Origin of the sequence: Olsenella urininfantis (assembly GCF_900155635.1) — a bacterium.
Classification (GTDB): Bacteria; Actinomycetota; Coriobacteriia; order Coriobacteriales; family Atopobiaceae; genus Olsenella_G; species Olsenella_G urininfantis.
In genome coordinates this window covers 544,128-601,048 of the sequence record NZ_LT732540.1, presented here as the reverse complement: position 1 = coordinate 601,048, position 56,921 = coordinate 544,128, and the positions used below count along the sequence as shown (strand labels likewise).

53 protein-coding genes (2 of these 53 cut by a window edge) are annotated in these 56,921 nt (G+C 66.2%); 3 read left to right on the top strand and 50 right to left on the bottom strand.

Annotated features, from left to right (window positions below):
• The 48 genes from proC to CZ375_RS02445 form a co-directional block, all read right to left on the bottom strand.
• A protein-coding gene (proC, locus tag CZ375_RS02680) for a pyrroline-5-carboxylate reductase (protein ID WP_077597770.1) crosses the window boundary here: on the bottom strand, window positions 1-713 show its 5' portion. The gene continues 112 nt to the left of window position 1, outside the view; only the first 713 of its 825 coding nucleotides appear in the window; its start codon is at window positions 711-713; its stop codon lies beyond the left edge, outside the window.
• Window positions 714-716: 3 nt separating this feature from the next.
• Window positions 717-1,448, bottom strand: coding sequence for a cell division protein SepF (sepF, locus tag CZ375_RS02675; RefSeq protein ID WP_077597769.1), 732 nt, complete (start codon window positions 1,446-1,448; stop codon window positions 717-719).
• A gap of 54 nt (window positions 1,449-1,502) precedes the next feature.
• Window positions 1,503-2,231: a YggS family pyridoxal phosphate-dependent enzyme gene (locus CZ375_RS02670; protein WP_077597768.1), complete on the bottom strand. Its 729-nt coding sequence runs from the start codon at window positions 2,229-2,231 to the stop codon at window positions 1,503-1,505.
• Complete coding sequence (locus CZ375_RS02665) at window positions 2,218-3,054, bottom strand: purine nucleoside phosphorylase YfiH/LACC1 family protein (protein WP_077597767.1); 837 nt, start codon at window positions 3,052-3,054, stop codon at window positions 2,218-2,220. Before CZ375_RS02665 ends, CZ375_RS02670 begins: the two co-directional genes overlap by 14 nt.
• Window position 3,055: 1 nt before the next feature.
• The gene (gene ftsZ / locus CZ375_RS02660; protein WP_077597766.1) at window positions 3,056-4,162 is read right to left on the bottom strand and encodes a cell division protein FtsZ; all 1,107 of its coding nucleotides are present in this window, start codon (window positions 4,160-4,162) and stop codon (window positions 3,056-3,058) included.
• A 331-nt stretch (window positions 4,163-4,493) separates the two neighbouring features.
• Window positions 4,494-5,540 (bottom strand): cell division protein FtsQ/DivIB, encoded by a 1,047-nt coding sequence (locus CZ375_RS02655; RefSeq protein ID WP_077597765.1) that lies wholly within the window; start codon window positions 5,538-5,540, stop codon window positions 4,494-4,496.
• A gap of 3 nt (window positions 5,541-5,543) precedes the next feature.
• On the bottom strand, window positions 5,544-6,464 hold the full coding sequence (murB, locus tag CZ375_RS02650; RefSeq protein WP_097677371.1) for a UDP-N-acetylmuramate dehydrogenase: 921 nt from the start codon (window positions 6,462-6,464) through the stop codon (window positions 5,544-5,546).
• On the bottom strand, window positions 6,465-7,886 hold the full coding sequence (murC, locus tag CZ375_RS02645; RefSeq protein WP_077598733.1) for a UDP-N-acetylmuramate--L-alanine ligase: 1,422 nt from the start codon (window positions 7,884-7,886) through the stop codon (window positions 6,465-6,467). It lies immediately after the preceding gene.
• 83 nt (window positions 7,887-7,969) lie between these two features.
• The gene (murG, locus tag CZ375_RS02640) at window positions 7,970-9,100 is read right to left on the bottom strand and encodes an undecaprenyldiphospho-muramoylpentapeptide beta-N-acetylglucosaminyltransferase (protein WP_077597764.1); all 1,131 of its coding nucleotides are present in this window, start codon (window positions 9,098-9,100) and stop codon (window positions 7,970-7,972) included.
• On the bottom strand, window positions 9,090-10,604 hold the full coding sequence (locus CZ375_RS02635; RefSeq protein WP_077597763.1) for an FtsW/RodA/SpoVE family cell cycle protein: 1,515 nt from the start codon (window positions 10,602-10,604) through the stop codon (window positions 9,090-9,092). The genes murG and CZ375_RS02635 overlap by 11 nt, the downstream gene beginning before the upstream one ends.
• Window positions 10,601-12,031 carry a UDP-N-acetylmuramoyl-L-alanine--D-glutamate ligase gene (gene murD / locus CZ375_RS02630; protein ID WP_077597762.1) on the bottom strand — a complete coding sequence of 477 codons (1,431 nt, stop codon included), beginning with the start codon at window positions 12,029-12,031 and terminating at the stop codon, window positions 10,601-10,603. Before murD ends, CZ375_RS02635 begins: the two co-directional genes overlap by 4 nt.
• A gap of 10 nt (window positions 12,032-12,041) precedes the next feature.
• Entirely contained in the window at window positions 12,042-13,073 is a 1,032-nt protein-coding gene (mraY, locus tag CZ375_RS02625; RefSeq protein WP_077597761.1) for a phospho-N-acetylmuramoyl-pentapeptide-transferase, read from the bottom strand.
• Complete coding sequence (locus CZ375_RS02620; protein WP_077597760.1) at window positions 13,070-14,524, bottom strand: UDP-N-acetylmuramoyl-tripeptide--D-alanyl-D-alanine ligase; 1,455 nt, start codon at window positions 14,522-14,524, stop codon at window positions 13,070-13,072. Before CZ375_RS02620 ends, mraY begins: the two co-directional genes overlap by 4 nt.
• Before the next feature lie 21 nt (window positions 14,525-14,545).
• The gene (locus CZ375_RS02615; RefSeq protein WP_234966824.1) at window positions 14,546-16,249 is read right to left on the bottom strand and encodes a peptidoglycan D,D-transpeptidase FtsI family protein; all 1,704 of its coding nucleotides are present in this window, start codon (window positions 16,247-16,249) and stop codon (window positions 14,546-14,548) included.
• A gap of 92 nt (window positions 16,250-16,341) precedes the next feature.
• Window positions 16,342-16,836: an FtsB/FtsL family cell division protein gene (locus CZ375_RS02610; RefSeq protein ID WP_077597759.1), complete on the bottom strand. Its 495-nt coding sequence runs from the start codon at window positions 16,834-16,836 to the stop codon at window positions 16,342-16,344.
• Between the two features lie 144 nt (window positions 16,837-16,980).
• Window positions 16,981-17,946, bottom strand: a complete 966-nt coding sequence (rsmH, locus tag CZ375_RS02605; protein WP_077597758.1) for a 16S rRNA (cytosine(1402)-N(4))-methyltransferase RsmH — start codon at window positions 17,944-17,946, stop codon at window positions 16,981-16,983.
• Between the two features lie 25 nt (window positions 17,947-17,971).
• A complete protein-coding gene (locus CZ375_RS02600; protein WP_077597757.1) occupies window positions 17,972-18,403 on the bottom strand; it encodes a division/cell wall cluster transcriptional repressor MraZ in 432 nt (143 codons plus the stop codon).
• Window positions 18,404-18,712: 309 nt separating this feature from the next.
• Window positions 18,713-19,663, bottom strand: a complete 951-nt coding sequence (locus tag CZ375_RS02595) for a tyrosine recombinase XerC (protein WP_077597756.1) — start codon at window positions 19,661-19,663, stop codon at window positions 18,713-18,715.
• A 2-nt stretch (window positions 19,664-19,665) separates the two neighbouring features.
• Window positions 19,666-21,324 (bottom strand): CTP synthase, encoded by a 1,659-nt coding sequence (locus CZ375_RS02590; protein ID WP_077597755.1) that lies wholly within the window; start codon window positions 21,322-21,324, stop codon window positions 19,666-19,668.
• Between the two features lie 135 nt (window positions 21,325-21,459).
• Window positions 21,460-23,109 carry a DNA repair protein RecN gene (locus CZ375_RS02585; protein WP_077597754.1) on the bottom strand — a complete coding sequence of 550 codons (1,650 nt, stop codon included), beginning with the start codon at window positions 23,107-23,109 and terminating at the stop codon, window positions 21,460-21,462.
• A 5-nt stretch (window positions 23,110-23,114) separates the two neighbouring features.
• Window positions 23,115-23,957 (bottom strand): NAD(+)/NADH kinase, encoded by an 843-nt coding sequence (locus tag CZ375_RS02580; RefSeq protein WP_077597753.1) that lies wholly within the window; start codon window positions 23,955-23,957, stop codon window positions 23,115-23,117.
• Window positions 23,958-24,041: 84 nt separating this feature from the next.
• Window positions 24,042-24,836: a TlyA family RNA methyltransferase gene (locus CZ375_RS02575; protein ID WP_077597752.1), complete on the bottom strand. Its 795-nt coding sequence runs from the start codon at window positions 24,834-24,836 to the stop codon at window positions 24,042-24,044.
• A gap of 8 nt (window positions 24,837-24,844) precedes the next feature.
• The gene (locus tag CZ375_RS02570) at window positions 24,845-25,108 is read right to left on the bottom strand and encodes an exodeoxyribonuclease VII small subunit (RefSeq protein ID WP_077597751.1); all 264 of its coding nucleotides are present in this window, start codon (window positions 25,106-25,108) and stop codon (window positions 24,845-24,847) included.
• A 3-nt stretch (window positions 25,109-25,111) separates the two neighbouring features.
• Window positions 25,112-25,597 (bottom strand): transcription antitermination factor NusB, encoded by a 486-nt coding sequence (nusB, locus tag CZ375_RS02565; RefSeq protein ID WP_077597750.1) that lies wholly within the window; start codon window positions 25,595-25,597, stop codon window positions 25,112-25,114.
• A gap of 5 nt (window positions 25,598-25,602) precedes the next feature.
• On the bottom strand, window positions 25,603-25,965 hold the full coding sequence (locus tag CZ375_RS02560) for an Asp23/Gls24 family envelope stress response protein (protein WP_077597749.1): 363 nt from the start codon (window positions 25,963-25,965) through the stop codon (window positions 25,603-25,605).
• Between the two features lie 182 nt (window positions 25,966-26,147).
• Window positions 26,148-26,711, bottom strand: coding sequence for an elongation factor P (gene efp / locus CZ375_RS02555; protein WP_077597748.1), 564 nt, complete (start codon window positions 26,709-26,711; stop codon window positions 26,148-26,150).
• Between the two features lie 131 nt (window positions 26,712-26,842).
• Entirely contained in the window at window positions 26,843-27,226 is a 384-nt protein-coding gene (locus tag CZ375_RS02550; protein WP_077597747.1) for a DUF956 family protein, read from the bottom strand.
• Between the two features lie 125 nt (window positions 27,227-27,351).
• Window positions 27,352-28,272, bottom strand: a complete 921-nt coding sequence (locus tag CZ375_RS02545) for a PTS system mannose/fructose/sorbose family transporter subunit IID (protein WP_077597746.1) — start codon at window positions 28,270-28,272, stop codon at window positions 27,352-27,354.
• Window positions 28,273-28,294: 22 nt separating this feature from the next.
• Entirely contained in the window at window positions 28,295-29,107 is an 813-nt protein-coding gene (locus CZ375_RS02540) for a PTS mannose/fructose/sorbose transporter subunit IIC (RefSeq protein WP_077597745.1), read from the bottom strand.
• Window positions 29,108-29,117: 10 nt separating this feature from the next.
• Window positions 29,118-30,116 (bottom strand): PTS sugar transporter subunit IIB, encoded by a 999-nt coding sequence (locus tag CZ375_RS02535; protein ID WP_077597744.1) that lies wholly within the window; start codon window positions 30,114-30,116, stop codon window positions 29,118-29,120.
• 718 nt (window positions 30,117-30,834) lie between these two features.
• Window positions 30,835-31,956: a M24 family metallopeptidase gene (locus CZ375_RS02530; protein WP_077597743.1), complete on the bottom strand. Its 1,122-nt coding sequence runs from the start codon at window positions 31,954-31,956 to the stop codon at window positions 30,835-30,837.
• Window positions 31,957-31,977: 21 nt separating this feature from the next.
• Entirely contained in the window at window positions 31,978-33,150 is a 1,173-nt protein-coding gene (locus tag CZ375_RS02525) for a 3-dehydroquinate synthase (protein ID WP_234966817.1), read from the bottom strand.
• The gene (locus tag CZ375_RS02520) at window positions 33,147-33,695 is read right to left on the bottom strand and encodes a shikimate kinase (protein ID WP_077598730.1); all 549 of its coding nucleotides are present in this window, start codon (window positions 33,693-33,695) and stop codon (window positions 33,147-33,149) included. The genes CZ375_RS02525 and CZ375_RS02520 overlap by 4 nt, the downstream gene beginning before the upstream one ends.
• 75 nt (window positions 33,696-33,770) lie before the next feature.
• On the bottom strand, window positions 33,771-34,271 hold the full coding sequence (locus CZ375_RS02515; protein WP_077597742.1) for a YqeG family HAD IIIA-type phosphatase: 501 nt from the start codon (window positions 34,269-34,271) through the stop codon (window positions 33,771-33,773).
• Window positions 34,271-35,542 carry an endolytic transglycosylase MltG gene (gene mltG / locus CZ375_RS02510; protein ID WP_077597741.1) on the bottom strand — a complete coding sequence of 424 codons (1,272 nt, stop codon included), beginning with the start codon at window positions 35,540-35,542 and terminating at the stop codon, window positions 34,271-34,273. Before mltG ends, CZ375_RS02515 begins: the two co-directional genes overlap by 1 nt.
• Window positions 35,543-35,550: 8 nt before the next feature.
• Window positions 35,551-35,964, bottom strand: a complete 414-nt coding sequence (ruvX, locus tag CZ375_RS02505) for a Holliday junction resolvase RuvX (RefSeq protein WP_077597740.1) — start codon at window positions 35,962-35,964, stop codon at window positions 35,551-35,553.
• A gap of 3 nt (window positions 35,965-35,967) precedes the next feature.
• A complete protein-coding gene (alaS, locus tag CZ375_RS02500; protein ID WP_077597739.1) occupies window positions 35,968-38,622 on the bottom strand; it encodes an alanine--tRNA ligase in 2,655 nt (884 codons plus the stop codon).
• A gap of 86 nt (window positions 38,623-38,708) precedes the next feature.
• A complete protein-coding gene (locus CZ375_RS02495) occupies window positions 38,709-40,064 on the bottom strand; it encodes an AI-2E family transporter (RefSeq protein WP_077598729.1) in 1,356 nt (451 codons plus the stop codon).
• A gap of 25 nt (window positions 40,065-40,089) precedes the next feature.
• A complete protein-coding gene (locus CZ375_RS02490) occupies window positions 40,090-40,914 on the bottom strand; it encodes a SigB/SigF/SigG family RNA polymerase sigma factor (RefSeq protein ID WP_077597738.1) in 825 nt (274 codons plus the stop codon).
• Window positions 40,907-41,284 (bottom strand): ATP-binding protein, encoded by a 378-nt coding sequence (locus CZ375_RS02485; RefSeq protein ID WP_077597737.1) that lies wholly within the window; start codon window positions 41,282-41,284, stop codon window positions 40,907-40,909. Before CZ375_RS02485 ends, CZ375_RS02490 begins: the two co-directional genes overlap by 8 nt.
• 13 nt (window positions 41,285-41,297) lie before the next feature.
• Window positions 41,298-41,855 (bottom strand): DUF948 domain-containing protein, encoded by a 558-nt coding sequence (locus CZ375_RS02480; RefSeq protein ID WP_077597736.1) that lies wholly within the window; start codon window positions 41,853-41,855, stop codon window positions 41,298-41,300.
• 116 nt (window positions 41,856-41,971) lie between these two features.
• Entirely contained in the window at window positions 41,972-43,312 is a 1,341-nt protein-coding gene (locus CZ375_RS02475; protein ID WP_077597735.1) for a replication-associated recombination protein A, read from the bottom strand.
• Window positions 43,313-43,342: 30 nt separating this feature from the next.
• Window positions 43,343-44,584, bottom strand: a complete 1,242-nt coding sequence (locus CZ375_RS02470) for a deoxyguanosinetriphosphate triphosphohydrolase family protein (RefSeq protein ID WP_077597734.1) — start codon at window positions 44,582-44,584, stop codon at window positions 43,343-43,345.
• Between the two features lie 93 nt (window positions 44,585-44,677).
• Window positions 44,678-46,726: a GDSL-type esterase/lipase family protein gene (locus tag CZ375_RS02465; RefSeq protein ID WP_077597733.1), complete on the bottom strand. Its 2,049-nt coding sequence runs from the start codon at window positions 46,724-46,726 to the stop codon at window positions 44,678-44,680.
• A 49-nt stretch (window positions 46,727-46,775) separates the two neighbouring features.
• Window positions 46,776-47,312 carry a DNA-deoxyinosine glycosylase gene (locus tag CZ375_RS02460; RefSeq protein ID WP_077597732.1) on the bottom strand — a complete coding sequence of 179 codons (537 nt, stop codon included), beginning with the start codon at window positions 47,310-47,312 and terminating at the stop codon, window positions 46,776-46,778.
• 1 nt (window position 47,313) lies between these two features.
• Entirely contained in the window at window positions 47,314-48,114 is an 801-nt protein-coding gene (locus tag CZ375_RS02455; protein WP_077597731.1) for a metallophosphoesterase, read from the bottom strand.
• Window positions 48,115-48,199: 85 nt separating this feature from the next.
• Window positions 48,200-48,715, bottom strand: coding sequence for a very short patch repair endonuclease (locus tag CZ375_RS02450; protein WP_234966815.1), 516 nt, complete (start codon window positions 48,713-48,715; stop codon window positions 48,200-48,202).
• 7 nt (window positions 48,716-48,722) lie between these two features.
• The gene (locus tag CZ375_RS02445) at window positions 48,723-49,763 is read right to left on the bottom strand and encodes a zinc dependent phospholipase C family protein (RefSeq protein ID WP_077597729.1); all 1,041 of its coding nucleotides are present in this window, start codon (window positions 49,761-49,763) and stop codon (window positions 48,723-48,725) included.
• Window positions 49,764-49,997: 234 nt separating this feature from the next.
• Between CZ375_RS02445 and CZ375_RS02440 the strand changes: the two genes are divergently transcribed.
• On the top strand, window positions 49,998-51,230 hold the full coding sequence (locus CZ375_RS02440; RefSeq protein WP_077598728.1) for an MFS transporter: 1,233 nt from the start codon (window positions 49,998-50,000) through the stop codon (window positions 51,228-51,230).
• Window positions 51,231-51,376: 146 nt separating this feature from the next.
• Here CZ375_RS02440 and CZ375_RS02435 read toward each other — a convergent pair whose 3' ends face one another.
• Window positions 51,377-52,126, bottom strand: coding sequence for a DNA/RNA non-specific endonuclease (locus CZ375_RS02435; protein WP_234966813.1), 750 nt, complete (start codon window positions 52,124-52,126; stop codon window positions 51,377-51,379).
• Between the two features lie 138 nt (window positions 52,127-52,264).
• On the opposite strand from CZ375_RS02435, the gene CZ375_RS02430 reads away from it, so the two are divergent.
• Together CZ375_RS02430 and CZ375_RS02425 are read left to right on the top strand one after the other, a co-directional pair.
• Window positions 52,265-55,015, top strand: a complete 2,751-nt coding sequence (locus tag CZ375_RS02430) for a DUF2201 family putative metallopeptidase (RefSeq protein ID WP_077597727.1) — start codon at window positions 52,265-52,267, stop codon at window positions 55,013-55,015.
• Window positions 55,016-55,025: 10 nt separating this feature from the next.
• Window positions 55,026-56,516 (top strand): AAA family ATPase, encoded by a 1,491-nt coding sequence (locus tag CZ375_RS02425; protein ID WP_077597726.1) that lies wholly within the window; start codon window positions 55,026-55,028, stop codon window positions 56,514-56,516.
• Here CZ375_RS02425 and CZ375_RS02420 read toward each other — a convergent pair.
• Window positions 56,513-56,921, bottom strand: the final stretch of a protein-coding gene (locus CZ375_RS02420; protein WP_077597725.1) for a DUF438 domain-containing protein. Its footprint extends 1,160 nt past the window's final position; the window shows 409 of its 1,569 coding nt (coding positions 1,161-1,569); its start codon lies off the right edge, out of view; it ends in the stop codon at window positions 56,513-56,515. The genes CZ375_RS02425 and CZ375_RS02420 overlap by 4 nt on opposite strands.

Sequence of the window (56,921 nt, the reverse complement as noted above, 5' to 3'; positions counted from 1 at the left end):
GTGGTGCCGCCCGGAGAGGTGACGCGCTCCATGTAGGCACGGGGATGCTCCCCACCGTCCATGAGCTGCTCGGCAACCCCGCGCATGGTGGAGAGGAGCATGCTGCGGCAGGCCGGGGCCGGAAGGCCCCTCTCCACCCCCGCGCGCACCAGCTGGTCGAGGAAGAGCGCCATGAAGGCAGGCGCACAGCCCACCACTGCCGACTCGGCGTCAAGCTGGTCCTCTCGCATGACGCAGGCGACCCCCACTGCCGAGAAGGCCTCCTGCACCAGAAGGACGTCCTCGGCGCGGGCGCTCGTGCCGCCACACACTGCCGTGGCACCCGAGCGAAGCTGGACGGGAAGGTTGGGCATGGCGCGCACCACGCGGCTCTTGGGAAGCAGCCCCTCGAGCGCCTCGAGGCTCACGCCCGCGGCGATGGAGACGACCAGGCGTCCCTCAAGCCGGCCCGCAAGCTCCTCGAGAAGTGCTGGCAGAACCTGGGGCTTGACGGCCAGGACGACCACGGATGGATCCTGGGCGAGCAGCTCCCGGGCGCCGGGAAAGGTGCGGGCCCCCAGACGCCTCAGGGGCTCGAGCTTAGAGGCGCTGTGGTCGCAGGCAAGGACCTGCGACCCCTCCAGGGCGCCGGAGGCCAGAAGCCCACTGGCGATGGAGGAGCCCATGGCTCCCACGCCGATGAAGGCGATGCTGGTGTCTGCTGGCAGGGACATGCGCTACCTCTCGATGGTGCCGTCGGCGACGAGCTTGTCGATGTCGGCCTGGCCCAGCTCTATGCCTTGGGGCATCACCGCGAAGACGCGGTCCCCCAGCTCGTCAACCTGGCCGGCAATGCCGCAGGCCAGGCCAAAGCTGAAGTCGAGGATGCGCTTGGCGGTATCGATGTTGGTGCTCTTGAACACCAGGACCACAGGCTGTCCGGTGCGCACGCGCCTCACGACCATCTGCACGTCATCGTAGGAGACAGGCTTCAGGACGTAGGGCGGGAGCTGGCCGGAGGTGCTGGTGCGCGGGATGGGCTTGAGTCCGATGTCCGCTGGGGTCTTTCCGCCCGTGCTGTTGCCCAGCACGCCCTCGCGGCTCCCCACCGGAGCGGTCTCGTCCTGGGCATAGTCGCTCATAGCCGCGTCGCGGCCGGCGTACTCGCGTGGAGCATATTCGCGGGTCGCATAGCCGCCGTCGCGGCGCCCGCCTGCGGGGCTGGGGCTGCCATAGACGTCGCGACCGGAACTGCCGTTGTCGCCCACAGGCCTGCCGGAGCGGGTGTAGACCGAGACGCTCTCAGCCTCGGGGCGGCGGGTGTTGCCCAGGACGCCAGAGGTCTCTGGGTCGAGAGAGCGCAACCCGCGAGGATCTGCCGGCTCGTCGTAGTACTCGTCGTACTCCTCGTCGTAGTAGTTGTCGTCCTGGGGACGGAACCTGTCCCTGATGCTGTCAAAGAGACCCATGTCGCCTTCCGCCTTCCTGGCCGGGCGCCAAGCCCAGCCTGTAGCCCAATGCCCTTAGCCTTGTTTCGGCACGTAATTGGGGTCGAAGATGGTCCTACCCAGCCTAACGAGGTTGGACCCCTCCTCCACCGCGATCTGGAAATCATCACTCATTCCGCAGGAGAGAACGTCCAGGCCAAGGCCCGTGCGCGCCCGAAGCCCATCCCTCAGCTCCCGTAGGCCGAAGAAGCACCTGCGCGCCTCGTCCGGCATGCCCTTCGGGGCCATGGTCATGAGGCCACAGATCTCTATGCCCTCGAGGTCCAGCATGCCCTCGATGCCTCCCTCGAGCTCCTCGGGTGCGAAGCCCGACTTGCTCGCCTCGCCGCTGACGTTTACCTCGAGGAGAACGCGCGTGGTGATCTGACGGGCCAGCGAGCGCCTCGCAATTGCGTCGGCAAGGCGCTCGGACGAGACGGAGTGCACGAGCTCGACTTTGCCGATGACTTGGTTGACCTTGTTGGTCTGCAGGTTGCCGATCATGTCGAAGCGAACGCCCGCCAGGTCACGTGCCGCCTCGAGCTTGCGGGAGAGCTCCTGGGGACGGTTCTCGGCAAAGGCCCTGAAGCCCGCCTCCCAGGCAAGCCGCAGCTCGAGCGGGCCCACGGTCTTTGACACCGCGAGCAGGCCCACCTCAGACCCCTGCCTTCCCGAGGCGCGCGCCGCCTCGTCTATCCTCTGGAGGATCTCCTCCCTGCGGCTCCTCAGCTGCGCACGGTAGGCCCCGCGCTCAATCTCGTCCATTCCGGCCCCCCTTCCCGCCAGGCGACGGAAGCCATGCGATCGCGGCATGCCTTCCGCACCTGCCCCTCTCTTTGCGATAGGAGAAGAAGCGCTCGGGCAGGGACAGGGTGGACAGCCCCGAGTCAAGCACCCGCGAGGCGGGCACCCCCGCCTCTTCGAGGGACGCCAGGACGGCCTCGGAGAGGTCCAGCAGACGCGCGCCGGCAAGCACCCGCTCTCCAAAGCAGCCGCGGAAGCGATCAGCGAGCTCGAGGGACACCTCGTACTCGCTGCCCAGGATGTGGGGGCCAAGGTAGGCCGAGACCTCGTCCGTGGAGCATCCCGCCTGCGCCGCCAGGGTTCTGGCCGCCTTGCCCGCGATGCCCAGGATGCTCCCCTTCCAGCCCGAGTGGACCACGGCGAAGCCTCCGGGGCAGGTGAGCACCACCGGCAGGCAGTCGGCAAAGCAGAGCAGCACAGGCACCCCCTCCGCCGTGCAGATCACGCCGTCCGCCCCTTCCTCGCAGGACAGCCGGGCTCGCCCCAGCGACTCATCGTCACCTGCGTCCAGGCACACGAGCGAGTCTCCATGCACCTGCCGAGGCACCAGCAGCCTGTCCGCCACGCCTATGGCCCCCAGGGCAAAAAGGGCGCGTCTGCGGTTCTCCTCGACGTGGCTCGGCTCGTCTCCGCAGCACGAGCCCAGGTTCAAAGAGCCCCAACGACCCTCGGAGACGCCTCCCGTGCGCTCCGTAAACGCGAACGAGACCCCGCCCGGACGACTGGTGTCGCCGAGCAGGGTCACGCCCTGGGAGCTGTACCGAGAAAGCTCGGGGACAGCCATGCTAGATGCGGCTGTGCTTGAGGAACTCGGGGATGTCGAACTCCTTGTCGTTGGAGCTCGTGCTGCCCGTGCTGCGCGCGGGGGCAGCCGGGGCGGGACGGCTGCTGCGGCCGCGGTCCACGCCCAGGGTGGGCAGGGGCTGCTGCACGTTGGCGTCGTTGAAGCCGGTCGCGATGACCGTCACGCGCACCTGGTCGCCCAGGCTCTCGTCCACGACGGTGCCGAAGATGATGTTGGCCTCGGGGTCGACGTTCTTGGCGACCACGTCGGCGGCGTCGTTGATCTCCTGGATGCCCAGGTCCTTGTTGCCTGCGATGGAGAGCAGGACGCGCGTTGCGCCGTCGATGGAGCTCTCGAGCAGGCGGGAGGAGATGGCCTCCTCGGCGGCGTCGATAGCACGGTTGTCGCCCGAGGAGGTGCCCACGCCCATCATGGCCGTGCCCGCGCCGCGCATGATGGTGCAGACGTCCGCGAAGTCCAGGTTGATCAGGCCGGGGACGGTGATGAGGTCGGTGATGCCCTGGGTGCCCTTGCACAGGACGTCGTCCGCCATGCGGAAGGCCTCGAGGAAGGAGGTCTTCTTCTCGGAAAGGTCCAGCAGGCGGTCGTTGGGGATGACTATCAGGGCGTCAACGCTGTCAGAGAGGGTCTGGATGCCGTCCGTGGCGCGGTTGGTGCGCGGGCGGCCCTCGAAGGAGAAGGGCTTGGTGACGACGCCCACGGTGAGGGCGCCCACGTCGTTCTTGGCGATGTCCGCCACGACAGGGGCCGCCCCGGTGCCGGTGCCGCCGCCCTCGCCCGCGGTGATGAAGACCATGTCCGCGCCAGCGAGCGCCTGCTTGATCTCGTCGTGGGAGTCCTCGGCCGCCTCGGCGCCCACCTCGGGGTTGGCGCCGGCGCCCAGGCCGCGGGTGATGTCCTGGCCGATGTGGACCTTGATGTCGGCATCCGAGATGGCGAGGGCCTGGGCGTCCGTGTTGACGGCCACGAACTCGACGCCGCGGATGCCCTCCTCGATCATGCGGTTGACGGCGTTGGTGCCGCCGCCGCCCACGCCAACGACCTTGATGACGGCCATGTAGTTGCTGGGGATGTCGTTGTCGATCATGGTTCCTCCTTGTTTTGCGGCGCCTTCGGGACACCGCTGCTCCCCACGTGCAGGGACGGCTTGTGACGAGACGGCCAGTCTTGCGATTAGACTTCGTTTTTCCCGCGATTGGGGGTCCTCCGCAAGCCGCCCAGGCGTGCGATAAAACCCTAAACCTCAGGTAGAACCCTATGCCTTCCATAAAGCGTGCAATACTTGCACAGTTTGCAATCCTGCGTCAACAGTTTTGTCGTAAATATGAAATGCCCAGCTAGACTCATCTGTCTAGGAAAGACGAATCCTTTGAGTGCACATCGAGGGTTTTGAGGGCAAAGGATACGACCTTGGAGCCCTAGCCCACGCTTCCCGCCTGGACGCTGTCCGAGTCGATCATGCGGTAGGACGGCTTGGAGGGCACGCGCACGTTGATGTAGGTCACCTTGCCGGCATGCTGCGTGAGGACGGACTCGATGACCGATTCCTTCTCGCGAATGGAGCTGGGGCCTCCCAGCGACACCTCCACCCCGCTCCTGAGGGTGCAGGAGATGGAGTCGACGCTCGCCGCCGAGTAGCTCACAACCTGCGCGCTGAGCGCATCGGAGAACTCGGAGCGGTAGGACTGCACGGCAGAGATGACCGCGTCCGTTGCGGGGCTTCCGGCCATGGGAGCCACCGTCACAGGAAGGTCCGTGACCAGGAGTGCGCCCATCTCCTGGGCCTTGGCAAGCGCGGCAGACGAGAGGGAGTTCCCCTCCCCCACGCTCACGGGAATCGGCTCGATCCAGACGTTGTCCTGGCCCAGGCACCAGACCACATTGCCCGTGCCCATGGCAACCAGACAGTCAACCTTGCGCTCCTGGACCTCGATCTTGAGCTTGTCTGGGAAGAGGCGGCTGTAGCTCACCTCGCCCACCCAGGGGTTCTTGCGCAGTCTGGACGTGACGGCGGCCTCGTCCAGGCTGAGGAGCGTGGTGCCAGGCTCTATGGCGGCCAGGCGAGAGAGGCTCTCGGCCGTGACATGCTCGGTGGGCTCCACCTCAAGCGAGCTGATGGTGAACACGGGGGTGAAGGAGAGGACCAGCACCACGAGCAGGACGGCGAGGGCGGCGGCCGCGGCCACGATGCCGCCCACGAGGATGCCCTTTATGGGGAGCTCGCGCACGGGGCGCTCTCCCGTCGCCTCCTGGGAGTCGCGGCGCGTGCGGGGGGCGGCCAGGGGCCTAGGGGCGGCAGGGCGCTTGGCCCCCTTGCCGATGATGCCGCCCATGCGCCGGGACGTGCCCGGCTTAGCCTGGGCGGCAGGGGCCGATGCCGGCACGGTCGAGCGCTTGCGACCGCCTGCCTCAGGCTGTCCCTGCGGGCGAAGCGAGGTCCTCTTGGTTGGTCTTCTGGTGGCCATGGCTTAGGCTCTCGCCCCGAACCCAAGACACTTGAGCTCGGGCAGGAGGTCAATGCCCTGGGCTTCCAGCACGACGTCATGCACATGGCGCATGACGTCAAGCACGTCCTGCGCGGACGCCGACCCCGTGTTTATGATGAAGTTGGCGTGCAACTCGCTGACCTGTGCGCCACCCACCCGATATCCCTTGAGCCCGCAGTCCTGGATCAGGCGACCGGCAGACTTGTCGCCAGGGTTCCTGAAGACGGAGCCGCAGGAGGGCTGGCACAGCGGCTGGCGCTGGCGACGGCTGGCCATGCGACGCTCCATCTCGAAGGCAACGGCCTCCTTGCCCTTGGGGACAAGCGCGAAGCTTGCCTCGAGGATTATCTCGCTCGTGGGGAGCGAGGTCCAGCGATACCCCCACTCCAGCTCGTGCGCGCTCCAGCGACGCAGGCCCTCTGCCGGCCTCAAGGTCACCATGCTCGTGACGCGGCCGCCCATCCACTCGTGGCGGCTGCCTGCGTTCATGGCAAGGGCGCCTCCCACGGAGCCTGGGATGCCCGCGCAGAACTCAAGGCCCGAGAGACCGCGCGAGAGGGTCTCGCTCACCAGGCTCGAGAGATTGGCGCCGGCGCCGGCAACAATGGCGCCGTCCTCGTCCTGGCGAACCCGTGAGAACTCGCGGCCGAGCTTGATCACGCAGCCACGGTAGCCCTCGTCGGAGACCAGCACGTTGGAGCCGCGACCCAGGATGACCCACTCGACCTTCTCGCGCGACAGCACCTCGATGGTCTTGAGAAGCGCCTTGTAGCTGTGCACGGTCACGAGGAGGTCCGCAGGGCCCCCGATGCGGTAGCTCGTCCTGAGCGAAAGCCTCTCGTTGCGGACCACATCCGCGTCATAGGCCCCCGAAAGGGCCATGTATGCGTTGAATGCGCTCAACTAGGCCTCCTGGCCCTCCTGGCCGCGCTCCCTCATGGCCTCGATGAATGCCGGCCCGATGGCGGTGATGTCGCCGGCACCCTGCGTGATGAGGAGGTCCCCCTCGCGACAGGTGTCGCAAAGCCTGCTCACCAGCTCCTTGCGCGTGGCGGCAAAGCTCACGTCCTTGACCCCCCCGTGCCTCTCCACCCCATGGGCGACGTTCTTGCCCGAGACGCCCGGGATGGGAGTCTCGCCGGCAGAGAAGACCTCGGTCACCACCAGGACGTCCGCGTCGTCGAAGGCGGCGGCGAAGTCGTCGGCCAGGGCCTGGGTGCGACTGTAGCGATGCGGCTGAAAGGCACAGACGATACGAGAGAAGCCCAGGTCGCGAGCTGCGGAAAGCGTCGCCCTGATCTCTGTGGGGTGATGGCCGTAGTCATCCACCACGGTTATCCCGTCTATGTCGCCAACGTGCGTGAAGCGCCTGTGGGCGCCCCCAAAGCTGGAGAGCGCCTCTGCCGCGGAGGCGAGGTCACAGCCCAGCACATCCGCCACGGCGAGCGCGGCCGTGGCGTTTGCCATGTTGTGCCTGCCGGGATTCGCCTTGATCGTGACTTCGGCGGAGGTGCCGGCAGGGCTGGTGACCGAGAAGCGGCTGGAGAGGCCGTGACCGACCTCGTGGGGCGTGCAGACGTAATCGCAGGACTCGTCGAACCCGTAGGAGACCACCCTGCGCCCGCAGGAGTCGGCAAGCTCCACGTAGTGAGGCACGTCTCCGTTTATCACGATGCAGCCGGACTCTCCCACCAGGTCCATGAACTGGCAGAAGGTCTTCTCGATGTTCTCGAGGCTGCCGTAATGGTCGAGGTGGTCCGCCTCGATGTTGGTGACCACGACCACGTCGGGGTCAAGGTAGAGGAAGGAGCCGTCGGACTCGTCCGCCTCGCAGACGAAGTAGCCGCCCTTGCCGTTGCGGCCGTTGGTGCCGTATTCCTCGACGACGCCACCGATGAGGAAGGAGGGGTCCATCCCCAGGTGGTCGAGCATGGTGGCCACCATGGACGACGTGGTGGTCTTGCCGTGCGTGCCCGCCACCGCCACGGTGGTCGCCATCTGCGAGAGGGCCGAGAGCATCTTGGCACGGGGCCAGACGGGGATGCCCAGCTCGCGGGCGCGTATGACCTCGGGGTTGGTCTCGGGGACGGCGGAGGAGGTGACGACCACGTCAGGCGAGACCTCGTCAATGGTTGCGGCCCTGTGACCGATGTATACCTCGATGCCGCCGTCCTCGAGGTCGCGGACGTAGCTGGAGGCCTTGAGGTCGCTGCCCGTTACCTTGCAGCCGCGCTCGTGCAGAACGAGGGCGATGCCGCTCATGCCCGCGCCGCCGATGCCAATGAAATGGGCGCTCGAGAAGCCGCTGGTGCTATTGTCAGCCATGGTGTGTGGCATCCTCTCCTGAAGTGACAACAAGGGAGGCCCCGCCACGGCGAGGCCTCCCCCTACTCTAGCGTAACGCCGGGCTACTCCCCCAGCAGGACGGCACTTTCCACTTGGTCTGCGAGCGCAGACGCGGCCCTGTCCTGGCCAAGGCCGCGTGCGGCCGCGCGCATGGCCTCCCTGGACCTGGGGTCGTCCACCAGGGAAAGAAGCTCCTGCGAGAAGGACTCCTCGTCTATGTCGGAGTCGGCTATCATCACGGCGGCGCCGGCGTCCACAAGATAGCGGGCGTTGGTGGTCTGGTGGTCTGCCGTGGCGAAGGGGTAGGGAACCAGCACGCTAGGGAGCGCCAGGGCCGCGATCTCCGCAATGGACGAGGCACCGGCACGGCTGAGCACGAGGTCTGAGGCGGCAAGCGTCTCGCCCATGTTGTCGATGTAGGGAAGGACCTTCCAGCGCCGCGCCTCCTCGTCGGTGAGGGCGAGCTCGCCGACGACGGAGTCGTACTCCCCCTTGCCCGTGGAGTGAACCACGTAGAGGCCCTCGCGCGAGAGAAGCTCGTCCTTCAGGCGCAAGACGCCCTGGTTGATGTGGCGGGCGCCCAGGGACCCACCAAAGACCAGCAGCATGTCCGCGTCCTCGGGAATTCCCAGGGCCAGGCGACCCTGGGACCTGCTCGCCGAGATGACGCTCCTACGCACGGGGTTGCCCGTGACCACGATCTGGGTGTGCGCGCCAACGCGGTCGCGAAAGGCGTCGATGGCAACGGGGAGAGACACGCAGACGCAGGCCGCCTGGCCCGCGGAGGTCTTGTTGGCGAGGCCCGGGACGGAGTTCTGCTCGTGAATCACGAAGGGGACGCCATGCGCGTGGCACCAACGCATGAGGGGAAGCTCCACGTATGCGCCGAAGCCCACCGCAACGTCAGGGGCTCCCTGCCGGGAGAAGAGCCTGTCGAGGGCGTGCTCGGCTCTCCACATGCGCCACAGGGCGGACAGCAGGGTCCAGGGACGCGAGCGGTCGAAGCCGGTGACGTCGATGGGTTGGAAGGCAAAGCCGGCCTGGGGCACCAGGCTTGACTCGAGCCTAGTGGGCTGGCCGAAGAAGCTCAGCTCATGTCCACGTGCGGAGAGCTCCTCCGCCAGGGCAAGCGCCGGGTTGATGTGCCCTGCCGTCCCGCCTGCGGCTATGGCCACCTTCAAGCTATCTGCCACGTCTGTCCCCTCTCGTGCCCGCGTCACGTGCGCCACGCACCCTCGGTCCCTCGTTTCTTGTCCTGAGCCTATCACTTGCGCTGGGCCCAAGGTCTATGCGCCGCCTGCCCGAGGCGTCCCGGACGCTGCGGCCGCGCGGAGCCTCCTGCCCCTGGCCGCCGCCCAGGACGGTAAAGGTCGTCCCGGCGGCCTGCGAGGCCCCTCGCTGAGAGCGAGATGTCGGCTCCCCAGCCTCCGACGGCTGTCCCACCCAAACGTTCCCCGCCTCGGACACAATCCAGTCGCGTCTCCTCTCGTCGTTCTCCGAGAAGGCGCGGACGGACTGCCTGAACACGGACGCGACCAGCCCCACCAGCAGCAGGGTCGCGATGATCGAGGAGCCGCCATAGGAGATGAAGGGGATGGGCTTTCCCGAGAGCGGGAAGAGCCCGATGACCCCGGTGACGTTGAGCAGGAGCTGGATGACCAGCATGGTGACGCTTCCCGAGGCGATGAGCTGGCCCGCGAGGTCTGGGGCGTTCTTGGCAATCCTCAGGCCGGCCCAGAGGAGCAGCGCGAAGCCGAGGAGCACGCCAAGGGTGCCCAGAAGCCCGCACTCCTCGCCGATGACCGCAAAGATGAAGTCGTTGTGCGCCATGGGCAGATAGGAGTACTTCTGCCTGCCCATACCGATGCCCACGCCCAGAAGGCCGCCCGACCCGAAGGCATAGAAGCCCTGGATGAGCTGGTATCCGTCCCCAAAGGGATCTGCCCAGGGGTTCCAGGCAGTGACGATGCGTGCGCGGGAGTAGGAGTCGAGCACCGAGAGGGCTATGATGCCCGCCATGGCAACGGCGACCAGGCCCAGCAGGATCCCCTTGGGGCAGTCGGCCAGAAGGGCCATGACGAAGAGCGTCGCCACTATGATCGCGACCGTGCCCTTGTCGGGCTGGAGCAGGATGAGCAGCAGCGGGACTCCTATCCCGAGGGCGCCGAACCGGGTGAGGTCCCTGCCCGTGATCTCTCCCGTGCCGAAGTACGCCTCCAGGAGGCGCGCCCCCATCAGGACGAAGATGGGCTTCACGAGCTCGGAGGGCTGCATGGTGAAGCGGCCGAATCCCACCCAGCGCGAGGCGCCATAGGCGTCCTGCCCGGACTGCGGCGCGAACACCAGGGCGAGGAGGACCACGGACACCAACAGGGCCGCCCGGGCAAACCTCCCCTTGAACTGGTGGTAGTCGAAGAAGCAGAGCAGCGCGGCGGCAACCAGGCCAATCGACATGTAGGCGCCCTGGTTGGTCAGGTAGTGGGCGGGGTTGTTGTTGAGACTCTCATTCAGCAGGGAGGTGACCGAGGAGCTCGAGTACACCATCAGGAGGCCGAAGAGCGTCAAAGCGATGGCCGCGGCCATAAAGACCAGAAAAGGCTTCATGAAGCGCTCGGGTACCCCCAGTATGAGACGGGCGGCGGCCGAATCGCCCGAGGCCGCGCGTCGCCTGTCGCCTGCCGCGCCCCGGCGCGTCATCGGCGCTCATCCCCCTCGGGGAGGGAGAGGGCCGCCACCAGGTCCTTGAAGAGGCGTCCGCGCTCAGCCATGTTGCCGAACTCGTCGAAGGAGGAGCAGGCCGGCGAGAGGAGCACGGTGTCCCCCGGGCATGCGAGGGCCACCGCGCGCGAGAACGCGTCGCGCAGGTGCTCGCCGCGTGCCACGACAAGCTGGCCGCCGCCCTGGCCGAGCTCGCGCTCTAGGTCGAGCGCGATCCTCTCGCCCGCCTCGCCGAAGCACACGGCAGCGCGGCAGCGCCCCACGACGGCATGCGACAGCGAGGCGAGGTCGGTTCCCTTGTCATGCCCGCCCAGCAGCAGCACGATGCGACCTGCGGCAAAGGCGGTGAGCGCCTTCTCCACCGAGTCCGTGTTGGTCGCCTTCGAGTCGTTCACGAAGCGCACGCCCGCATGCTCGCCGCAGGGCTCGATGCGATGCTCGAGGGAGCGGAACGCAAGAAGCGCCCGACGGACCGCCTCGACGCCAACGCCCAGCTCAAGAGCCATGGCGGAGGCCGCCAAGGCATCCTGGACGTTGTGGGAGCCCTTGATGGGCAGCTCGTCTATGCCCAGGAGCTCCCGCTCCTCGCCATCGATGCGCACGACCATCCTGCCCTCGCGCACGAAGGCGGCGCAGGGGTCCTGGTGGTCCTCCTCCGCCAGGGCGAGCACACGCAGCCCGCGCCCCAGCAGGCGCGTGCGAACCGCCTGGCACCATGGGTCCCCGCAGGAGACGATGGCAAGGTCTTCTGCCTCGAGGTTCTGGAAGACGCGCTCCTTGGCCGCCGCGTAGGCCTCAAGCGAGCCGTGCCACTCGAGGTGGTCGGGGGTGATGTTGAGCAGGCAGGCGACGCGCGGATGCAGGCGGTATGCCCCAGCCAGCTGGAAGCTGGACAGCTCGGCCACAAACCACTCGCCCGTGGCTCGGTCTTGCAGGGCGTCGGTTGCGAGCGTGCCGATGTTCCCCACGGAGCGTGCGGGAAGCCCCGCCTCCCTCAGGATCGCCGTGGCAAGCGTGGTGGTGGTGGTCTTGCCGTTGGTGCCCGTGACGGCGAGCCACCTCTGGGGGCTCTCGCGCCAGGCGAACTCGGGCTCGCCTATGCACTCGCGCGCATGCGCGCGGGCGGAGCGGAAGAAGCCGGAGAGCTCCGAGATGCCGGGGGACGAGACGGCCAGGTCATAGCTGCCCTCGACCTCCTCGCTGCCCAGGACCACGCGGATGCCGCTCGCCTCGAGACCAGCGCGCCTCTCGTCCTCGAGAGATCCCGTCCCCCCGTAAAGCGTCACGCTCCTGACGCGTCCCTCGCCTAGGCCACTGAGGTAGAGCGCGAGGTCCGTCCCGGTCTTGCCCAGGCCAAGAACGCAGACGTCTCCCAATTGACCATGTGCTGCTTGCGCTTGTGGCACGGAACGACTCCTAACCGAGTTGGAAGTAGAGCGCAAATCCCAGGGCCACAAAGGCCGCCGATACGATCCAGAAGCGAATGACGACCTTCGTCTCGCTCCAGCCCAGCTTCTCGAAGTGATGATGGATGGGCGCCATGAGGAAGATGCGCCTGCCCGTGAGCTTGAAGCTCATGACCTGCAGCATCACCGAGAGCGCCTCGCAGACGAAGAGGCCGCCCATGATGAGGGAAGTGACCTCGGTCTTGGTGAGCACGGCGAGCGCGGCGAAGGCGGCACCCAAGGCGAGGGAGCCCGTATCCCCCATGAAGATGGAGGCGGGGTAGCAGTTGTGCCAGAGGAAGCCCACGCACGATCCGGCGAGGGCCGCGGCAAAGACGGCAAGGCTGATCTCGTTGTAGCGGAAGGCCACCATGGACATGCCCGCCATGACCACCAGGGTGCACCCCGACGAGAGACCGTCCAGGCCATCCGTCAGGTTGACCGCGTTGGAGAGCCCCGCCATGAGGATGAAGACGAAGAGGAGGTAGATCCAGGGAATGGTGACGGGCGTGCCCGCCACGGTCAGCTTGGTGCTCAAGACGCCCAGGTCGATGGAGAGGCCGCCAGGGAACCTCACCGCGGGCTCGATGCCGCAGGCGTTGACCGCCACCAGGCAGAAGGCCACGGAGATGACAAGGAGGCCCGCCATCTTCTGGGCGGGGGTGAGGCCCAGAGAGCGCTTGTGGGCCACCGACTCGATGTCGTCGAGCAGGCCCAGGGACCCCGTCGCCAGCGTCACCACCACGGCGAGCACCAAGGGGAGGTTCCAGCGCGCCTGGATCAGGCAGGTGAGAAGCACGCCCACCAGCATGACGACACCACCCATGGTGGGGGTGCCCTGCTTCACGAGGTGCTGCTGGGGGCCGTCGGCACGGATCTGCTGCCCCACGCCCTCGTGGCGCATCAGGCGGATGAAAGCGGGCATGAGGATTCCCGTGACCGCCGCGGCAAGGGCGGCGGCAACGAATACCTGGTAGGTTGGATAGCTGGGACTGCCGATCATCGGGCAAGCACCCCCTTGACGAATGCGTCCAGACCGGCGGCCCTCGACGCCTTTACCAGAACGAGGTCGTCCTCACGAAGGACCGGCGCGATGAGCTCGAGCGCCTGCGCGGCGTCTGCGACCCTCTCGAGCTTGTCCTCCGAGAACCCCATGGTGCGTGCCGCCTCCTCCGTGTGGGAGATGTCGCCCTCGCCCACGAGCACCAGTAGGTCCAGCGGCTTTCCTGCGGCGTAGGCCCCCATGTAGCCATGCAGGCGGGCAGACTCGGCCCCAAGCTCGCCCACCTCGCCCAGGACGGCAACCCTGCGGCCCGCACACTCCATTGACTCGAGGACGTCCAGGGCCGCCGCGACCGAGTTGGGGCTGGCGTTGTAGGAGTCGTCGATCATGCGCGGCTTTCCTGGGGCGCTCACCACCTCGAGGCGCATGCGGGTGCGCGGCATGCGCGCGATGGCGGCGGCGGCGGAGGCGCGGTCCGTGCAAAGGCGGTCGGCTATCGCCATGGCAAGCAGGAAGTCCTGTACCACGTGCCTTCCGGGGACGTCCAGGCAGACCTCCTGCGCCCAGCCGTCCGAGAAGGCCAGGGTGAAGTGCGGATGTCCCTGGTCGTCGAGCTCCAGCGAGCGTGAGCTCGCGAGACAGGAGGGGGACGACCCCACGTAGACCACATCCACGCCGGCAGGCCGGGCGAACTCCCCCTCGATGAGCGAGGCGAAGTCGTTGTCGGCGGCGAGGACCAGGCAGGGCCTGGGACGGCCCCGCCCGACGGAATCGCTCGCGACCATGCCCGAGAGGATCTCCGCCTTGGCGCGCGCGATGTTCTCGCGCGAGCCCAGAAGGCCAATGTGGCTCGTTCCCACGTTGGTGATGAGGGCGAGGTCAGGGCGGGCGCAGCGACTCAGACGCTCCAGCTCGCCGGCGTGGTTCATGCCCATCTCGGCCACAACCACCTCGTCGGAGGGCGAGGCAGACAGCAGGGTGAGGGGCAAGCCGATGAGGTTGTTGAAGTTTCCGGCAGTTGCATGCACCCGCCAGCGGGTGGCAAGGCCCGCGGCAAGCATGTCCTTGGTGGTGGTCTTCCCCACGGAGCCCGTCACACCCACCACGACCCACTGGGGGTTGCGTGCCCTCCAGAAGCCGGCGAGAGAGAGCATGAGCTCCTCGGGGTCGGCGTCTGGCGTGACGAGGACGCTGCCGTCAAACGTGCGCGCGGCGGCAAGGACGCCCTCGTCGGGCTCGCGCGTCATGACAACGGCGGCGGCCCCTGACTCGAGGGCCGCTGCGGCGAAGTCGTTGCCGTCCACGCGCACGCCCGGGAAGCAGACGAAGAGGCTTCCTTGCCCCACGCTACGCGAGTCCGTGGACACGCCAGAAAGGGCCTGGCCCTCATCTCCCAGGGCGAGGCGGGCGCCTGTGGCGTCCAGCACGTCCCCTACGGTGCAACTGAGCATATGATCCTCTCCCTCGAGCGTCTAGGAGCTGGGCTGTACGCCCATGTCCGAGAGCGACTCACCCATGATTGTAGAGAAGAGAACGGCAGCCGAGCCGGAGGCGAGGTAGGGCGTGCCATTGAGGCCGACGTAGACGAGGACGCGGGGGCTGTCCGCGGGCGCGAAGCCTATGAGGGACGAGACGAAGCTGTAGGCAAGGTACTTGCCGCTGTCGTCCGCCTGCTCGCCCGTGCCGGTCTTTCCCGCTATGTCATAGCCCTCCACGCGTGCGGACATGGCCGTTCCCTCCTGGACCACCGTGCGCATCATATCCGTGACCTGGTCGGCCGTGTCCTTGGAGATTGCCACGCCAGGACTGGGCCACTCCTGCCTCTCGCCGGCGCTGCTGATGAGGAAGTGCGGGGTCTGGAGCACGCCATCGTTGGCGATGCCGCCCACGGCCTTGACCATCTGCACCAACGGCAGGGCGAGCGACTGGCCGAAGGACATGGAGCCCAGGCTTGCGCCATCGTACTGCTCACGCGACTTAACCAGTCCGGCGACCTCGCCCGGGAAGTCGATGCCCGTGGTCTGCCCTATGCCGAACTTCTGGATGCCGCCCGCGAAGGCGTCGGAGCCGATGACCGACTGGGCCACCAGGGCCGTCCCCGCGTTGGACGAACGGCGCAGGATCTCGCGGGGGTCCATGACCATGGTGAAGTCGCGGCCGTCGTCGTCTCCCACCATGTCGTCTCCCACACGCACCTTGGCGGGGACCGTAAAGGGCGTGTCCGTGCTGATGACCTGGTTCTCTATGCCAATGGACATGGTGAGCAGCTTGAAGATGGAACCGGGCTCGAAGGAGGACGAGACGGGCTTGAGGTCAAGGGCGCCCTCCTCGATAACGGAGGTGTTGGTGATGTCGAAGAGCGGCGTGGAGCAGGCGGCGAGGATCTCGCCTGTGCTGGGGTCAGTCACGATGACGGAGCCGGAGTCCGCCTCGTACTGCTTCACGCCCGCGGCGATGGTCTCTTCTGCAACCTTCTGGATGTCGATGTCCAGGGATATGACGATGTCGCTGCCGTTCTTGGCATCGGTGGTGCGAGAGCGCGCTCCGGCGATGGGCGTGCCGTCCGCGCCCGTCTCGAGCAGCAGGGTGCCGTCGGTGCCGGAGAGGAGCTTGTCATAGTAGAGCTCCAGGCCAGAGAGGCCGTTCCCGTCGGTCCCCACGATGCCCAGCACCTGTCCGCCCACCGAGCCGTAGGGGTATACGCGCTTGGTGTCCCCAAGGTAGTAGACGCCATCCACCTTGGACGCCTCGAGGCGGTTCTTGAGCCTCTCCGCCTTGTCCTCGTCCACCTGGCGGCGGATGTAGGCGAAGGTGGATTCGCGCGTGAGGGGCTCAAGGTAATCGGCGGCCTCCCCGCCCAGCTCCTCAGCCATGATCTTGGCGGCACCGTTGGGATCGTTGACCTCCCGGGGGTTGCAGTAGACGGTCTTGCAGTCCACGCTCATGGCAAGCACGTTGCCGTCGCGATCGAAGATGGTGCCGCGCTTGGCGCGAATGGTCAGGGCGCTGGTGCGCTGTGCCGCAGCGGCGTCGCGCAGGCTCGGCGCGTCTATCAGCTGCAGCCACAGCAGCTTGGCAACGACCGCCACCAACACCACGGCAAGGATGAGCGTCAGGTAGTGGGCGGAATCAGAGAAGCTGCGACCGTCGCCCGGCATGCGGGAACGGCGGCTCATGCGCACGCGGGGGGCCTCGTCGTAGGAGGCCCCCCTCGTAACCCTCCGTGCGGAGGCTCTCTGTTCGTCTCTGCGTCTCACGTCTGAAGAGTCTACGACTCCGCAGGGGCGCCCTCTTCTGCAGGCGCAGACTGCGCAGCATCTGCAGAAGGCTGCCCGCCCTGCGCGGACTCGTCCGCGGACGTGACGGTAATGCTGTCCGTACTGACGGGATAGACCATGCCGTAGAGCTGGGTGGCGATCTGGTCGATGCGTGCCGAGCTCGAGAGGACCGAGCGCTCCATCTGAAGCTCTCCGTTGAGCTTCTGGGCGGCGGTTATGGAGGACTCGAGCCTCCCGTTGCTGCTGAGGCATCCGATGGTTGCGGCAGAGATGGCCACGCGGCAGAGGCCGAGCGCCGCGAAGAGGGCGAACGCCGCCGCGAAGAGGCTCACCCTGCCGAGGAAGAGCCTGGAGACGCCCTGGCGTGCGCGCGCGTCCAGCCCGTCGCCCTCGACGACGGAGAAGGGCGCGGGCCGGTCCTCCTGCCGGGCGCGCTGCTGAGCGCCGTAGTCGAGGCGATATGCCTCGGACCCTGTGTAAGCCATGATGCGCCTCTCCTGTGCGCACGCCTTGCGATACCTTGCTGCGTGCTGCTGCGTTGGTGGTTCGTTTGGGCTGCGTTGTGCGTCGTTGGTGCTGCGTTTGCCATGCACGGGGGCAAGCCCCCGGGATGGGTGTTGCTGGGTTGCCTACGCGCCCGTGACGTCGAGCTTGACCGCCACGCGCATGAGGGCGCTGCGCGACCTTGGGTTTGCCTTGAGCTCCTCGTCGGTCGCAACGAGGGGCCTCCTGTTCCTGACCTCGACTATCGGCACGTGACCACAGGCGCACACCGGCAGGTCCGGCGGGCAGACGCAGCCCTGGGAGAGCTCACTGAAGATGTGCTTGACGATGCGGTCCTCGAGGGAGTGGTAGGAGATGACGCAGATCCTGCCACCCGTGTTCGTCCAGCGCACCGCAGCCCGAAGACCCTGGTCGAGCACCTCGAGCTCATGGTTGACCTCGATGCGCAGCGCCTGGAAGGACTTTCGGGCGGGATGTCCCCCATGCCTCCTTCCCGCTGCGGGAATCGCGGACCTCACGATCTCGGCCAGCTGGAGCGTTGTCTCTACGGGTGCCTTCGCACGGGCCCCCACCAGCTGGTGGGCAATGCGAGAGGCGAACTTCTCGTCTCCGTAGACGCGCAGAATCCGGGCGAGGTCAGCTTCGTTGTAGTGGTTCACGACCTCTGCTGCGGTTAGGGTGTTGTTGCCCGGGTCCATGCGCATGTCAAGTGGGGCGTCCTCGTTGTACGAGAAGCCCCTCTCGGGGATGTCAAGCTGGGGCGAGGAGACGCCGAGGTCGAAGAGGAAGCAGTCCACTCCGGGCACCTCGGCCTCAACGAGCAGCTCGTCAAGGGATCCGAAGTTCCCCTTGAGGAAGAGGTGCTCCGCCCCAGGAAGCTCGCGCTCAAAACGCGTCCGGGCCTCGGCCAGGGCCATGTCGTCCTGGTCTATGCCCAAGGAGAGCCCATCAGGCTGGATCCTCTCGGCCATACGCAGGGTATGGCCAGCCCCGCCGAGGGTGCAGTCGCAGACGACCTCCCCCGGCTGGGGATCGAGCGCCTGGAGCACCTCGTTGATCATCACGGGTACATGCCGATATTCGCTTGTCAAGTCGTCCGCACCCCCTGAGCGCCGCCTAGCCGTTGAACATCAGGCCGTCGAGGTCCTCGTCGAGCTCTTCCATCTCCTGGTCGTAGCGCGACGCGTCCCAGATCTCCAGGTGATCGATGTTGCCCACGATCACGACCTCGCGCGAGATCCCGCACCTCTCGAGGCTTCCGTCCGCCAGCTTGCCCAGGGCAACGCGGCCGGCGGAATCGAGGTCGAGCGTGACGGTCTTCGAGGCGAGCGCGCGGCGCAGCTTGTCGTCCTTCCGGTTGCGGGGGTCAAACCCGTTGGGAAAGAAGCTGGCCACCCACTCCTGGTGGCTCTGGGGAGTGAAGCCGTAGATCGCGCTTCCAACGGGAACGAGGCACAGCTGCTCCTCGAACTGCTTGCGGAAGGACGCGGGAAGAGTGACACGTGACTTGGCATCCAGGTTGTGCCTGTAGCTGCCGGTCAGGTACATCTCCCCTCCCCTCTGCGTTGCGGTAACGTTCCCCATCGAAAGCGTGTGTCCATCATAGGATCTAATGACACACATCGCAACACGACGACACACTTTCTGACACCTAATTGCTTTTTTCTTCGATGCCCGCAGTGTTGTAGGGTCATCGGCACTAGATGTAGTGAGAACAGGTGTTTTGGGCACCAGAGCGCGGCAGCGGCATGGGACCCCGCGAGAGCTAATGTGTGGGAACTGTGTCCAAGACGGGAAGGGCCCCGCCTCGAGAGGCGGAGCCCTGGCACATCGATCGAAGACACGCATGCGAGGGCCTTAGCCCAGACCCGCCCTGGGATGAGCCTGAAGGTAGACCATGCGCAGGTGCGTCCTGTCCACGTGGGTGTACAGCTGCGTCGTGGCGATGTTGGCGTGACCCAGCAGCTCCTGGACGATCCTGAGGTCGGCGCCGCCCTCCAGAAGATGGGTGGCGAAGCTGTGCCTGAGGGTGTGCGGGTGCAGGCCGTCGAGGCCAACCATGTGCCCATAGCGCTCCACCAGGCCATGCACCGCCTGACGCGTGATGCGGCTCCCTCGCGCGCTCAGGAACACCGCTCCGCCCGGACGACCATGAGCGGCAAGGGCGGGGCGCCAGTTCTCGAGGTAGTCCGCCAGTGCGCGCCGAGCACTGCCCAGCACGGGCACCAGACGCTCCTTCGACCCCTTTCCCAGCACCCTCAGCAGCTCTTCCTCCAGATAGATATCCGAGAGCTCGAGCCCACAGAGCTCAGAGACGCGAAGGCCGCAGCCATAGAGCAGCTCCAGCATAGTCTGGTCCCTGTGGAACGCCGCAACGTTGCCAGGATCCAAGCTCCCGTCCTTGCGCGTCTTGGGCAAGGGCTCCACCGCAAAGGGAATCTCCAGAAGCTCGAAGGCCTTCTCGCGCGAGATGACATCGGGCAGCTGGGCGGGCTTCTTGGGCAGCAGCAGCTCAGATGCCGGCTGCACCTCGCTGAGCTGCTCGCTCACCAGAAAGCGATGGAAGCCCCTGATGGAGGAGACCGCCCTCTGGATGGAGGTGGCGGCTCGCCCCCGCCTCTCGAGTGCCGAGAGGTGCGCTTCGATGTCCGCGCGAGCGACCTGATCGCTGTCGGTTATGCCTCGAGCCTCAAGGAAGTCGCAGTAGCGCCTGAGGTCGCGCCCGTAGGAGGCGACCGTGTTCGGGGAGCTGCCCCTCTCCACCGTAAGGTAGGAAAGGTACTCGTCTATGCCGTCGGTGAGGTCCACGCCTAGTCGTCGCGGCCGGCAGGAGCCGAAACCTCAAGGCGCCCGCAGCCCTCGTGATGGGCGATGGAGGCACGGACGAACTCGCGGAAGAGCGGCGCGGGCTTGGTGGGACGGCTCTTGAACTCGGGATGGGCCTGGCTGGCGACGAACCACGGATGCACGTCCTCGGGAAGCTCGACCATCTCCACCAGGCGATCGTCAGGCGAGAGGCCCGAGATGACAAGCCCCGCGTCCTGAAGCTGCCTGCGATAGGCGTTGTTCACCTCGAAGCGATGGCGATGGCGCTCGTAGACGAGCTCCTCCCCATAGGCCTCGCGGGCAAGGGGGCCAAGCACCTTGCAGGGATAGGCGCCCAGGCGCATGGTGCCACCCTTGGCGCTGACGTCTTCCTGGTCTGGCATGAGGTCGATGACGGGAACCTCGCAGCCAGGGGAAAACTCCGTCGAGTTCGCCCCCGCGAGTCCAGCGACGTTGCGGGCGAACTCGCAGACCGCCACCTGCAGGCCCAGGCACACGCCCAGGTAAGGGAGGAGACTCTCTCGGGCAAGGCGTGCCGAGAGGATCTTGCCCTCAACGCCTCGCAGCCCAAAGCCACCCGGCACGAGCACGCCATCCGCGCCGGCAAGCCTCTGGGCGGCACCCTCCTCGTCGAGCTCCTCGCCATCGATAAGCTCTATGTCCACGTTGCGGCCGAAGTAGACGGCCGAGTGGTGCAGGGCCTCGATGATGGAGAGGTAGGCATCGGGCAGCTGGGTGTACTTGCCCACCACCTTGATGCTCACCTTGTCCGCGCGCTCCTGAGCCGCATGCAAGGCGTCTGTGAACGCCTCCCACTCGCTGAGGTCGCAGCCGCGCGCCTCGAGGCCAAGCTTCTCGCACACCCTGAGGTCGAAGCCCTGCTCGGCCAGGTGGGCGGGTACGTCGTAGATGGAGGCGCAGTCGGAGTTCTCGAAGACACTCCGCTCGTCCACGTCGCAGAAGTGGGCGATCTTGGCGCGAATGGAGGCGTCCACCTCATGGTCCGAGCGGCAGACGATGAGGTCCGGCTGTATGCCCATGGAGCGAAGCTCCTTGACGGAGTGCTGGGTGGGCTTGGTCTTGACCTCATGCGCGGCGGCGATGTAGGGAACCAGGCTTACGTGGATGACCAGGGTGTTGCCTGCGCCCCTATCCTTGCGGAACTGCCTGATTGCCTCCACGAACGACTGTCCCTCGATGTCCCCGATGGTGCCGCCCAGCTCTGTGATGACCACGTCCGCCTGGGTCTGCTCCTCGATGCGAGAGAACTGCGCCTTGATGGCGTCCGTGACGTGAGGGATCACCTGCACGGTACCGCCAAGGAAGTCGCCTTGGCGCTCGCGCCTGATGAGGGACTGATAGATGAGGCCCGTGGTGAAGTTTGACTCGCGCGTCAGGTTCTCGTCTATGAAGCGCTCGTAATGGCCCAGGTCGAGGTCGGTCTCCTTGCCATCCTCCGTCACGAAGACCTCGCCGTGCTGAAACGGGCTCATGGTGCCGGGGTCCACGTTGAGGTAGGGGTCCGCCTTCTGCATCATGACCTTGTAGCCACGAGACTTGAGCAGACGACCGAGGGAGGCCGCCGTGATGCCCTTTCCAAGGGAGGAGACCACGCCGCCGGTTACGAATATGTGCTTTGCCATGCCATGAGACCTTCCCGTAAAAAGTGACTGACCAACTTCTACGGGTTTTTATGGTAACCCAGTCCCGCAGGTCAGGGCGGGCTGTGCAAAAATGGCCCGAATGCGCACACGAGCGACACGTCTTGGCATCCGCGCCTAGAAGAGGGTCTCCTGTGCCTCGGCCCGTGCGTCCCGAAGCATCTGGCGGGCGTGCAACTGCGAGGCCTCGCTCGCATCGCCAGACAGCATGCGAGAGATCTCCCTCACGCGCTGGTCTGCCTCAATGGGCACGATCTTTGTCTCGGGCGTGGAGCCGGGGCTCTTGCGGACCAGGTAGTGGCGCTCCCCCACCACGGCGACCTGAGCCAGGTGCGTGACCACGATGACCTGGTGGGTCTGGGAGAGGCGACGCAGGAGCTGGGCCAGCGCGACGGCGGCGGAGCCGCCGACGCCGGCGTCCACCTCGTCGAACACAAGGGTCTGGGTGCCGTCCGCCTGGCCGAGGACGACCTTGCAGGCAAGCATCACGCGGCTCACCTCGCCGCCGGAGGCAATGCGCCTGAGCGGGCGAGCACTGAGGCCTGCCGCAGGGCGGTACATGAGCTCGATGCGGCTGGGGCCAGACGCACCCCACTGGGACCGCTCGAGGCGCTCGAAGGAGAACTCCACGGAGGCGCTGCCCATCTCGAGGAAGGACATCTGCTCGCCTATGGCACGTGCCAGCAGGGGCGCCTGCCTTCGGCGAGCCTCGTCGAGGGCGTCTGCCGCGGCAAGGAGCGACTCCTCGGCCTTACGGAGCTCCTCCTCGGCGGCCCGCACGCGCTTGCCCCCATCGCGAGCTGCAGACACCAGCTCCCGCGCGGCCTCCCTACGCTCGAAGACCTCCTGCATGCGGGGTCCGTAGCTCCGAAGCAGGCCCTGAAGCTGGGACATGCGCTGCTGCATGCGAGCGAGGCCCTCCTCGTCGAGCTCCACCCCGTCCTGGTATCGCCTGAGCTCGCCGGCCACGTCCTCGATGTCTATGAGCGCGCCCTCCAGGCTCGCGGCATAGCCCCCAAGCTTTGGGTCATAGCCGCCTGCATCCTGGAGCTCCCTCACCAGCCGCGAGAGAAGGTCGCACACCCCCTCGTCGCCAGAGAGCGCCTCGCGGGATGACGAGGCTACCCTCAGGAGGTGCTCGGCATGCTCCGCCACGGGAAGAACCTCCTCAAGCTCCTCGTACTCCCCCTCTCGTGGGGACACCTCGTCAATGCGGTTGAGCACGAAGGCCGCCTCGTCCACCTTCTCGTCCGCCAAGCGGCTCATCTCGCGCACGCGCTCGAGTGCGCGAGACGCCTTGCGGGCCGCGTCAAGCGAGCGCGCATAGGCCTCGCGAAGCTCCAGGATCGCGGCGGAAGCCCACGCGTCAAGGAGCTCAACATGCGCCTGCTGCTGAAGCAGGCGCTGGTGCTCATGCTGGCCGCAGAGGTCAATGGAGGCGCCTGGCCCCTCGGCCAGCTCTCTCACCGAGGAGAGGTGGCCGTTCACGTGCACGCGGCCCCTGCCGTCCCCGGCGACGCTGCGGCGAACCACCACGCCATCCCGGTCTTCGTCAGAGAGGAATATCCTGCCTTCCACCGTAAGGCCAAGGGCGCCCTCGCGCACGGACGACGCGTCTGCCCTCTCGCCCATGAGGAGCTTGATGGCCGAGAGGAGCGCGGTCTTTCCGGAGCCCGTCTCCCCCGTGACCACCGTGAGACCGCGGGCGGGCTCCATGCTCGCATCATGGATGAGGGCAAGGTCTTGTACACGCAGCTCGTCGATCATGGGCGCTATTCCCCGTAGAAGACGCGAGATACGCTCTGGTAGAAGCTGCGCGCACTGCGGTCCAGCAGGATAATGTCACCAGGGCCCCTCCTGACCAGCGCGCGAACGCCCTTGTGTCCGTCTGCCAAAGGCTGGCCGTCTGCGAAGAACAGCCGCTCGGCATGGCGTTCCGGGCTGATCTTGAGCTCCACCACGTCCGAGGGGGAGGTGAGGAAGGCGCGGGCGCGAATGGAGTGCGGTGCCACGGGGACGCAGACCATGCCATGGAACTCCGGCGTGACGATGGGGCCACCGGCAGCAAGCGCATACCCCGTTGACCCCGTGGCGGTGGAGATGACGAACCCGTCTCCCCTGAGGCGGTCCACATGGTGCCCGGAGACGTTGACGTCGAACTCGATCATGTCACCGCGCACGCCATGGGTGAGCGAGAGGTCGTTGAGGGCAAAGCTGCGCCGCATCTCGCGGGACCCGTCAGGAAGCTCGACCTCGACCTCGACGTCCAGGGTCGCACGATGGGAGGCGTGCATCTCGCCGGCAAGCGCGGCAGATACCGTCTCGATGAGGTCATGGGGACCTCCGCAGGTAAGAAATCCCAGGTGGCCATAGGAGAGGCCCATCAGGGGTATTTCGCGATAGCCCACGATGCGGGCAGCCCTCAGCAAGGTCCCGTCCCCTCCCAGCGAGACCACCAGATCGATCCCCTCGCAGGAGACGACCTTGCCCGGGAAGAGCTTCTTGTCATGTGCCCATTGGACCTCTACTCCCTCGCCCTCCAGCCACTGGGCGAGGCGGCTTGCGCCATCCACTGCCTCGGGACGCGAATAGTTGGGGACAAGCAGGACCTTCATGAGCACCACTCCTTGGCTGGCGGCAACATGACTACAGTGTATCACGCACACGACATGTGCGTGGCAAAATCAGTACAGGTGTTCTTATCTTGAGACCGCACCATCGCGCACGACGGCGGCAAGGTCAAGCGTGGGCGCATCCTGCGTGGAACCACCCAGAAGAAGAAACTCTCGGTTTCCCTTGTGGCCACGAATGGGGCTGGGACAGCAGGCAAGCGGGGTGAGACCTGCCAAAGCGAAGCTTCCCGAGACCTCCTCGAGCACCCTCAGCTGGACCTCGGGCGAGCTCACCACGCCGCCTGGCCCCACCTCCTCACGCCCTGCCTCGAACTGCGGCTTGACCAGGGTGAGGAAGCGTCCGCCAGGCCTCAGGAGCTCGAGCACCGCGGGCAGCACGGTTGAGACGGACGTGAACGAGACGTCGCAGACGGCCAGGTCGATACAGGCCCTGCGCCCCTGCCCCGGAACGTTCACGATATTGGTGCGCTCGAGGAGAAGGACCCTCTCGTCGTTCCTGAGGGCCCAGTCGAACTGGGCATAGCCCACGTCCACGGCAAGGACGGAGCTTGCGCCGCGCCGCAGGAGGCAGTCGGTGAAGCCTCCGGTGGAGCAGCCCACATCAAGGCAGCTCAAGCCCCTCGCGCTGACTCCAAATGCGTCAAGGCCGCGCTCGAGCTTGAGGCCCCCTCGGCTCACGTAGCCTCCGCGTGCGTCGCGCACGTGGAGAAAGATGCCGGGGATCACCTGCTCGCCCGGGGCGTCGAGACGACGCCCGTCGGTTGAGACGTCACCGGCCATGACCGCGCGCATCGCGCGGTCTCTCGTGGGGAAGAACCCCTGCTGGACGAGCTCCTCGTCCAGGCGGCGGCGCCTGGCCATGAGGCTGCCTAGCCCCTCTGGGGGCCCTTGGCAAGAGCCTCCTCGCCCGCGGGGCTGTCCGCAGGCCCCTCGAGGCTCAGGCGCTCCTCTGGAGTGAGCTCGGTGGTGTCAACCATGTCAACTGCCTTTGAGCCCAGGGCGATGGCCTCGTCGAACAGGTCAAGGGATCGTTCGAGCGAGGTGTCCTTGTCGCGCACGACATCGATTATCTCGTCCAGGCGGTCCGTGATCGCCGAGAAGGTCTTATACGCGCTTGTGTCGGGCTTCGCCATGGGCTAGCCCTCCTCGACGTCTTCCCGAGCCTGCGCGCCGACCTTCAAGCGAGCGTCAGCCACGACGTCGGTTCCTTCCTCGAGCTGGGTGGCAACGCGTCCGAGCAGGCCGTTCACAAAGCGGGAGGACTCGTCGGTGCCATATGCCTTGGCAAGCTCCACGCACTCGTCGATGGAGACGGCAACCGCCACCTCGTCCATCTCGAGCATCTCGTAGATCGCGACGCGCAGCAGGTTCCGGTCCACCGACGGCATGCGTGAGATGCTCCAGTTGGTGGAGCAGGCGGCAATGACGGCATCGAGGTCGGACCTCATGCCGTCCGCACCGCGGGAAAGCTGGATGGCGAAGGGGTCGAGCGGGCCCTCCGAGAGGGAATACTCGCCCTCCAGGACCTCGTCCACGCTGCGCGCGGTCTGCTCCGCCTGGAAGAGGAGCTGAAGGGCCTGGCTGCGAGCGAGGGTACGCCCGTGGAAATGGGTTCTGGACACGCGCGTTACTCCTTGGGAAATACGAGGCTGTCGATGCAGACGTCAACTGACCCCACCGGGATGCCCACCTGCTCGAGCACCGCCGTGGCAACCGCCTCGCGCACGACGGAGGCAAGCCTGGTGAAGGGGTATCCGTAGAACACCGCGAGGTGCACCGTGACCTTGAGCGCGCCGTCCTCGACGGAGGACTCCACCGCCTCGCCCGGGGCGACGCTGCGACTGGTGAACACCGAGACCAGGCTGGAGGCGATGTCATTGCCGCCCACGCGGGCAACGCCCTCGACCTTCTCGGCGGCCATGGTCACGATGGTGGCGAGCACGCCCCTTGAGATGCCGATGCCCGATATGAAGAGCTCCGTTTCGCCCATGATGTTCCTTTCGACGAGATGCGCCAAGAATGCGGGCGCAGCCATGCCGCTGGTCACGAATCCCATTCAGTATAGACGTTGGCGTCGCTCGGATAAGGCCCGAGACGACCGATGGGCGAGAGACAAAAAGGACCCGCGGGATGAGAGCCCCCGCGGGTCCTGTGCGCTCATGCGGAAAGGGGCTATACGCGCGAGACGAACTTGCCGGTGCGCGTATCGACCTTGACGATCTCGCCCTGGTTCAGGTACATGGGCACCTGGATGGTTGCGCCGGTCTCGATGACGGCGGGCTTGGAGCCGCCCTGGACGGTGTCGCCCTTGAAGCCGGGGTCGGTCTCGGTGATCTCGACCTCAATGAACATCGGGGGGTTCACGCCCAAGAGGTCGGTGTCGGCGTAGAGCAGCTGGCAGTTGTCGTTCTCCTTGAGCCACTTGGCGTTGTCGCCGATGAAGTCCTCGGAGACGGGAATCTGCTCGTAGGTGTCGTTGTCCATGAAGTAGTAGGCAGCGCCGTCGTTGTAGAGGTACTGCATCTCACGGGTGATGAGCTGCACGTTCTCGAACTTGGTGCCCGCGTTGCAGGTCTGGTCGATGGTGCGGCCGTTCTGGAGGTCCTTGATCTTGTAGCGGACGAAGGCGCCGCCCTTGCCAGGCTTGACATGCTGGAACTCGACGATGGTGTAGTACTTGCCGTTGATCTTGAGACCCATGCCGTTCTTGAAGTCTGCGGTGCTGATGGTTGCCACTGGCCAACCTCTTTCTTGTACGCGCCCGCTCGCACAGGCGCGGGCATCAGTCATGTGCGCAGGAAGTATAGCGCAGCCGATTCTTGCCGCGGCTTGGCCGAGGCGCGCTCCACATACGGCACAAGCAAGGGCTACCTGCCTGTGACCATGTCCAAAAGACGCTTGAGGCCCAGGCCCACCACATCGAGGAAGCTGAGAGAGCGCTGGAGGCGGTCCTCGGGGACGTAGGCCCTCATCGCTCTCAGGGTTGCCTTGTTGTCCCTGGTCGAGAAGGAGAAGTGCCCGTTCTCCTTGGTGAAGACGGCAAAGCGCGAGATGATCCTCCCGCCAGGCAGGACGGAGGCGGCGACGTAGTCCACCTCGTCCCAGGGAATCTGGATGTAGTCCTCCACGTTCTTTTCGTTGTAGAACTCGAGGGCCTTGTTGCCCAGCATGAGGTCTCCGTAGGTCGCGAGGCCCTGGAAGGACGTTGCCTTGACCGTCAGGTCCACGCTGCTGTTCTGCGACTGAGCCATCTCTTGGTCCCGATTCCCTTTCTTCTCATGTGAGGGCCGCACCTCCCGGCTGGCCGCATGCGTGCTGCCAGCCTATGAGATGCGGCCCTGAAGGTCGAACGACAGCTGCGTGTCCGCAGCTCAGCTTACATGAAGTTGAGGACGCGGCCGATGATGCCCACGGCGAAGAGGGCAATGATGATGACGATCGGCGAGACGTTCTTCTTCAGGAGCTTGCAGCAGAGCAGGGTCAGGCAGACCGCGGCGAGGCCGGGGATCAGCTGATCGAGGTTCTGCTGGAGCGTGGTGATCTTGGTGGCGTCCAGGCCGTTGGCCCCAAGGGCGCTGTACTGAGTGAGAGCAGTCTTGATGCCCTCGGCACCTGCGGGGAGGTTGGCCCAGTCGATGTAGGCGCCGGGCTGCTGCGGGATCTTGGAGACGATCGGGGTGAAGGAGATGGACACCCAGCGCTGGACCAGAGATCCGATGATGAACATGCCCAGGATGGACGAGCCCTCGGTAAGCTTGCCCAGCATGCCGCCGGAGAGGTCGTTGGCGATAGAGGCGCCGGCCTTATAGCCGAACTCCTGCGTGTACCACATGAAGGCGAGGCGGATGGCGTTCCAGACCACGAAGAAGAGGATCGGGCCCATGATGCTGCCGCCCAGGGCAAGGGATGCGCCCAGGGCGCCCAGGATCGGGCGGACGGTGAACCAGAAGACGGGGTCACCAACGCCGGCGAGGGGGCCCATCATGCCGATCTTGACGCCCTGGATGGTGGCGTCGTCGACGGGCTCGCCGTTGGCACGACCCTCCTCGAGCGCCAGGGTGACGCCGATGACGGGAGAAGACACGTAGGGGTGGGTGTTGTAGAACTCCAGGTGACGCTTGAGGGCGGCAACCTGATCATCCTTGTCCTTGTAGAGCGCCTTGATGGCGGGAATCATGGAGTAGCACCAACCGCCGTTCTGCATGCGCTCGTAGTTCCAGGAGCCCTGAAGGAACTGGTGGCGCCAGGCAACCGCCTGACGGTCCTTCTTGGAGAGCTGAACCTTGTTTTCTGCCATTATCTTCACACTCCCTTGAGGCCTAGTAGTTGTTCAGGATGTCGCCGAGCGGGTCGCCCGAGCCACCGTTGCCGCCGCCCTGGGAGGCAAGCTCCTTGAGGCCGAGGTAGATGAGGGCAAGGGAAACGCCGATGACGCCCAGGCCGATGAGGGTGATCTGGCTGATGGCTGCAAAGACGAAGCCCAGCGCGAAGAAGGGCCAGACCTCCTTGGTTGCCATCATGTTGATGACCATGGCGTAACCGACTGCAGCAACCATGCCACCGCCGACGGCCATGCCACCAGCGAGCCATGCGGGCATTGCGTTGAGTGCACCGGTGACTGCCTCGGCAGGGATGACGCAGAGGGCGGCGGCGGGGATGGCGATGCGCAGGCCCTGCATGGCGATGGCAGCCATCTGCCAACGACCGATCGCGCCGAAGTTGGCGTTCTCGGCGGCCCTGTCCATGGCGTGAACCATACCGGTAGAGAGGGTGCGGGCGATCATGCTGAGGAAGAGGCCAGCCACAGACAGGGGGATGGCCAGGGCGATTGCGGTGCTGACGGCCGTGGTGGTGTCAACGTTGCCCTTGGAGAGGGCCAGCGCCATGATGATGGCGGAGGCGGTGGAGGCGAGGGCTGCGTCAGGGGCGACGGCGGCACCGATGTTCGCCCAGCCGAGGGCGATCATCTGCAGGGAGCCACCGAGAAGGATGCCCTCTGCGGGGTGACCGGTGACGATGCCGATGAGCGTGCAGGCGACGAGGGGCTGGTGGAACTGCCACTCGTCCAGGACGCCCTCCATGCCCGCGAAGAACGCGACAATGATGACGAGCAGGATCGTGATTGGCGACATAGTTCCCTCCTTACTTGTTCTGTTCGGCCAGCTTGGTCTTGGCCGTCTTCATCATCGAATCGAAAGCAACGGGCGAGTCGGTCGGCACCTTGCGGATGTCGAAGTTGATGCCCTTCTCCGCGAGCTTCTCGAGGGTCTCGACATCCTCGGGACCCACGGAGATTGCAGCGCAAGCAGTGACCTTGCCCAGGCTGTGTGCCATGGAACCAAGGTTGACCGTCTTGATGTCCACGCCACCCTCAACCGCACGCAACACGTCCTGGGGGTTCTCGAACAGGAGCATCGCCCTGGTGTCACCGAAGCGCGGGTCCTTGGAGACCTCGATCATCTTGCTGATGGGCACGACGTGCACCTTGACTCCTGGAGGAGCAGCCTGGACGATCATGGTCTTGCGCAGGGCGTCGCGCGAGACGTCGTCGGAGACCACGATGATGCGGTCGGGATCGGCCTGCTTGGTCCAGGTGGTGGCCACCTGGCCATGAAGGAGACGGGTGTCTACGCGCACGAACGAGAACTTGATGTGGCCATCGCCCAGGACGGTGCCCTCGGGGATGGTGAAAGCCTTGGCGCTGGCCTCGGCTGCCACGGGACGTGCTTCGGCGGGCTGGAGAGACTCGGGCTTGACCTTCACGCCGTCACGCGCCTCGGAGTAGATCTCCTTGACGACGTCGGCCGTGGTCTCGGCACCCATGCGGGCTCCATATGCCGAGATAAGCATGGGGAGGCTCAGACCGGTTACTGCGGCCCAATCCTCGTGACCCTCCTCCTCGAGGATGCGAGAGACCTGGTTGAAGGGGGTCCCGCCCCACAGGTCCACCAGGAACAGGACGTGCTCCTGGTCTGCGAAGCCACTGACAGCGTCGAGCAGCTTCTTGTGCATGTCGTCAGGACCCATGTCAGGCGTCAGGATCACGGCGGCAACGTCTTGCTGCTGGCCGAAGATCATGCCGCCCGATTCCATGATGCCCTCGGCAAATGCGCCGTGGCTGGCTAGGACAATGCTGACCATCCAACTTCCTCCTTACGTGTTCTTCCACTGTCCACAGAACATCGAATCATGGAGTCTTCTTGGGTTTCCCTTCCCCTCCATGATTCTTACACACAAAAATTAGTATACGCCTGCAGTCGCTTGTGGACAGCCTCCGCCGTCTGCCAAATATTTTGAAATTCGAATTCAGTTTGTATTTACAGGTCAGCGCGGTACTTACGAACGAAAATCCACAAATCCGTTTAGAGAATTTGTGTTGACATCATCGAATAATGCGCTCCTCACTCCCGTGAAACAGGGGTTTAGGCATTTCTCCGTGCATAAAAGCTAGGGCAGGAGGCCCGCCGACTGATGCATATCGGTGGTCAGATGTGCCCTCGGCTGGCGAAAAAAGACTTCGAACGCAGTTTTGCCCACCTGTGGGCGCCTTGCAGTGGGCGAATGCGCACCTCTCGGCCCACAGCGCCGCAGAACCGCGCGTTGACCCACCCGTAGGCGCGAGCGCAGTGGGCGAACGCGCCACTTCCCGCCTCCAGCCGCCAAAAGTCGCGCGTTGACCCACCGAATCCGGCGCCTGCGGTGGGCGAACACGTCGTTTCCCGCCGATGGAAAAGAAAGTCGCGCGTTGACCCACCCGTGAGACAAAACGGAGAGCAGGTCGCCTGGGGATGAGACGCGAGAGGGGCGGGGCGGCCGTACTGGCCCTCCCCGCCCCTCTCATCACGCGTATCCACCCCGTCTAGCCGACCACACGCAGCTCGTGGCTCGACTCCGTGAAGGGCAGGTAGCCCTCCTCGCCGATCACCCCGAAGTCCTCCAGGCGGATGCCGAACTTCCCCGGCAGGTAGATGCCAGGCTCTATGGTCACCACCGAACCTGCGGGAACGGGCCTGTCGTAGCTCCTGCCAAAATTGGGACGCTCGTGTATCTCCAGTCCCACACCATGGCCCAGCCCGTGCTGGAAGTACTCCCCATAGCCGGCGTCGGAGATGACCTTGACGGCAAGATTGTGGATGTCGCTTCCGATGCATCCGGGACGCACCGCCGCGGCACAGCGCTCGTGGGCCTCGCGCACGATGTCATACACCCTGCGCTGCTCATTGCTCGGCTGGCCCACGCACACGGTGCGAGTCATGTCCGAATGGTAGTCGTGATAGGCGGCGCCGTAGTCCATGACGATGAGGTCGCCCTCCCTGACCACGTAGGGACCAGGCTGCGCGTGGGGGTTGGCCCCGTTGGGACCCGCCGCGATGATGGTGTCGAATGACAGGCCGTCCGCGCCATGGCCGAGCATGTAGTTCTCGAGCTCTACGCGAATCTCCTGCTCGGTCTGGCCGGCATGGATGAAGCCGCAGATATGCTCGAAGGCGGCGTCCGTAATGGACTGGGCATGGCGCATGAGCTCGATCTCCTCGTCGTCCTTCACCATGCGTAAGTCGGCGATGTCCTCGTGCATGCGCGGCGTGAGGCAGGCGATGGAGACGCTGTCGCAGGCGGCGTTAAAGGCGTCAAAGAAGGAGAGGGTGCAGCTGTCCTCGACGGCGACCACGCGGCAGCGCTCCTGGAGAACCCTCTCGGCCGCCCAGCCGGCGGGACTGACGAGGTCCATGTCCATGGCCCAGGGGCCATCTGCGCCAAGGCGCTCCTGGAAGCTGTTGTAATAGCGCGAGTCCGTGTGGAAGCAGAGCTTTTCCGCCGTCACGAAGGCCGTGTGGGCAGGCTCGTCATCGAAGCAGCGCTCCGCGCCCGTGAGCCAGCGCAGGTCGGGGTTGTTGCGCAGGATGACGGCGTCATAGCCCCTTTCTTCCATCAGCCCTCTCAGGCGGGCGACGCGCCCCATCGTGGCCTTTGCATCTGCCATCTTCTCTTCCTTTCTAGACTGCTACGCGGACTCGCGGGAGCCGCACCAGGCCTGGACATGCTCGAGCAGGAGGTCATCGTCGACGGAGGAGAGGCGCACGCGGCCCAGGACCTGGGGCAGCGCCAAAAGGAAGCGCCTGGTGCGCAGGAAGCGCTCCTCCTTGAGCTCGCGCACCACGTCCTCCGCGGCAGGTGCGCTCCTCAGCGCGGGCAGGCCCAGGCGCTCGAGGAGGTCGTCCTGGGCAAAGACATCGTCCACGGGAAGCTTGCCCTCGCCAGCCGAGATGCGCGCGGAGAAGCGAAGCCCCTCCGCAAGCAGGGTCGAGGGGCTCTCGTCCACAAGGCGGGCAAGCGCACGCGCCAGCTCGCTGCCGTAGGAGATGGACTGGCGCACGGCAAGGGCGGTGGAAGAGACGATGTGCCCACGCGACTTCAGCGTGTCAAGCGCCTGTTCCGCCAGGGCGTCCTCATCCCCTTCGGCAATCTGGATGCTCCTGTCCCAGAGGCGCGAGAAGGCCTGCTCGGACTCGGCCATGGCCGTAGACACCATGAGCGCAAGGGCCAGCCTGGTGGGCTCAGCCCCAACCGAGAGCTCCATATGGTCAAGGTCGCAGAGGAGGTAGCGACAGCAGGCCTTGGCGGTGAGCATCTCGCCGTGAGAGGCGAGGTCTATGCCGCGGGGGGTGGGCGCAACCTCGAGCATGGCGTCGAGGTCACGAGGGACGCAGGCCAGGGCCACTCCCCCGCACCAGCTGGCGCAGGCGGAGACGGCCGCGCAGAGCATGTCCACGTCGCCCATGGCGACCACGAGGTCATCCGAGGTGATGCGCGCGCCATCAAGCCTCTCAAGGAGCATGACCTGGCAGGAGAGCTGGCGCGCGGGTGCCTGCCCGGGGAGGTCGATGCGATCCACAAGGAAGCCCGCGGAGGTGAGCTCGCGGCGCATGAGCTCGACCTGCCCCTCGTCAGACCCCTCCCCCACCAGCAGGGCACAGGCCTGGGGGCGGCCCACGGCCGTGCGCAGGATGGCCGCCGCCTGGCCCATGACGCCATGTCCCAGGCGCACGTCGCATGAGCCACCGGGGATGGAGACCCACTGGCGCTGCACGCTGGGGACGACAGCCGCCGTGGGTTCCTGCCGGACGGATTGCCCGGCCAGCTCACCCGGCTTCGCGGAAAGCTCTTCCTCGCTCATAGCAGACCCTTCTCCCAGAGCAGCTGGGCAGCCTCGGTGCACACCTGCTCGAACGTCTTGTCCCTGATGTCCAGCCTGAGGTCGGCCTCCCTGAGGTAGAGGGGCCTCCTGATGTCATACAGCCTCTGCGCGTCGCTCTCGCAGACGAAGTCCGGTCTGAGCTCTGGGTGCTGAATCTGGCGCAGGGAGTCCTCGAAGCTGCCGTCCAGAAAGACGACGCGGCCCATCTGATGCATGAGCTCGCAGGCCTCGGGGCCCTCCACGATGCCGCCGCCACAGCTCACGAGCAGAGACTTGCGCCCCTTGAGCCTGCGCAGCGCCTCGGCCTCGTAGCCCCTGAACCGGCTTTCCCCGTCCTCGGCGAAGATGTCGCACACGCTCTTTCCACGCGCGCGCTCCACGAGGCGGTCGGTGTCCACGAAAGAGCGATGGAAGAGATTGCCGAGGTTGCGCGCCAAGGTGGACTTTCCCGCACCGAGAAAGCCTACGAAGAAGATATGGTCGCAGCCCTCGTGGACCACGTAGCCCCGTGCCGGCTCAGACATTGGTGGAACCCCGCGCTCATAGTAGTTGTTCACAGGGGATTCTATCATCCGGCCATGCCGGCAAGGGGTGCGCGGCTACTCTCCCTCAAAGCTCCTATCGCCCACAATGAGGCGCTCGAGCCTGCGGAGGATGAGGGTGTACCAGAGGTCGCTTGCCGACTGCGGCCTCACCAGCACCGTGCGGACGCCGGCAAGCGTCCCGGAGACGACGTCGGTGTAGACCTGGTCGCCTACCATCACGGCCTCGTCGGGACGCAGACCACGCAGCCTGAGGGCGCGGGTGAGGGCAAGGGGAAGGGGCTTCAGCGCGAAGGCTATGGCGTCGCAGCCCAGCTCGCGGGCGGACGCGCGCACCTGGTCGGCATGGATGTTGTTCGAGACCATGCAGAGGTCTATCCCCGCCTCCCTCACGCGAGAGAACCACGCGGCCACCTTGGGGGGGATGATTCCGGTGTCGCGGGGGACGCAGGTGTTGTCGCGGTCGAAGAGCACACAGCGCACGCCCTGGGCACGCAGCTCGTCCACATCGATGAGGTCTATGGACGCAAGGTAGCGGTCGGCGTCGAAAATCCCCATCAGTTGCCGCCCTGGGCATCCGCTATGGCCTGCTGATGCTGCTCGTAGGTCTCGGAGAACTTGTGGTCTCTGCTCGTGATCCAGAAGTAGTAGTAGCCGGTGTCCGCGGGCCTCAACGCCGCCTGGATGGAGTCGAGGCTGGGGGCGCAGATGGGCGTGGGCGTCAGACCCTTGTAGAGGTAGGTGTTGTAGGGGCTGTCGGTGTCGAGGTCGTTGGCGTTCACCTCTCCGCCCGTCACATATCCCATGGCGGCATCGCTTTGCAGGAACATGTCGTCCCTGAGGCGGTTGTACATGACCGAGGAGATGTTGTAGCGGTCCTCGTTGGTCAGCGCCTCGCGCTCGATGATGGAGGCCATCTTGAGGATGTCGTAGCCGCTCATGCTCACGCCGTACTTCTCCTTGAGAGCAGCGAGGTACGAGCTCGTGTCCAGGGAGGCAACCTCCGCCTTGTACTGGTCAAGCATGGCGCGGATGACTACGTCGGCCGTGAGCTCGCCCGACGTGAACGCATAGGTCTTGGGAAAGAGGAAGCCCTCGAGGGAGTCGTTCTGCGCGTCCGCCAGGAAGGGGTAGTCGGCCGCATAGTTGGATGCCTTCGCCTGCGCGAGGAACTCCTCGGCGGAGATGTGCAGGGACGCCTCGACCAGGGCTGCCGTCTTGCTCACCGTGAGGCCTTCGGCCACGGCAAGCTTTCCGCTGGTGGAGTTTGGCCCGCTCACCAGCTGTCGCACCAGCTCCCTGAGATTGCCGCCGGTCATGAGGTCGTAGGCCCCTGGCTTGATGGAGGCCTCGGCGCCCTGGGACTTGACCTCGGCCAGGAAGTCCTTGACGTCAGAGATGACGCCGCTGTCCGACAAGATCTTGGCAACCTCCGTGCTGCCAGAGCCCTCGGGGATGGCCACGGTGACGATCTGCCCGGGGGCAACCTGGCTCTGTCCGCCGGAACCCCTCATGAAGTGCTTGCAGGCGAACACGCCGCCCGCAAGCAGGAGGAGCGCAAGGAGCGCGGCGAGAAAAACCGCGGGGCCACGGCGGGGGCCATGCGCACGCGTCCCGCCAGCCCCCCGACCGTGCATGCGCGCGTTGACCCGGCGCGTGACGCTGGCGGCCTTTGACGAGCTCGCGTGCGTGCGCACGCCGGCGCCCACTCCCAACCTGCCAGGAGCAGGCGCGGCGGAACGCCGGGCAGGCACGCCTCCGCCTGCTCCGTGAGCCGAAGGATCGGGCCTGTGGTAGTGAGCCGCCCGCTTGCGGGGGTTGTCAGCCATGCAGAATCCTACTCTCCTTTGGCGTCGAGCCAAGACTGCAGAAAGAGCGAGGCAGCGACCATGTCGACCCTGCCTCGCATGGAGCGTTCGTTGTAGCCCTCCTCACGGAGGATACGCTTGGCCTCCTGGGAGCTGAGGCGCTCGTCGGCAAACTCCAGAGGAAGGCCGCATGACTGGGCGATCTGCTGCGCCTGGGCCATGACCTTCCTGGCCTGGGGGCCATCCTCCCCCGCCATGGTCCTCGGCCTGCCGCAGAGCAGGAGCTCGGGCTCATAGTCCTCGAGGACCATGCGGAAGCTCCGGGCATGGGCAAGGACCTCCTGCGCGGGAAGCACCTTCACGGGAGAGGCGATGCTGCCAGACATGTCGCTGGCAGCGATGCCTATCCGCGCATCACCTATGTCAAGGGCAAGGACGCGCACGCCCTAGGCCCCCAGCAGCGCCCTTGCGCTCTCGAGCGCGGCAGGAATGCCCGAGACGTCAGGCCCGCCGGCCTGGGCCATGTTGGGCCTGCCGCCACCGCGGCCACCGACCCTCTCGGCCGCGCACCTGATGACGTCCCCGGCCTTGAAGCCAGAGGACACGGCGACGTCGGTTCCTGCGGCAAGGAGCGCAACCTTGCCGTCAGGGGAGGCGGAGGCAAGCACGCAGGCGACGGGGTCCGCGGGGAAGGCGTCGCGGATCGAGTCCCAGACGGAGCGCAGCTCCTTGCCGCCAAGGCCCTCGAGGGATGCGATGACGCAACGGTAGCCCTCAAGCTGGAGGGCGGACTTGATGGCGCTGGCGACCTGGTCGCTCGAGGCCCCCACGGTGACGCTTTCGAGCTTCTTGCGAGCCTCCCGCAGGTCTGCCTCGAGGGACTCGACGCGGGCCATGACGTCCTTGGGGCGGCACTTGAGGCTTGCCGCGACGTCTCCCAGGAGGGCGATGCGCTCGTCCACGTACTCGATGGCGCCGGCAGAGGTCACGGCCTCGAGCCTGCGGGCGTTGGAGCCAACGGAGCTCTCGGAGACGATCTTGAAGAGACCCAGCTCGGCGGTGTTGCGGGCATGGGTGCCGCCGCAGAGCTCGCGCGAGAAGGGACTCTCGCCCTCGCCCGTGGACACCACGCGCACGGTCTCGCCGTACTTCTCGCCGAACAGGGCGACGGCGCCGGAAGCCTTGGCCTCCTCGATGCCCATGACCTTGGTGACGATGGGCTCGGCGGCAAAGATCTCCGCGTTCACAAGGCCCTCGACGCGGGCGAGCTCATCGGCGGTCATCGCCTCGAAGTGCGTGAAGTCGAAGCGCAGGCGATCCGGGGCGACGAGAGAGCCGGCCTGGCTCACATGCTCGCCCAGGACCTGCTTGAGGGCGCTGTCAAGCAGGTGGGTCGCGGTGTGGTTGCGGCGGATGAGCTCGCGCCTGCCGTGATCGATGGACGCGGTGACGACGTCTCCCAGCTTGAGCTCCCCGGCCACCAGCTCGCCCTCGTGGCCCACGAGGCCACCCCCATGGTGCTTCGCATCAACGACCACGAAGCTCAGGGAGGAGCCGCCCAGCTTGCCGGTGTCTCCCACCTGGCCGCCCATCTCGGCATAGAAGCTGGTCCTGTCGAGGACGACCTCAACCTTCTGGCCGGCAGGGGCAGACTCGAGCTCGGCTCCGTCCTCGGAGACGATGGCAAGCACCCGGGCACCCTCGCAGGTGTCCTGCTCGTAGCCGCAGAACTCGGTCTCGGGCAGGCGGTCGGAAAGGGAGACCCACACGTTGTTGGCCTTGCCCCAGGCGTCGCGGTTCGCGCTGGCCCGCGCGCGCTCCTTCTGGGCCTGCATGGCGGCGTTGAAGCCGTCCATGTCCGTGGCGTGACCGGCGCCCTCGGCGATCTCGACCGTGAGGTCGATGGGGAAGCCGTAGGTGTCGTGCAGGCGGAAGGCGAGCTCGCCGGGAAGGACACCGCCCTCCTCGAGGTCCCCGAGCGCGCCGGCAAGCATTGCCTCGCCGGCGTCAAGGGTTGCGCCGAAGCGCTCCTCCTCGGCGGTGATGATGCCGTCGATGAGCGCCTGGTTCTCGGTCAGCTGGGGATAGACGTCGGCCATGAGGCGCATGACCTCGTGGCTGTAGCTGGTGAGGAAGGAGCCCTTCACGCCCATCAGACGACCATGGTAGACGGCGCGCCTGAGCAGGCGGCGCAGCACGTAGCCGCGTCCCTCGTTGCCCGGCAGGATGCCGTCGCCGATCATGAAGGTCACGGCTCGGGAGTGGTCGGCGAGGATGCGCAGGCTCTTGTCCACGGCCTCGGAGCTGTGGTAGCGGACGCTTGCCAGGACCTCGCCCACGTGGATGAGGGAACGCAGCACGTCGCCCTCGTAGTTGGAGCCCTCGTGCTGCATGATGGCGGCAATGCGCTCCAGGCCCATGCCGGTGTCGATGTTTCGGTGGGGCAGCTCGGGCATGGAGCCGTCCTCCTGGCGGTCGTACTGGGTGAAGACCAGGTTCCAGAACTCGAGGTAGCGGTCCCCGTCGTCTCCGGGGGCCTCTCCCTCGAACTCGGGACCCTGGTCAAAGTAGATCTCCGAGCAGGGGCCGCAGGGGCCGGTGGGGCCGGCCGCCCAGAAGTTGTCCTCCTCACCCAGGCGGGAGATGTGGTCGTACTCGACGCCCTGGGCGTGCCAGAGCTCGATGGCCTCGTCGTCGTTCTCGAAGACCGTCATGTAGAGGCGGTCCTTGGGGAGGCCCAGGTGCTCGGTGCCGGTGATGAACTCCCAGGCCCAGGCGATGGCATCCGCCTTGGAGTAGCCACCGAAGGAGAAGTTGCCCAACATCTCGAAGAAGGAGAGGTGGCGGGCATCGCCGATGTTCTCGATGTCATTGGTGCGCAAGCACTTCTGGCAGGAGGTGGCGCCGATCTCGCGCATGGTCTTGGTGCCCTGGTAGTACTCCTTGAACTGGTTCATGCCGGCGTTTGCCAGGAGGAGCGAGGGGTCCTCGGGGATGAGGGACGAGGAGGGATAGAGCTTGCATCCCTTGGACTCGAAGAATTTGAGGTAGTCTCGGCGGATCTCAGCCGTGGTCATGGTCTTGTAGTCGGCGGTGCTCATGGTTCTCCTTGCTGCTCAGCCCAAAGGGGCGGACTCGACCCATCAATGATACGTGTACAGGGCTCAAAGGGCCACGCGAACTTGCGCTACGCGCCCTTCTCCTTCTCTTGCGCATCGGCGGTGGACGCATCCCGCGCGTTCAGGATGCGCGTGGCGAGAGACCCTCTCCGTCCTCGCGGAGGCTCGTCCGCCACGGGACAGCGCGCACCCTTGGAGCTCACCAAAAGGGTACTCTCGAAGAACTTGTCATCATCCAGGGCGTCGAAGGCAGGAAGCGGCACCCCCTCGTCATCATGAAACGGCGTGCTCTGGAAGAGCGCACCCTCGTAGGAGACCAGCTGCCGTCCCGTCTTGGTCTCGAAGTAGTAGACGAAGACGCTCCTGATGGCAGCCGTGAGAGGTATTGCCAGCACCATGCCCAGCATGCCACCCAGGGCGCTTCCGATGATGATGCCAACCAGCGAGAGCGCCGGGTGCACCTTGACCGCCGAGCGCATGACCAAGGGTGAGATCAGGTTGTCGGTGACGTTTTGGGCGATGACCGAGACGACGAGGGTCTCGAGCGCCAGGGCGGGGCTCGCGAAGAGCGCGAGGAGCATGGCAAGGCCCGCCGCCAGCCAGGGGCCGATGACGGGAACGAAGTGCAAGACGCCCACGACGATGCCCATGAGCCCCGCGTAGGGATGCCCTATCAGGGCGAAGCCGGCAAAGGAGAGCAGCCCTCCCGCAGCCGAGGTGATCACGATGCCACGCATGTAGCCGCCCATCGAACGGCTCATGACGGCCAGCACCACGAAGAGCTCGTCCTCGTGGGCGGGTCCTGCGACGACGCCAAGCTCGCGGACGATGCGCGGGTAGTCCTTTGCCAGCCAGTAGGCAAGCACCAGGCCCAGGAATAGGGTGAAGAGGTTGTTCACCAGCGAGACGACGTTGCTCACGAAGCCGGAGGAGAGCTTCTCGATGAGCTCGGTCGAGGCATTGAGCCCCATGTTGGAAAGGGCGGCAAGGAGTTGGTCCAGGACGGTCTGGACCTCTTGGGTGCGGGAGCTTCCGAAGGCGTCCCAGAACTGGCTCGCGGCGGCTCGCAGCTGCGAGACGTAGCGCGGCATGCGCTGCAGCATGTCCACCAGCTGGTTGAGGAAGGCGGGCCCCAGGACGACCCCCGCGAGCACGACCACCGAGACCAGCAGGAGCAGGGCGAGAAGCGCCGCCAAGGCACGGGGCACGCCCCTCCTCTCGAGAGCGTTGGTGACGGGACTGCATATGAAGCCCAGCACCACACCGACAAGGAGCAGCTCCACGGCCGGCCACACCAGGCCCAGCGCCCTGACCACCAGGACTGCGGCAAGCATGCAGCCGACGAGCGCCCACGCATGCGCGCCCACGCGCCTGGCGCGGACAGTGCCGCTTGCCTCCTGGCCGCTCTCGCCGTGATCGATCATGGGAATGCCTCCAGCCATGCGGGCGCTACTGCATGAGCCCCTCGGGGTCGATGCGCTCCTGGATCTTCTTGAGGGTCCTTCTGAGGAGGCGCGAGACCTGCACCTGCGAGATGCCCAGACGGCCCGCGATCTCTACCTGCGTGAGGCCCTCGAGGAAGCGCATACCGATGATCTCCTGCTCGCGCGGGGAGAAGTCGCGCATGGTCTCCTCGATGATCATGCGGTCATCGGAGGAGGCAAGGTCCTCGTCCTCGCTTGCGTAGTGGTCTATGACGGAGGGGGCGTCGTCTGAGGACGAGCCTCCCTCCAGGGGCACGGAGCTGTAGGCGCTGGAGGACTCCATGGCCTCGAGCACCTCCTCGACCGTGCTGTCGAGCGCATGGGCGATCTCCTCGACCGACGGGCTGCGCTGCAGCTCCTTGGTGAGCTCGTCGGTCATCTGGTTGACCTTGCTCGAGAGCTCCTGCAGGCGTCGGGGGACGCGCACGGACCAGCCCTTGTCGCGGAAGTGGCGACGGATCTCTCCCATGATGGTGGGCGTGGCGAAGGTGGTGAACTCAAGGCCTCGCTCGGGCTCGAAGCGATCGATCGCCTTGATGAGACCGATGGTGCCCACCTGGATGAGGTCGTCCAGGGGCTCGCCACGGTTCTTGAACTTGGAGGCGAGGAAGCGGACGAGGTTCAGGTGGCTCATCACCAGCTGCTCGCGGGCGTCCTCGTCACCCTCGTCCTTGTAGCGCCTGAACAGCTCGCGCGTGCGCCCCTTGTCCCAGGCCACCGTGCCCTTGGGCATGTGGCGAGAGAGACGGCGGCGCGAGGAGGCGCGAGTCTCCGCGTCAGCGTTAGGCATGGGCCTTGCCCGCCCTCATGACCAGGTGGAGGTAGCCTTCCTCGGTCACGTCGAAGTCATCGCAGACCGCAGAGAGCAAGAGCTCGATGAGCGAGATGTCGACGCTGCCCGCCTCTATCTCGTCGTCATGGGCATCCCCCAGCAGAAAGTCCATGTCGATGCCATCGTCCACCAGCTCGAAGCTGACCTCGCAGGTCTCGGGCATGGTGGCGCAGCTGAAGACGAAGCCCTCCTCGGCTGCCATGCGCACGTCCTCCACGTCATCCACGCTCATGTCGCAGAGGACGGCGAGGTTTGCCGCCATCATGCGGACGGCTCGCGCGTAGCTTGCCTCGGCAGGGATGCTGAGACGAACGGTCTTGTCCTGCATAGGGTGCTGCTCCTTAGCTTCGGGCGGAGTCTGCTGCGACTTCCGCATCCTGGTTCTGGGAGGTGAGCTCGCTGTAGCTCACGTAGCCGCTTGCGGCTGGCGCATCCTGAAGGGGCTGGTCGGCCTCTGGCGCGACGGCAGCCTCCCCAAGCTGTGAGGGTTGCGCGCCGGACCTGCCCGCAATGCGGCCGACGAGGCCGGAGACGCTGGACACGGCGTTGGTGGCAACCTGGCCCACCGCGTCGGAGACGCCGGCGGCGGTTCCGGAGACGGTCGAGACGTCGCCCAGGATGCCATTGACGCGCGAAAGGGCCTCGTTGGCCGCATCCAGGGACCCGTTGGCCTTCTCGACCAGGGGGTCTATCTGCTTGATGGCCGGCTGCATGTCGTCCATGGCACCATCCAGCTTGGCGATGATCGGCTGGATCTGCTCGATGGTCTCGTTGGCAGAGCGCGTCACCTGTTCAACGCTTGAGCGGGCCTTGCGCATGGTGAGGGCAAGCTCCACCACGGCCCAGGTGCCAGCTGCCGCCAGCAAGATCAGCATGATGCCCATCGGAGAAAGATCCATGCTCGCTTCCCTCTTCCCTTGTGGTTCGGCGGCGAGATGCCCGCCCGTCGCCTGCGTTGCGCATCATTCTACCCAAATGGCGTTGGCCCCAGCGCAGGGGAGGCAACAGGGGACGACTAGGACTGCGGGCCCTCCTCGTGGTCATGGCCCCAGGACTCTATGCGCCACGCCTCCCATCCCCGCGGGCCAGGGTGGTAGAAGTCCCCCCTCTCAAGGCCATCCGGAAGGTACTGCTGGAACACCCACCCCGTGGGATAGTCATGCGGATAGAGGTAGGGACCGTACTCGTCAGACCCCGGACGGTGACGGTCGCGCAGGTGGTTGGGCACCTCGCGCCTGGGGCCCTGTCGCACCTCGGCAAGGGCACGCCCAAGGGCCAGGTAGGCCGCATTGGACTTGGGCGCGAGGGCCATGTAGACCACGGCCTGGGCCAGATTGATGCGGCACTCCGGCATGCCGATGACCTCGCACGCCTTGAAGGCGGCCTCGGCCACCAGAAGCGCCTGCGGGTCTGCGTTGCCTATGTCCTCAGAGGCGAGGATGAATATTCGACGCGCGATGAACTTGGGGTTCTCTCCAGCGTCCAGCATGCGGGCGAGCCAGTAGAGCGCCGCGTCCGGGTCGCTGCCACGCATGGACTTTATGAAGGCGGAGATGATGTCGTAATGCATGTCGCCGGACTTGTCGTAGGCGAGGCCGCGGCGCGGGTTTGCCTCGCGCACGTGACGCAGTTCTATGGCAACGCGGTCCCCTGCGCCAGGGGACTCGGCGTCACCGCTCGGGCTTGCCATCTGGCTGGCAAGCTCCAGCGAGGTGAGGGCGCTCCGGGCATCCCCACCCGCCAGGGTGACGATCTCATCCAGGGCCTCGTCCGCAAGAGAGAAGCGACCCTGCAGGCCGGATTCGTCTTCCAGCGCGCGAAGGACCAGGGTGCGCAGGGACCCCTCGTCCAGCGCCGTCAGCTCAACCACGCGCGAGCGGCTGATGAGGGCGGAGTTGACCTCGAAGTAGGGGTTCTCGGTTGTGGCACCGACCAGCACGACGGTGCGGTCTTCCACGGCATGCAGCAGGGCATCCTGCTGCGAGCGGTTGAAACGATGGATCTCGTCCACGAAGAGGATGGTGCGCCTGCCCTGCGTGAGCAGGCGGCTCTCGGCGAGGTCCGTCTCGCGCCGCAGGTCCTTCACCGTGCCCGTGATGGCCGAGACCTCGACAAACTCCGCATGCGTCGTGTGTGCGATGATCCGCGCCAGGGTTGTCTTGCCCGTGCCCGCAGGCCCATAGAGGATGACCGACGAGAGCGTGTCGTGCTCGATGGCACGCCTGAGCCAGGAGCCCTGGCCAACGGCCTGCTCCTGGCCCACGTACTCGTCTAGGGACTGTGGGCGCATGCGCACCGCAAGAGGCGCGTTTGCCTTGCGCTTGTAGCGCTCTGCCTGTGAGAAGAGGGTATCCATGACAGCAATTGTAGACCAGGGGCCGAAGGCCTATGCCCGCACGCCATCGAAGTAGCTGCGCTGCGGGAAGAGCCTGCGGGCCTCGGGGAAGAGCGCCTCGCAGCTGGCAATGAAGTAATCGTCCGTCATGGCGCTGATGAAGTCGCAGACCGTCTGGTCTGGGTCCGCCTCGAAGTCATGCGTGCGGCCGTAATGGGAGAGATGCCTCTCCAGCGGGCGAATGTGCTGCGCGAAGATGGCGCTCTCCTCCCTGCCGGCACGCAGGGCCCCGAGCTCGTGCTCGTAGAGCAGGCCGAAGAGCTCCTCGACGCCCTGGGCGAAGTCGCCGTTCACCTCGCTGGCGGCGTAGATCTTCTGGTAGTTCTCGCGCTTCGCGCGCCTGAGCTCCGCAAAGCCCTCCTCGCTCATCTCCACGCGCGGCTTGCCCAGGCTGTTCTCCACCACATCCGCCGCAAAGGCGGACAGCGCCCAGGCGTTGTAGGCCCCGCCCAGCCCGTCATCGAAGCCGTCGGCGTCCACCAGGTGCGCACGCAGGGCGTCCTGGCGGTCCTTGCCCACGTAGGCGATCATGTCCGAGACGCGCACCACACAGCCCTCGAGCGTCATGGGACGCAGCTTGCCTATGGCGAGGTCTCCCCTCTCCCAGCACCCGTCAACAATGCGGTCGAACTCCTCAAAGCCGGAGAGCCCGCTCGTCTCGAACGTCTGCTGCTCGAACTCTCCGTTGTGGCAGATGATGCCGTCAAGCGCCTGCAGAGAGAGGTTGCGCCCATAGAGCACGTCCAACACGCGCACGCTCTGAACGTTGTGAAAGAACCAGCGACCCGTGCACTGGTGGTAGATGCCATTGAGGAAGCGCTCCCCCGCATGGCCGAAGGGCGTGTGGCCCACGTCATGCCCCAGGGCGATCGCCTCGATGAGGTCGAGGTTGAGCCCCAGCGCGCGGCCGATGTCACGGGCGACGCGCCCCACCATCTGCTCGTGCAGGCCCCGGCGGCAGATGTCGTCGTCGGGGCGGAAGGAGAACACCTGGGTCTTGCCATTGAGTCGATTGTACGCAGGCGTGTGCAGGACCTTCTCGCAGTCGCGCACGAAGGCGGGGCGCAGCACGCTGGCACCGTCATGGTCTGGGTTGCGACGCAGGACCTGCTCGTCCCTTGTGGCGAAGGGCGAGAGACCGCCCGCGCGTCGGAGCTGCAGGACCTGCTCGCTCGCGCGGGGCGAGAGCCTGCCGGAAAGTGTTGGCGCCATGGGATTAACGAGCTGGGGCATGCTTCCTCCAAACAATGTGGCGGGACCTGGGCCAGCCCGTCCCCGCCGTCTGGTTTTCTGTTCACAGCATAGCGCGGGGGGGGCGGACAGCAATTAGGCGTCGTCCCCTTCCAGGGGCGTGGGAGGGGCACAGACCTCGTCCACGAGCCTCAGCCCCAGCTCCTGCGCAAGGCGTGCGAGGGAATCGCTGGCCTCGGGGGCTGCATGCCGCTCGAAGATGGCAGCCTTCCCTTCGCTCGCCGGCGCTTCGCCCTCATCCATCTGGGCAAACTCCTTCCGGAGCTCGGCCTCGACGCGTGCCGAGAGGAAGCATTGCTCGTTGGAGGGGGTGACCCGCAGCCCAAGCTTGCGCTGAAGCCTGAGCGACGCCCTGTTGTCTGGATATATCTCCCCCCAGGGCACAAGGCCCAGAGAGAGCTGCTCGTTGATCTTGGCGGCCTCGAGCGCCTGGGCCCAGCCGGCCCTGCGGTGTCCCTCGAAGACCTCCAACATGCCCATGGATCCCTCGGGATGCTCGCCGATGAAGCCCACGAGCTCGCCTCCCTCGAAGCCACCCAGGACCTTCCCCGCGGCAAGGAGCGCCCTCACCTGGTCGTCCGTCTGATACTCGGGATGGCTGTAGCGGGCGCGCACCTGGCTGAAGTGGCTCTCGTCCAGGACGCGGATGTCCTTGCTGGCATCAGGCTCAAGGGGATCGGAGCCCTCGTAGATGGCCAGATGGTAGGGAGAGACCTCCCCCAGGCCATGCGTCAGCTCGATGTCCCTCACCAGGCCGGGCTCGAGCGCGTCCACCACCTGCCCCTTCATGACGGCGGCGATAACGGAGCGGCCAAGCTCGTAATCAGACGCCCAGAAGAGCTCCTGACCGTCCGGGAGCTCCAGCAGCACGCAGCCCACGCGCGCGAAGACCACGCGCCCCAGCCCCCTTCGCACGGCCTCCACCAGCGGGAAGGCCCTCCTGGGAGCGTCTCTGAGCGCCTCCTTGGCGCGGGCGCGCAGGACGTCTTGGCCCGTCTCGTCCGTCGCCTCGATGCTTGCGGCCAAGCGCAGGGCAAGCTGGCGCTGTCCCTGGGGGTTGGGGTGCTCGAAGCCGTCCGCCATGAGCGAGGTCTTGGGGTCGAGCAGGCGCCGGCCGTCCACCAGGCGCATCTGGTCGTGAGGGGCGCAGTGCGCCGCAAGGAAGATGGGGACGCGCTCCCAGCAGCTCATGCTGTGGGAGGGATAGCCCTGCTCGTCATGCCAGAGCGGCGTGAGCACCCAGGTGGGGACCGCGGGCCAGAGCCTTGAGACCTCCAGCAGGTAGGAGCGGATGTCCCTGGTCACCCGGCGGTCCAGGCAGTGCTCGTAGCGGTAGTTGGCGCCAAACTCGACAACGATCTTCTGGGGGGAGACGCCCTCGGCAAAGCCGTAGAAGGAGCCAGGCTGGAAGACCTGTCCCCCCAGGCCCTGGTTCACCAGGTCAAGACCCAGCCTCTGGGACAGAAGGGCGCACCAGCTGAGCGCGGGGTCGTCAGACACGAAGCCCTGCGCTATGGAGTCCCCCAGCACCAGAAGCTGCGGGCGCGGGTCCACGGGCTCCAGAAACGTGCCGTTCCCCAAAACGTCCCTGATCACGCAGCCGCGCAGGCACGGGAGCCACACGCGCACGTGATGCTTGCCCCCGAACCCGGGAAGCTGCATGATGCCACCCGCAGGGGCGCCGTCCGGGTCGTCCAGCGCGAAGGCCATGAGCTCCTCGTCTTGGCCCGGCATCGCGGCCGCGACATGGCGGCCGTCCACGTCCAGGGAGACGCCGTCGTGCGGCATACGCGCCTCAACCTGCGCTCCGTCCACGTAGTCGAGCACGGCCCTGGTTGCGCTGGGCTCCTCGTCCACTCGCAGCTCCACGACGATCTCGGATGAGTCGGTGGTCAGCTCCAGGCAGATGCCTGCCGTGGTGCGCGCCATCTGCCTGAAAAGACCCGGATGCCAGGCCTGGCAGCTGCCAAGGGCGCGCATCTGGTCTGCCGAGAAGCGCCAGGGCCTCACCCAGCCGCCTCCCTCGTCCACGCATCGCAGCTGCCCGTGCAGGAAGTCTTTGCCAGCGCCCCTCAGAAGGTCGCCGGCAGGGCTCTCTTTCCCTGTCATCTCGCTCAGCCTCATCGACGTCTCTCATTTCAGCTTCGTGTAGTCGCTCGGCGCTGTCATTCTCTCAGAGTTTGGGGAACGCGGCACCCGAGAAGCACGCGCCCTCAACCACCTCGCGCACCACCGCGTAGTCGCGCAGGAGGTCCCCCATGCGCCAGCGGGCGTTTGCGGGGCTGGTGGAGGGCAGCACCTCGCAGGGTATGCCGAGCTCTGGCTCGATGAGCCTTCGGTAGAGCCTGCCCGCCGTGGAGCCCGTACAGAAGATGCGCCGAATGGGGGCTGCCTCCAGGATGGGCCTGAGGTCATTTGCCACGGGGCTGGCTATCGAGGCGTCCGAGGCGCCCTTAATCTCCGCGCTTCGGAGCACGTCATGCAGGGCGAGGTGGTGGTTGCGCAGGAACGAGCGTCTCTCCTCCAGGTCCTTCGGCGGCAGCTCCTCCCAGAGCGCGGCCATGAGCGGCCAGAAGCGGTTCTGGGGATGCCCGTAATGGAAGCCCCTCTCGCGCGACTTGGGGCTGGGAAGGCTGCCCAGGAGCAGAACGTAGCTGTCCTCGAAGAAGACCGCAGGCAGCGGGGACGATACCAGCTCAGGGTCGCCCATCCTACTCCCCCTCTCGAACGGGCTCGTAGAACTCAGCCCCGTCGTCCAGGCGCAGCATGCTCACCTGGCCCATGCCCGCACCGCTCGCGGCGCCCGAGTCGATGTCCCAGCGGTCCGCCACCATGCAGGTGGCAGCGCAGGCGCCGACGCGCACGATGCGACAGCGGCCGTCGTCGCCGAGGGGCATGCGTCCCATGCGGTCCGCCATGCCCGGCAGGTAGAGGCTGGGGGTATGCCCCGCAACTACCACGGGCCCCTCTCCCCGCTCGTTCAGGAGGTGGGTGGGCTGGCCCCAGAACTCGTCCCTGATCCAGAGGAGGTCGTCCCTGCGCTGGGTGGCGAGCAGCTGCTCCAAGACATCGTCCGTCCAGGTCTCGGCAGGGGCGAGGCCCGTCGTGGCAATGCCGGCATGCACCAGGATGTAGGGTCTCTCGCCCACGAAGGCATGCGCGTAGCTGGGAAGCGACGCAATCCAGTCGAGCAGCTCGATGCGCTTGAGGTCGTCCATCGCGCGCAGGCCCTCGGCCGTGCTCGTGCCGCCGTTGCGCTCCCAGTTGAGGCGCACCACAGGGTCGGACTGGTCGCGCAGGTAGGAGAGCATGAGGTCCTCGTGGTTGCCCATGAGGACCACCGACCTGGGGAGGCCGCGGCAGAGCTGCATGACGCCCACGGGGTCAGGGCCGCGGTCGATCATGTCGCCCAGCATGTAGATGCGGTCGGCCGAGGAGGGAGAGACCCTCTCGAGCAAGCGATCGAGCGCGGCCAGGTGTCCGTGCACGTCTGAGAAAGCGTAGCTTGCCATTGTCCCTACCTCTCCAAGAGGACGCCATGCGGGCGATGCGTGGCGCCACGTCTACCCTCTACCCTACCAGCACCCAGGCCCCACATCAGCGGGGCACGCGCAGGCGATGGTAGCGCTCGCGTGTGACGCGCAGCCTCCAGGGGGCGGTGGAGCCGATCTCGACCAGGCGGCCGCCCGTCTGGTCCTTGGCGCAACCCCTCACCAGACGGACAAGCTCCTCCATGCTTGCCTCGAGCGCGCTTCCCTTGAGCCTGCACTCCCAGATGACCGCCACGGTCCAGCCGCTGGCGATGAGCCCCTCCACGTCGCGGCGGTCGCGCGCGCGGTTGCGCTGGAACTTGGCCTGCCAGAACTCGACGTTTGACCTGGGGAGGGGAAGGTTGCAGTAGGGACAGCGATGCCAGTAGCAGCCGTTCACGAAGATGGCCAGCCTGCGCCCCGGGTAGCAGATGTCGGGCCTCCCCGGGGCCTTCTTCCAGTGCAGGCGATAACCTGTAAGGCCCGCCTGCCTCAGAGCCGAGCGAACAAGCAGCTCTGGCTTGGTGTTCTTGCTCTTGTTGGCCTGCATCACGTGACGCGTGGCTGCGCTGACCCCTTCCACGCCGCCCCTATGCGCCTGCCGGAGGCATGGCCTGGGCCATGGCTGGGTCCTGGGTGGGGACGCAGGCCCGTGGCTCGGGCGCGGGCGGCTCTTCCAGTCTGACGGGGTCTGTGGGCTGGCCCGAGAAGTTGAGGTTGCCCGTGAGCCGCTTGGCAGAGAGCTCGCCGAACCCCGGAGAGAAGAACGCGCGCTCGGCGTCGAACACGCGCGAGAGCGCCTCCTCATAGAGGTCCCAGAAGCTCTCGGTGCTCGGCTCACCCGTGAAGGGGTTTTCCCAGACCGCGTGCTCCTCGTTCGCGAAGTCAGAGTGCTCCGATGCTCGGTTGCGATGCGACATGGCCGCATACAGGGAATAGCGGCGATGCGCAAGGGCGCGCTCCAACGGCGAGAGAACCAGGGTCTTCCCCTTGGCGGGCGTGTAGAACAGCCTCTGGACGCGGCGGAACGCCCTGACGGCGCGGGTGTAGCAGTCGAGGTCCAGCGTGCGGCTGAAGGTCCAGAGGTTCATGTAGAAGTAGAGCTTGTCGATGACGGCAAGCGTCTGGTCGGAGGCGCGCAGCACCTCGCTGTAGGGCTTGAAGCTGCGGACGGTCCTGTGCAGCTTGCGATAGAGGACCATCTCGTCTATGTCGCGCTCTATCTCCGCATGCACCGGCGTTCCATCCGAGCGGTCGAGGCCATTCACCCCGGCGTCACAAAGCATGTACTCGGTGGAGAAGACCAACGGGTGCACGCTGCTGTCCAGCAGGTAGTGGCAGAGGAAGCCTGCCGCATACGCCCTGCCCACGTTTCTCTCGGCGTTCGAGAGCATACTGAGCGCGTCATGAAGCGAGCTCAGAAGCTTTGCCGGGCGCACATGGTGCATGAGGCTGCCAACGTGGTTGGACTCGGCCACGCGAGGGTCCGCGATGAGGTAGAAGAGGGGGTCCGGCCCCTGGTTGCCCAGGAGGAAGGCGTCCCTCTCCTCGGGCGTGTTCATGCCAAGCTGGGCCGCGACGTCCGCGAAGGCGTCCCGGCCAAAGAACTCGTGTGTCAGGATCGCAGGCATGTGTGGCCTCCCTCTTACGCGATGCCTGGGACTTCCATGGTCAAGTTTTGTCGCGCGTGATGCAAGTGGCAAAAGAGGCTTTACGCGGCAGACACAAGCTCTGCATGCGCGTCATCCGGTATTGGATACGGGCCAGGCGGGCCGCTCACCGTCACGGGTCTTGCTCCTGTCCGAAAGGAGCTGCCGTCCACGTACAATGTGCGCTGTCACGCAGGCCTTATGGAGGGGGACACCGTGGGAAAGCAGCGTATGACCAAGGCCGAGAAGAGCTGGATCATGTATGACGTGGGCAACTCGGCGCTGATGCTTCTGGCCACAAGCGTCATCCCCATCTACTTCAAGTCGCTCGCCGACGGACCGGCCCTGGTTGCCTGGAGCTACGCCGAGACCATCGCGTCTTTGGTGATTGCACTGCTCATGCCCATACTGGGATCGATTGCCGACATGCAGGGAATGAAGAAGAAATTCATCATCGGCACCGTGGGCACCGGCGTTGTCGCCACCGTTGCCATGGGCTTTCCCACCAGCGCCACCGCGTTCCTTGTGGTGTACGTGCTCTCGTCCGTTGCACTGAACTCGTCGATCGTCTTCTACGACGCGCTGCTGGTTGACGCAACCACCGACGAGCGCATGGACGAGGTCTCCAGCCAGGGCTATGCCTGGGGCTACATCGGAAGCGTGGTGCCGTTCATCCTCTGCCTGGCGGTGGTGCTGGGCAAGGACAGGATCGGGATCACGCTCCAGACCGCCATGCAGATCTCCTTCGCGCTGACTGCCGCCTGGTGGGTGCTTTTCACCGTCCCCATGCTGCGTGACGTACAGCAGACCCACTTCAAGCCGCTCGAGAGCCACGCCTTCTTGCGCGCCGTGGGCGGCATTGGCAAGACGCTCAAGGACATCTGGGCGAACCGCACCATGCGCTACTTCATCATTGCCTACTTCTTCTACATCGACGGCGTGCACACCATCATCAAGCTCTCCACGAGCTATGGCTCCGACCTGGGCATCGAGGGGGCGCAACTGGTGCTGGCGCTGCTGGTGACGCAGTTCGTGGCGTTCCCCTCGGCCATCATCTACGGCAAGCTGGGACGCAAGCTGGGCACCAAGACCATGCTCCTGGTGGGCATTGGCGGCTACACCTTCATCACCTGCTTTGCCGCGTTCTTCCTGCGCAGCGCCATCGAGTTCTGGTTCCTGGCCATCATGGTGGGCCTCTTCCAGGGAGGGATCCAGGCGCTCTCGCGCTCCGAGTTCGGAAAGCTCTGCCCCAAGGAGCACGCCAACGAGTACTTCGGCTTCTTCGACATCTTCGGCAAGTACGCGGCCATCATGGGCACCTTCATCGTGGGCACCATGACTGCCAGCACCGGCAACGGCAGCCTGGGCGTGTTCTCCATCGTCATCCTGTTCGTGGTGGGCTTCGTGATGATGCTCAAGGTCCCCGACAGGCAGGGCGAGGAGAGGTAGCGCCACCGCGGCGCCCGACACAACGCGGCTTCTCGCCCACCTCGCCGGCGCCTCTCGCCACAGCAACCTTCAGAGCCCCACAGGAAAAAATTTTTCCTGTGGGGATTTCCTACAGTCTTCAGCTGGGCTGGGGGGTGGCGTGGGAATTATGAGAGAGGGGCGAAGCGAGAGGTGGCGTAGTCGATCTGGTAGCCCTTGGCGCAGTTGTAGACCTCGAGACGCTCGTTGATGGCACCGTCCGAGGAGAGCACGTCCACCATCACCGACCGGCAGACCGGCTCGTCTCCCTCGTACAGGGGCGTTGCCACGTACTGCACGCTCACCTGGGGATACGCGTCGAGCCAGCGGCGGATTGCCGTCTCGAACATGTCCATGCCGCCCTGGCCGTCGTTGGCCCCCACGTTGAGCATGCGCGTGCCCGTGACGAGGTTCTCCGCCTCGTCGCTTCCACCCAACGACTTTGCCAGCAGGTGACAGCGGTTCCAGAACCATCCGTGATACACCCGTCCGCTAGGAAGCTCGATGGCAACCTCCTCGTTGCCCCGCGGCCAACCGGACGGATTGGGCAGGTTGCGCAAGCGCTCCCGCGCGCGACCCGCGTCCATCATGGGCTTGTCTATGCACGCCCTCACGCGGCCGGCACGGCCAAGCCCGTCGAGAGGCGCATACTCCACCTGCCCGGGCTCGAGCGTGCCCTCGATCTTGGCCTCCCCCACCAATCGCAGGTAGTTGGGGCTCTCGGACTCATCCCAGAGGGAGTAGGAGGCGCCCGCGCCCAGGCGCCCAGCGCCTAAGGGGCCAGCCAGAACATCCGGCGCGCACGCCGAGAGCAGAAGCAGCAGCACGCTCGCGCAGAGCGCTACCGCAACCGCCCGTTTCCGCACAACACTTCGCACGTACGCCCCCTTCCGTTGCCCCGGCCGGAGTCTAACACCCTGGCCGGACAAGATCTTGGCGCTGGTATGAAACCCCGACCCTTATGGGATAATTTCTGCTGTTGAAACGCAAGAGGCAGAGGCGAGAGGGGGCACGGCATGTCCGAAGGCACTCAGGCAGAACGACTGCTCGTCCTGGCCCGGAGGGCCATCTCTTCCCAAGACGCACCACGGCTCTCGGACGTCCTTGCCCGTCTCGCGTCCTGTGCCAAGCGCGGCGAGGTCACTGCCGCAGAGGTCGTTGACCTGCTCGAGCGCGCCGCCTGCCTGGGCGGTCCAGACGCGGTGAGCCAGGTCTGGGACGGCTTTGGCGGGGACTTCGCCTATACGGGCTGGGCGCTGGCCCTGGCCCTGCGCTGCGCCAGGGAAGACAACGCCCGCCGCCTGCTCGCCCTGGGTGTAGACCTCCTGGGAGGCGTACGCCGCCCCAAGGTCTTGCGCGCGCTTCTTCCCCACGAGGGGGCCTTCACCCGCTTCGACCTGGTGCGGGAAAGCCCCACGCTCTTCGTGAACAACATGGACCCCACCGTCTCGACGGAGGTCTTCGAGCCCTTCAACGGCAAGGAGCAGCTTGCGGGCGCGCCCTGGGCCCCAGGCACCGACGTGGCGGCAAGCTGCAGGCTGGTGGCACGGCTGGCCGAGGAGGGGCTCTTCGACCCCGTGGTGTTCGACGACCTCTTCCGCGCCGCGGTGGTGAAGGCCTGGCACGCCCTGCGCCACCCGCGCGAGCAGGACCGTGCCTGCGCGGACGCCTGCCTCGAACTGGGAAGGCGCATGCTCGAGCTCCATCGCGCCAGGGGCATGGGTGACTCCAGCATGGAGCTCATCTTGGGCAACCTGGTGGTCCCCAAGGCGGACCGTCGCGTGGTGGCCTTCGTGTGCGAGCAGGCGCCAGCGGTGTTCCTCGGCCGCATGGCAACGCTGAGCTGGCTCCAAGATGACGCGGACCTGATTCACGACATGGTTCCCCACCTCTCCCCCGTGGGCGAGGGGGCAAACGGCCTCCTGCTCAAGCTGCTTGCCAAGTACGGCTTCATGGATTCCCTGAAGGCGATCTCCGTCTGGCCGCAGACGCTCACGGGGGACAACCTGCCCCCCGCAATCGAGGCGGCGTCCGAGGCGGGCCATGCCGAGGCTGCGGCCTGGCTGCTTGCCCAGCTTCAGCAGGGGCTGCGCCCAAGAAAGCCGCACCAGGCTCAGGCGGAGCCGCACACGCCCATCGATGCTTCGGCCACGGGCGCAGCGCAGCAGGCCAAGGCCGCAGCGGCCCTCCCATCCACGCCGGCGGCAGGCAACAGGGATCAGCTCGCCCTGCGCGTGCTTGAGCTCGCCCAAGGCGAGCTCATCAGCCAGAACCCCTTCCTTGCCCCCGCTGCCGCGCTTCTCTCGCCCGTGCTTGTGAAAGACCCGGCGGCGGGCGCGGGCGCGCATGCGGTGGCAGAGCCCCTCTTCTCCACGGACGGGCAGAGCCTCTACGTGAACGCAGGGGCTCTTCTCGCCCGATACAAGGCGACCCACAAGGCGCCCACTCAGGAGCTAGCACACCTCCTGGTGCACTGCCTGCTGCTGCATCCCTTCGTCACAAGCCAGGTTGACCCCAAGGCATGGAGCCTCTCCTGCGACATCGTGGCCGAGGAGCTGGTGGCGGAGCTGGTTGCCCCCCGCGACGACGAGAGGTCCGCGCGGATGGACATGGTGCGCGACCAGCTCTCGCGCGACTTCCATCCCGGCATGGGGGCCGAGCAGATCTATCACCACCTGCGCAAGGGCGCATACGAGAACATGCGGGAAAGCTGGTCTGAGCTGTTCCTCTCGGACGACCACGCGCGCTGGTTTGGCAGCAAGGGCGGCGAGAGGGACGACGCCCCCGCAGATGGCGAGCCCTCCTCCGAGGAGATGCCCGGCGGCCAAGGCCAAGGAGCGGACTCCTCGCAATCCGGCGCTCACGGCAGCGACTACCGGGACGGCATCTCGGACGGCGGCCATGACGACGGCGCGGGGCAGGGGCAGGTGCCGGAGCAAGAGCCAAAGAGCAGCCAGGCTCCCGCAGCGCCCGACCCCGCCGCAGGGTCCTCTCCCCCCTTGCCCGCCCAGCTCGACGAGACCCGCAAGCGCTGGGAGCAAGCTGCCAAGCTCATGCGCGTTGACCTGGAGACCCTCTCCAAGGCGCGCGGCGAGCGCCTGGGCTCGCTCATGCGCGAGCTCGAGGTGAGCAGCCACGAGCGAGTGGACTACCGTGAGTTCCTGCGCCAGTTTGCCGTGCGCAGCGAGGAGATGCGCCTCTCGGACGACGAGTTCGACTACGTCTTCTACAGCTACGGGCTCAGGCTCTACGGGGACATGCCGCTCATCGAGCCCCTGGAATATCGCGACGAGAGGCGCATACGCGACTTCGCGCTGGTCATCGACACGTCGAGCTCGGTCACCAACACGGTGGTGCAGCAGTTCATAGACGCCACCTTCGACGTGCTCACCAGCGAGGCGAGCTTCTTCGAGAGGGTCAACATCCACATCATCCAGGCGGACATGCGCGTGCAGAGCGACACCAAGATCAGCTCGCTCTCGGAGCTGGACCGCTGGAGGCGCAACATCAAGCTCTATGGCATGGGAGGCACGGACTTCCGCCCCGCCTTTCGCTACGTGGACGAGTTGCTGGCCAAGGGCGAGTTCGACGACCTCTCGGGCCTCATCTACTTCACGGACGGCTGGGGTGTCTATCCCGAGCGCGTGCCGCCCTACAAGACCACCTTCGTCTTCTACGACGAGGACCACCGTCCCGAGCTGGTGCCGGCATGGGCGCTGCAGATAACCCTTCATCCCGGCGAGTTTGAGTCAATGTCGGTCTACTAGGAGGATCCTGATGAACATCAAATCGGCAATAGAGCAGGTCACAGGTGCCGTCCGCGCCTATCTGGCAACGGACGAGCACGGCCTCTACCTGGTTCCCGAGCGCATGCAGCGCCCCATCATCATGATGGGCCCGCCGGGCATCGGCAAGACGGCCATCGTGAGCCAGGTGGCGGAGGAGCTGGGCGTCAACTTCGTCTCGTACTCCATCACCCACCACACCAGGCAGAGCGCCCTGGGCCTGCCCTACATCTCCGAGGCTGAGTTCGGCGGCAGGAGCTGGCGCGTGAGCCGCTACACCATGAGCGAGATCATCGCCGCCACCTACGACGCCATAGAGGCCTCGGGGGTGCGGGAGGGCATCCTCTTCCTGGACGAGATCAACTGCGCCTCGGAGACCCTCATGCCCGCCATGCTGCAGTTCCTGCAGTACAAGACCTTTGGCGAGCACGCCCTTCCCCATGGCTGGGCGATCGTCTGCGCCGGCAACCCGCCCGAGTACAACCGCGCGGCCCGCGACTTCGACCCCGCCATGATGGACCGCATGAAACGCATCGACGTTGAGCCTGACCTGGACGTGTGGATGGACTACGCCGTGAGCCACGGCGTGCATCCCGCCATCACCAGCTACCTCGCCAACAAGCCCAAGAACTTCTACAGGGTTCGCGCGTCGGTGACGGGCCCACGCCTGGTGACCGCCCGCGGATGGGAGGACCTCTCGCGCATGCTCGTAGCCTACCGCCACGAGGGGCTTGGGGCGGGGATGGAGCTCGTCTCCCAGTACCTGCAGGACAAGGAGGTGGCCGAGGACTTCTCGCTCTACCTGGAGCTCTTCGAGCGCTACCAGGACGACTACAAGGTTGACCAGATCCTGGCGGGCGCGGCAGGCCCAGAGATCGCGCGACGCGCCCGTGAGGCGCGCTTCGACGAGAGGCTCGCCCTGGTGAACCTGTTGCTCGAGGCCCTGCTGTCAGGGGCGCACGAGGCGGACGCGGAGCGGGAGGCGCTCACGCGCCTGCGGGAGGACCTTCCCGAGGCGGAGGGCGAGCCACTCCCCCTCCTGGAGGAGCTTGCCCAAGGCTGCCAGGCAGAGCTCGAGCGCGCCCGCTCGGGCTCTGCCTGCGGCGCAAGGCGCCAGCTCATGCTGGCACTCAGGGCGGAGGCGGCCGAGCGGCTGCGCGCGCAGGCCGCACGAGCCGCGGCAGGCGGGCGGGCGGGGGGCTTTGATGCCAAGGGTCACCTGGATGAGCTCCTCCGTGCCGAGGACCTCCGGGAGGAGGCTCTCGCCGCAAAGCTGGACTGCGCCCTGGGCTTCGCGGACGAGTGCCTCTCGGGAGGGCAGGAGCTGCTGCTGTTCATGACGCACCTCAGCGTGGACCCCTCTCTCATGCGCGTGCTCACCCGCCACGGAAGCGCGGAGTTCGTCCGCCAGAGCACGCGCCTCATGCTCCATGAGCGTGGAGAGGACCTTGCCCAGCTGGTGGACGAGCTCGACCTGGGCTAGCAGCCACCGGCGGCCCCTGCGGCCTCGCGCTCCTCTCGGCGCACGTCCGCACCGCGACGGTTGTCTCCCTCTATGGCCTGGATGGGGGCGATGTCCTGGGTGGTCTCAAGCGCGCCGAGGTAGTTTCCCTGCCCGTCACGCACGGCAAAGTAGCGGATGTAGAGGAAGCGCTCGCCCATGTGGATCCAGAACTCGTAGGAATCACGTGCGCCGCTGCGGAAGTCGTCGAAGACCTGGCGCACCATGGCCTGGCTCTTGGGTGGGTGGCAGTCGTAGACGTCGCGGCCAAGGCAGCTCTGGGGACGCGCGAAGAAGCGATGCTCCCCGTGGCTGAAGTAGCGGGTCTTGTCGTCCTTGTCCACGAAGGTCATGTCCAGGGGGATGGTGTTGAGCACCGCCTCGAGC

Bases quoted from the DNA above. Each gene is read 5' to 3' on its own strand.
- CZ375_RS02515 (WP_077597742.1), bottom strand. From the start codon at position 34,271: ATGGGGATTTTCGACGCCGACCGCTACCTTGCGTCCATAGACCTCATC.
- CZ375_RS02425 (WP_077597726.1), top strand. From the start codon at position 55,026: ATGAACATCAAATCGGCAATAGAGCAGGTCACAGGTGCCGTCCGCGCC.
- CZ375_RS02560 (WP_077597749.1), bottom strand. From the start codon at position 25,965: ATGGGCGAAACGGAGCTCTTCATATCGGGCATCGGCATCTCAAGGGGC.
- CZ375_RS02610 (WP_077597759.1), bottom strand. From the start codon at position 16,836: ATGGCTTACACAGGGTCCGAGGCATATCGCCTCGACTACGGCGCTCAG.
- mltG (WP_077597741.1), bottom strand. From the start codon at position 35,542: ATGGCTGACAACCCCCGCAAGCGGGCGGCTCACTACCACAGGCCCGAT.
- CZ375_RS02460 (WP_077597732.1), bottom strand. From the start codon at position 47,312: ATGGGCGACCCTGAGCTGGTATCGTCCCCGCTGCCTGCGGTCTTCTTC.
- alaS (WP_077597739.1), bottom strand. From the start codon at position 38,622: ATGAGCACCGCCGACTACAAGACCATGACCACGGCTGAGATCCGCCGA.
- CZ375_RS02470 (WP_077597734.1), bottom strand. From the start codon at position 44,584: ATGCCCCAGCTCGTTAATCCCATGGCGCCAACACTTTCCGGCAGGCTC.
- ftsZ (WP_077597766.1), bottom strand. From the start codon at position 4,162: ATGATCGACAACGACATCCCCAGCAACTACATGGCCGTCATCAAGGTC.
- CZ375_RS02655 (WP_077597765.1), bottom strand. From the start codon at position 5,540: ATGGCCACCAGAAGACCAACCAAGAGGACCTCGCTTCGCCCGCAGGGA.
- CZ375_RS02430 (WP_077597727.1), top strand. From the start codon at position 52,265: ATGTCCGAAGGCACTCAGGCAGAACGACTGCTCGTCCTGGCCCGGAGG.
- CZ375_RS02550 (WP_077597747.1), bottom strand. From the start codon at position 27,226: ATGGCTCAGTCGCAGAACAGCAGCGTGGACCTGACGGTCAAGGCAACG.
- CZ375_RS02480 (WP_077597736.1), bottom strand. From the start codon at position 41,855: ATGGATCTTTCTCCGATGGGCATCATGCTGATCTTGCTGGCGGCAGCT.
- CZ375_RS02545 (WP_077597746.1), bottom strand. From the start codon at position 28,272: ATGGCAGAAAACAAGGTTCAGCTCTCCAAGAAGGACCGTCAGGCGGTT.
- CZ375_RS02490 (WP_077597738.1), bottom strand. From the start codon at position 40,914: ATGCCTAACGCTGACGCGGAGACTCGCGCCTCCTCGCGCCGCCGTCTC.
- CZ375_RS02585 (WP_077597754.1), bottom strand. From the start codon at position 23,109: ATGATCGACGAGCTGCGTGTACAAGACCTTGCCCTCATCCATGATGCG.
- CZ375_RS02495 (WP_077598729.1), bottom strand. From the start codon at position 40,064: ATGATCGATCACGGCGAGAGCGGCCAGGAGGCAAGCGGCACTGTCCGC.
- CZ375_RS02665 (WP_077597767.1), bottom strand. From the start codon at position 3,054: ATGGCTGTCCCCGAGCTTTCTCGGTACAGCTCCCAGGGCGTGACCCTG.
- CZ375_RS02670 (WP_077597768.1), bottom strand. From the start codon at position 2,231: ATGGACGAGATTGAGCGCGGGGCCTACCGTGCGCAGCTGAGGAGCCGC.
- CZ375_RS02445 (WP_077597729.1), bottom strand. From the start codon at position 49,763: ATGCCTGCGATCCTGACACACGAGTTCTTTGGCCGGGACGCCTTCGCG.
- CZ375_RS02590 (WP_077597755.1), bottom strand. From the start codon at position 21,324: ATGGCAAAGCACATATTCGTAACCGGCGGCGTGGTCTCCTCCCTTGGA.
- CZ375_RS02600 (WP_077597757.1), bottom strand. From the start codon at position 18,403: ATGTACCTGACCGGCAGCTACAGGCACAACCTGGATGCCAAGTCACGT.
- CZ375_RS02475 (WP_077597735.1), bottom strand. From the start codon at position 43,312: ATGGATACCCTCTTCTCACAGGCAGAGCGCTACAAGCGCAAGGCAAAC.
- CZ375_RS02620 (WP_077597760.1), bottom strand. From the start codon at position 14,524: ATGCTCAGTTGCACCGTAGGGGACGTGCTGGACGCCACAGGCGCCCGC.
- CZ375_RS02455 (WP_077597731.1), bottom strand. From the start codon at position 48,114: ATGGCAAGCTACGCTTTCTCAGACGTGCACGGACACCTGGCCGCGCTC.
- CZ375_RS02635 (WP_077597763.1), bottom strand. From the start codon at position 10,604: ATGACGCGCCGGGGCGCGGCAGGCGACAGGCGACGCGCGGCCTCGGGC.
- sepF (WP_077597769.1), bottom strand. From the start codon at position 1,448: ATGGGTCTCTTTGACAGCATCAGGGACAGGTTCCGTCCCCAGGACGAC.
- CZ375_RS02465 (WP_077597733.1), bottom strand. From the start codon at position 46,726: ATGAGGCTGAGCGAGATGACAGGGAAAGAGAGCCCTGCCGGCGACCTT.
- CZ375_RS02615 (WP_234966824.1), bottom strand. From the start codon at position 16,249: ATGAGCCGCCGTTCCCGCATGCCGGGCGACGGTCGCAGCTTCTCTGAT.
- CZ375_RS02525 (WP_234966817.1), bottom strand. From the start codon at position 33,150: ATGAGCGAGGAAGAGCTTTCCGCGAAGCCGGGTGAGCTGGCCGGGCAA.
- mraY (WP_077597761.1), bottom strand. From the start codon at position 13,073: ATGATCGGCAGTCCCAGCTATCCAACCTACCAGGTATTCGTTGCCGCC.
- CZ375_RS02520 (WP_077598730.1), bottom strand. From the start codon at position 33,695: ATGTCTGAGCCGGCACGGGGCTACGTGGTCCACGAGGGCTGCGACCAT.
- CZ375_RS02570 (WP_077597751.1), bottom strand. From the start codon at position 25,108: ATGGCGAAGCCCGACACAAGCGCGTATAAGACCTTCTCGGCGATCACG.
- murC (WP_077598733.1), bottom strand. From the start codon at position 7,886: ATGGCTGACAATAGCACCAGCGGCTTCTCGAGCGCCCATTTCATTGGC.
- CZ375_RS02575 (WP_077597752.1), bottom strand. From the start codon at position 24,836: ATGGCCAGGCGCCGCCGCCTGGACGAGGAGCTCGTCCAGCAGGGGTTC.
- CZ375_RS02485 (WP_077597737.1), bottom strand. From the start codon at position 41,284: ATGCAGGACAAGACCGTTCGTCTCAGCATCCCTGCCGAGGCAAGCTAC.
- CZ375_RS02540 (WP_077597745.1), bottom strand. From the start codon at position 29,107: ATGTCGCCAATCACGATCCTGCTCGTCATCATTGTCGCGTTCTTCGCG.
- CZ375_RS02580 (WP_077597753.1), bottom strand. From the start codon at position 23,957: ATGAAGGTCCTGCTTGTCCCCAACTATTCGCGTCCCGAGGCAGTGGAT.
- CZ375_RS02535 (WP_077597744.1), bottom strand. From the start codon at position 30,116: ATGGTCAGCATTGTCCTAGCCAGCCACGGCGCATTTGCCGAGGGCATC.
- CZ375_RS02530 (WP_077597743.1), bottom strand. From the start codon at position 31,956: ATGGCAGATGCAAAGGCCACGATGGGGCGCGTCGCCCGCCTGAGAGGG.